This window comes from Xanthomonas massiliensis (assembly GCF_900018785.1).
Taxonomy (GTDB): Bacteria; Pseudomonadota; Gammaproteobacteria; order Xanthomonadales; family Xanthomonadaceae; genus Xanthomonas_B; species Xanthomonas_B massiliensis.
On the sequence record NZ_FCOY01000007.1, the window covers coordinates 1,189,942 to 1,247,612 of the forward strand.

General features: G+C 66.6%; 37 protein-coding genes and 2 pseudogenes (1 of these 39 running past the window's edge). 22 read left to right on the forward strand and 17 right to left on the reverse strand.

Annotation, left to right across the window (positions count from 1 at the left end; genetic code table 11):
* Positions 1-228: 228 nt before the first annotated feature.
* The 11 genes from BN3794_RS15360 to dnaA form a co-directional block, all read right to left on the reverse strand.
* A complete protein-coding gene (locus BN3794_RS15360) occupies positions 229-639 on the reverse strand; it encodes an ExbD/TolR family protein (protein WP_066098702.1) in 411 nt (136 codons plus the stop codon).
* Between the two features lie 3 nt (positions 640-642).
* Positions 643-1,071, reverse strand: coding sequence for an ExbD/TolR family protein (locus BN3794_RS15365; RefSeq protein ID WP_066098704.1), 429 nt, complete (start codon positions 1,069-1,071; stop codon positions 643-645).
* A 48-nt stretch (positions 1,072-1,119) separates the two neighbouring features.
* Entirely contained in the window at positions 1,120-1,869 is a 750-nt protein-coding gene (gene exbB, locus BN3794_RS15370) for a TonB-system energizer ExbB (RefSeq protein WP_066098705.1), read from the reverse strand.
* Positions 1,870-1,953: 84 nt separating this feature from the next.
* Positions 1,954-2,586, reverse strand: coding sequence for an energy transducer TonB (locus tag BN3794_RS15375; RefSeq protein ID WP_066098707.1), 633 nt, complete (start codon positions 2,584-2,586; stop codon positions 1,954-1,956).
* Positions 2,587-2,738: 152 nt separating this feature from the next.
* Complete coding sequence (locus BN3794_RS15380; protein ID WP_066098709.1) at positions 2,739-3,926, reverse strand: tetratricopeptide repeat protein; 1,188 nt, start codon at positions 3,924-3,926, stop codon at positions 2,739-2,741.
* A 104-nt stretch (positions 3,927-4,030) separates the two neighbouring features.
* Positions 4,031-4,867: a M48 family metallopeptidase gene (locus tag BN3794_RS15385; protein WP_066098710.1), complete on the reverse strand. Its 837-nt coding sequence runs from the start codon at positions 4,865-4,867 to the stop codon at positions 4,031-4,033.
* Positions 4,868-4,903: 36 nt separating this feature from the next.
* Positions 4,904-5,677: a CPBP family intramembrane glutamic endopeptidase gene (locus tag BN3794_RS15390; protein ID WP_078059808.1), complete on the reverse strand. Its 774-nt coding sequence runs from the start codon at positions 5,675-5,677 to the stop codon at positions 4,904-4,906.
* A gap of 100 nt (positions 5,678-5,777) precedes the next feature.
* Positions 5,778-8,231: a DNA topoisomerase (ATP-hydrolyzing) subunit B gene (gene gyrB / locus BN3794_RS15395; protein ID WP_066098712.1), complete on the reverse strand. Its 2,454-nt coding sequence runs from the start codon at positions 8,229-8,231 to the stop codon at positions 5,778-5,780.
* Positions 8,232-8,342: 111 nt separating this feature from the next.
* Positions 8,343-9,437 (reverse strand): DNA replication/repair protein RecF, encoded by a 1,095-nt coding sequence (gene recF / locus BN3794_RS15400; RefSeq protein ID WP_066098714.1) that lies wholly within the window; start codon positions 9,435-9,437, stop codon positions 8,343-8,345.
* Between the two features lie 1,290 nt (positions 9,438-10,727).
* Positions 10,728-11,828, reverse strand: a complete 1,101-nt coding sequence (dnaN, locus tag BN3794_RS15405) for a DNA polymerase III subunit beta (protein ID WP_066098716.1) — start codon at positions 11,826-11,828, stop codon at positions 10,728-10,730.
* Between the two features lie 276 nt (positions 11,829-12,104).
* Positions 12,105-13,433 (reverse strand): chromosomal replication initiator protein DnaA, encoded by a 1,329-nt coding sequence (gene dnaA / locus BN3794_RS15410; RefSeq protein WP_066098718.1) that lies wholly within the window; start codon positions 13,431-13,433, stop codon positions 12,105-12,107.
* A gap of 241 nt (positions 13,434-13,674) precedes the next feature.
* Here dnaA and rpmH point away from each other — a divergent pair, with 241 nt between their 5' ends.
* From rpmH to BN3794_RS15470, 12 genes are all read left to right on the forward strand, one after another.
* A complete protein-coding gene (gene rpmH, locus BN3794_RS15415) occupies positions 13,675-13,815 on the forward strand; it encodes a 50S ribosomal protein L34 (protein WP_019397383.1) in 141 nt (46 codons plus the stop codon).
* A 41-nt stretch (positions 13,816-13,856) separates the two neighbouring features.
* The gene (gene rnpA, locus BN3794_RS15420) at positions 13,857-14,297 is read left to right on the forward strand and encodes a ribonuclease P protein component (protein WP_147675830.1); all 441 of its coding nucleotides are present in this window, start codon (positions 13,857-13,859) and stop codon (positions 14,295-14,297) included.
* 18 nt (positions 14,298-14,315) lie between these two features.
* The gene (gene yidC, locus BN3794_RS15425) at positions 14,316-16,028 is read left to right on the forward strand and encodes a membrane protein insertase YidC (RefSeq protein WP_066098721.1); all 1,713 of its coding nucleotides are present in this window, start codon (positions 14,316-14,318) and stop codon (positions 16,026-16,028) included.
* A gap of 271 nt (positions 16,029-16,299) precedes the next feature.
* On the forward strand, positions 16,300-17,643 hold the full coding sequence (mnmE, locus tag BN3794_RS15430; protein WP_066098722.1) for a tRNA uridine-5-carboxymethylaminomethyl(34) synthesis GTPase MnmE: 1,344 nt from the start codon (positions 16,300-16,302) through the stop codon (positions 17,641-17,643).
* A 184-nt stretch (positions 17,644-17,827) separates the two neighbouring features.
* The gene (locus BN3794_RS15435; protein WP_066098724.1) at positions 17,828-19,033 is read left to right on the forward strand and encodes a tyrosine-type recombinase/integrase; all 1,206 of its coding nucleotides are present in this window, start codon (positions 17,828-17,830) and stop codon (positions 19,031-19,033) included.
* Between the two features lie 446 nt (positions 19,034-19,479).
* Positions 19,480-22,398, forward strand: coding sequence for a DEAD/DEAH box helicase (locus tag BN3794_RS15440; protein WP_066098726.1), 2,919 nt, complete (start codon positions 19,480-19,482; stop codon positions 22,396-22,398).
* Positions 22,395-27,356: an Eco57I restriction-modification methylase domain-containing protein gene (locus BN3794_RS15445; RefSeq protein WP_066098728.1), complete on the forward strand. Its 4,962-nt coding sequence runs from the start codon at positions 22,395-22,397 to the stop codon at positions 27,354-27,356. The genes BN3794_RS15440 and BN3794_RS15445 overlap by 4 nt, the downstream gene beginning before the upstream one ends.
* A gap of 8 nt (positions 27,357-27,364) precedes the next feature.
* Positions 27,365-28,669, forward strand: a complete 1,305-nt coding sequence (locus BN3794_RS15450; protein ID WP_160330945.1) for an AAA family ATPase — start codon at positions 27,365-27,367, stop codon at positions 28,667-28,669.
* On the forward strand, positions 28,666-29,313 hold the full coding sequence (locus tag BN3794_RS15455; protein WP_066098730.1) for a retron system putative HNH endonuclease: 648 nt from the start codon (positions 28,666-28,668) through the stop codon (positions 29,311-29,313). The genes BN3794_RS15450 and BN3794_RS15455 overlap by 4 nt, the downstream gene beginning before the upstream one ends.
* Positions 29,306-31,204: an ATP-binding protein gene (locus tag BN3794_RS15460; RefSeq protein WP_066098731.1), complete on the forward strand. Its 1,899-nt coding sequence runs from the start codon at positions 29,306-29,308 to the stop codon at positions 31,202-31,204. Before BN3794_RS15455 ends, BN3794_RS15460 begins: the two co-directional genes overlap by 8 nt.
* Positions 31,205-31,231: 27 nt before the next feature.
* Positions 31,232-37,594 carry a DEAD/DEAH box helicase gene (locus BN3794_RS15465; protein WP_066098734.1) on the forward strand — a complete coding sequence of 2,121 codons (6,363 nt, stop codon included), beginning with the start codon at positions 31,232-31,234 and terminating at the stop codon, positions 37,592-37,594.
* A 1-nt stretch (position 37,595) separates the two neighbouring features.
* Entirely contained in the window at positions 37,596-39,704 is a 2,109-nt protein-coding gene (locus BN3794_RS15470; protein ID WP_066098736.1) for a UvrD-helicase domain-containing protein, read from the forward strand.
* Between the two features lie 54 nt (positions 39,705-39,758).
* On the opposite strand, the gene BN3794_RS16110 is transcribed toward BN3794_RS15470, so the two are convergent.
* Entirely contained in the window at positions 39,759-40,199 is a 441-nt protein-coding gene (locus BN3794_RS16110; RefSeq protein ID WP_328585361.1) for an integrase domain-containing protein, read from the reverse strand.
* Between the two features lie 25 nt (positions 40,200-40,224).
* Between BN3794_RS16110 and BN3794_RS15475 the strand changes: the two genes are divergently transcribed.
* Entirely contained in the window at positions 40,225-40,539 is a 315-nt protein-coding gene (locus BN3794_RS15475) for a DUF1153 domain-containing protein (protein ID WP_066097095.1), read from the forward strand.
* Complete coding sequence (locus BN3794_RS15480) at positions 40,539-41,423, forward strand: IS3 family transposase (protein WP_236493278.1); 885 nt, start codon at positions 40,539-40,541, stop codon at positions 41,421-41,423. The genes BN3794_RS15475 and BN3794_RS15480 overlap by 1 nt, the downstream gene beginning before the upstream one ends.
* Here the strand turns inward: BN3794_RS15480 and BN3794_RS15485 are convergent.
* Positions 41,353-42,318: an IS1595 family transposase gene (locus tag BN3794_RS15485; protein ID WP_147675608.1), complete on the reverse strand. Its 966-nt coding sequence runs from the start codon at positions 42,316-42,318 to the stop codon at positions 41,353-41,355. The genes BN3794_RS15480 and BN3794_RS15485 overlap by 71 nt on opposite strands.
* 94 nt (positions 42,319-42,412) lie before the next feature.
* On the opposite strand from BN3794_RS15485, the pseudogene BN3794_RS16115 reads away from it, so the two are divergent.
* The 3 genes and pseudogenes from BN3794_RS16115 to BN3794_RS15495 form a co-directional block, all read left to right on the forward strand.
* A pseudogene (locus BN3794_RS16115) lies at positions 42,413-42,526 on the forward strand (IS30 family transposase); the annotation flags it as partial.
* 469 nt (positions 42,527-42,995) lie between these two features.
* Entirely contained in the window at positions 42,996-43,850 is an 855-nt protein-coding gene (gene sseA / locus BN3794_RS15490) for a 3-mercaptopyruvate sulfurtransferase (protein WP_066098738.1), read from the forward strand.
* A 282-nt stretch (positions 43,851-44,132) separates the two neighbouring features.
* On the forward strand, positions 44,133-45,167 hold the full coding sequence (locus BN3794_RS15495) for a cysteine synthase A (protein WP_066098740.1): 1,035 nt from the start codon (positions 44,133-44,135) through the stop codon (positions 45,165-45,167).
* Between the two features lie 629 nt (positions 45,168-45,796).
* Here BN3794_RS15495 and BN3794_RS15500 read toward each other — a convergent pair.
* Both BN3794_RS15500 and BN3794_RS17100 read right to left on the reverse strand, forming a co-directional pair.
* Entirely contained in the window at positions 45,797-48,175 is a 2,379-nt protein-coding gene (locus BN3794_RS15500) for a copper-transporting P-type ATPase (protein ID WP_425476733.1), read from the reverse strand.
* Positions 48,176-48,235: 60 nt separating this feature from the next.
* Positions 48,236-48,565 (reverse strand): annotated as a pseudogene (locus BN3794_RS17100) (YHS domain-containing protein); the annotation flags it as partial.
* A gap of 193 nt (positions 48,566-48,758) precedes the next feature.
* On the opposite strand from BN3794_RS17100, the gene BN3794_RS15505 reads away from it, so the two are divergent.
* Both BN3794_RS15505 and BN3794_RS15510 read left to right on the forward strand, forming a co-directional pair.
* Positions 48,759-51,020 carry a TonB-dependent receptor gene (locus BN3794_RS15505; protein ID WP_066098742.1) on the forward strand — a complete coding sequence of 754 codons (2,262 nt, stop codon included), beginning with the start codon at positions 48,759-48,761 and terminating at the stop codon, positions 51,018-51,020.
* An 82-nt stretch (positions 51,021-51,102) separates the two neighbouring features.
* On the forward strand, positions 51,103-52,125 hold the full coding sequence (locus BN3794_RS15510; RefSeq protein WP_425476734.1) for a glycerophosphodiester phosphodiesterase: 1,023 nt from the start codon (positions 51,103-51,105) through the stop codon (positions 52,123-52,125).
* A gap of 329 nt (positions 52,126-52,454) precedes the next feature.
* On the opposite strand, the gene BN3794_RS15515 is transcribed toward BN3794_RS15510, so the two are convergent.
* On the reverse strand, positions 52,455-53,252 hold the full coding sequence (locus BN3794_RS15515; RefSeq protein ID WP_066098746.1) for a rhomboid family intramembrane serine protease: 798 nt from the start codon (positions 53,250-53,252) through the stop codon (positions 52,455-52,457).
* Between the two features lie 491 nt (positions 53,253-53,743).
* On the reverse strand, positions 53,744-54,703 hold the full coding sequence (locus BN3794_RS15520; protein WP_066098748.1) for a TerC family protein: 960 nt from the start codon (positions 54,701-54,703) through the stop codon (positions 53,744-53,746).
* A gap of 259 nt (positions 54,704-54,962) precedes the next feature.
* On the opposite strand from BN3794_RS15520, the gene BN3794_RS15525 reads away from it, so the two are divergent.
* The 3 genes in view from BN3794_RS15525 to BN3794_RS15535 are tightly spaced (at most 60 nt apart) and all read left to right on the forward strand, a layout consistent with a single transcriptional unit that may run on beyond the window.
* On the forward strand, positions 54,963-56,135 hold the full coding sequence (locus tag BN3794_RS15525; RefSeq protein WP_066098750.1) for a class I SAM-dependent rRNA methyltransferase: 1,173 nt from the start codon (positions 54,963-54,965) through the stop codon (positions 56,133-56,135).
* A 49-nt stretch (positions 56,136-56,184) separates the two neighbouring features.
* Positions 56,185-56,757 carry a TonB-dependent receptor domain-containing protein gene (locus BN3794_RS15530; protein ID WP_066098752.1) on the forward strand — a complete coding sequence of 191 codons (573 nt, stop codon included), beginning with the start codon at positions 56,185-56,187 and terminating at the stop codon, positions 56,755-56,757.
* A gap of 60 nt (positions 56,758-56,817) precedes the next feature.
* Positions 56,818-57,671, forward strand: partial view of a dipeptidase gene (locus BN3794_RS15535; RefSeq protein ID WP_187128081.1) — the 5' portion only. The gene runs 394 nt beyond the window's last position; only the first 854 of its 1,248 coding nucleotides appear in the window; its start codon is at positions 56,818-56,820; its stop codon lies beyond the right edge, outside the window.

The following is a 57,671-nucleotide window of genomic DNA, read 5'->3' on the forward strand; positions in this document are numbered from 1 at the left end:
CATGCTTCCGTCCGCCCTGTCGCAATCCCCGACAACGCCAAGCCTCGGCGGCCGCGCCATGACGCGTCGCCTAGGCCGGATTCCCATCCGTTGGCGAACGGGCCTCGCTAACGGCGAAAAAAAAGGCGCCACCGTCGCCGGTGGCACCTTGCAGTCGCGTCATGACTGGTTTTACGCGGCGGGCATCGCGCCGGGTGCTTGACGCCCCCGCGGTTGTCGCGGTTACGGCTACTGCTGGACGAAGCCGATCTTCTTCATGTCCGCGTTCTTGGCGGCAGCCAGAACCCTGGCCATCACCTCGTACTCGGAATCGGGGTTGGCATCGATCCGCAGCTCGGGCTGGTTGGTCGGATCCTTCTGCACTTCCTCCTCCATGCGCTGCTGCAGCTCGCCCACGGCGACCGGATTGTTGTTCCAGTACACCTGGTTGCTGGCGTCGATGCGCAGCTCGATCGGCGGCGGCGGCTCCGTGGTCTGCGGCGGCGGGTTGAGCACCCGCTGCGGCAGATCGACGGCGATCGGGTAGGTCATGATCGGGGCGGTGACGATGAAGATGATCAGCAGCACCAGCATCACGTCGATCAGCGGCGTGACGTTGATTTCGGCCATCGGCCCCTTGTTGCCACTACTGAAGGCCATGGTTTATTGCCCCTTCTTCTCTTTGGTCGCAACGAACCCGATGTCCAGCATGCCCTGGCCTTGCGCGATCTTGGTGATGTCGTTGATCGTGCTCATCTTGGTGGTCCTGTCGCCACGCAGGTTGAGCGGGGGCTGGGGCGTCTGCTGGGCGGCGGTCGACAGGCGCGATTCCAGGGTTTCCTTGGTGATCGGCTCGTCGTTCCAGTAGAGCGAACCGTCTTCCTTGACCGCGAGCGTGATCGGATTGGAACGCTTCTGTTCGTCTTCCGGTTTCTGCTTGAGGTTGGCCTCGGGCAGCTCGACCTTCACCTTGTGCGACATCAGGGGCGCCGTGATGATGAAGATGATCAGCAGCACCAGCATCACGTCCACGAGGGGGGTGACGTTGATGTCGGCCATCGGGCCGGCGCTGTTACCACTACTGAAAGCCATAACGGGCTCCGTCTAGGTCGTTGCGATGACTGCTTGTACCGGTCCGGCTCAGTGGATGCGCGAGCCGGTGGCGAAGAAGTCGTGCAGGTCGTGCGCGAAGGTGTCGAACTTGGCGATCGTCGCGTTGTTGATCTTGCTGAAGAAGTTGAACGCGAACACCGCCGGGATGGCCACGAACAGGCCGATGGCGGTCATGATCAGCGCCTCGCCCACCGGGCCGGCGACCGCGTCGATCGAGGCCGAGCCGGAAGCACCGATCTTGATCAGGGCGCCGTAGATGCCCCACACGGTACCGAGCAGACCGACGAACGGGGCGGTCGCGCCGACGGTGGCCAGCAGGATCATGCCCGACTGCAGGCGGCCGCTCTCGCGCACCACAGCCTGGCGCAGGGCACGATCGACGAACTCCGAGCGGCTCAGGTTCTCGCCCTTGCCTTCGATCTTCTGGTAGTAGGCCGCGGCCTGGGCGGCGTCCAGCGCGATCTTGGAGAAGGGCTCGGAAACGGGCTCCTCTTCCATCGCCTTGACGGCTTCCTGGGCGTTCGGGGCTTCCCAGAACTTGTTGACGACGCGCTCGGCGGCGCTCTTGAGGCGGGTGGCACGGAAGATGTTGATGATCGTCCAGTACCAGGACGAGGCCGACATGACGATCAGGGTGATCAGCACCACCCAGGACACGGCGAACTCGCCAGGATTGGAGGTCATTTCGCCCAGCAGATGCCCGAAGCCCATCTGCGAGAGGGCGGCCGATGCATTGCTACCCCCGGCAGCAGCGGCGATGAAGATTTCCTGCAGCATGACGCTTACCTTTGTTGTGTGTTGAAGAAGGGTGGTGCGGGAAAAACCTGGATCCGTGGGCCGGCCGCGGCCGGCCCCTGCGGATCAGTTCAGGGCGAAGTTGACCGGGACGCGGACGCGGCCGGCGCTCTTCTTGCCATCAACCATGGCGGCGTTGAACTTCCACCTGCGTGCCGCTTCCATTGCGGCGCGGTCGAGGTCGCGATTGCGGCTGGACTTTTCGACCGAGACATTGGTGACGTTGCCACTGGCATCCACGTCGATGATCAGGATGACCTCGCCCTGGATGCCGGCGCGGAACGCGGACGGCGGGTACTTCGGCGGGTTCATGTTCTTCGAGGAGATGTCCACGCTCGCGCTGACGTCGCTCGGCGGGGCCGGGGGCGAGGGCGGCGAGGGCGGGGTGACGATGTCGTTGGCGCGCGGCTCGGGCACGTCGACGATCGGCGCCTGCGGCGGCGGCGGCACCGGGCTCGGCTTCGGCGGCGCCAGGTTCTTCACCGGCGGCGGAGGGGGCGGCGGCGGCGCATCGACCAGGGTCACGGCGATATTGCGCTCCTTCTCGGCCACGGCCTTGGGCGCGACCGCCGGAATCAGCAGCAACATCAGCACCGTCAGATGCAGTGCGATTACGAAGGCATATCCGAAGATCCGGGCCCAGTTCAGGCCCTTCTTGTCCTCTTCGGGTCGCCGGTGGACAACCAGTTGTTCCGTCATGCGCCGTTGGCTCGTGATAGGGGAGTGGGATCCGACCCGGGGCAGAAATCCTGGTTCAGGCGGCGGATATGTTGCACCGCACTAAAACCAAGCTTATACCAATCCCGGCGGCCTGCACTACACGTAGGCAGGAAATTTTGCGTGAAATCCGGTTACTTCGCGTTGATGATCTTCTTCGCGTCGTCGGGATTCTTCACGCCCTTGGCCAGGGCCTGCTGCGCGGCCTGCTTGGCCTCCGGCTTGCGGCCCTCGTTGAACAGCACCTTGGCCAGGTTGAGGTAGGTCTCGCCGTCCTTGGACAGCGGCGCCGCCTTCTGCCAGTTCTCGATCGCCTGCGGGACCTGGTCGCTGTAGTAATAGGACTGCGCCAGCGCCAGGTAGACCTGGTAGTCCGGCTTGAGGATGCCCTTCTGCAGGCCCTCGTTGATGACCGCGATGACGTCCTTCTCGTGGTTGTCCATGTTGGCGTAGATCGAGTACAGCTGCCGGTACTCGCGCTCGTCGGTCAGCTGGCCGGACGCACGCAGCTTGTCCATGACCGCCGCGGCCTTGTCCATCTGGTCGGCCTGCATGTACATGCTGGCCAGGTTGATCTGGGCCTTCTTGTCGTCCGGGTTCTTGGCGGCGATCGCCTCGGCTTCCTTCACCGCCTCGCCGGTATCGCCGGCCTGCGCATAGCAGGCCATCAGCAGCTGGTTCCAGCTGTCCTTGGGCTCGGACGCATTGGCGATGGCCTGCTTGATGACCGGGATCGCCTCCTGGTAGCGCTCCAGCTGGTACAGGGTCTGGCCCTTGATGATCAGGTCCTCGGGCCGGGTCGACTTGGACTCGGCGAAGAACTTGTCGAGCGTGGCCAGCCCCTCGGCGTTCTGGTCGTCCTGCAGCTGCAGCTGGGCCAGCATCAGCAGCGCCTGGAAGTAGCCGTTGTTGTCCAGGCCGTTGAGCTGGATGGCCTGCTGGAGGTACTGCTTGGCCGCGGCGTTGTCGTCCAGGTTGTAGGCGGCCTGCGCGGCCAGCTGCGCGGCCAGCGACTTGTCGTAGCCGTTGGCGCCGGCGGCGGCCAGGATCTCGTCGGCCTGGCTGCGCACGGCGGCGTAGTCCTCGCCCTTGTTGTAGGTGTCGATCAGCTTCTGCAGCTTGCTCGACATCTTCGAGGACGCCTTCTCCTTGGGCTCCTGGCGCGTGGCGTTGGGGAACAGCACCTCCACCTTCTCCGCCTTGCGGCCACCGCGACGGTCGGAACCATCGGACTGCGCCATCGCATCGGCCACGACCACGCCGCCCAGCAGGGACGCCACGACCAGGGACAGGAGGGCACGCTTGCGATCAGGGAGTTTCATCTTTCACCTCGGAGTGGGCCGCCGCGACTGCGGAAGAACGGCATGTGCCGAATGTAACGGGGGTCAGCAAAACTAGCAGAAATTCTCGTTTGCGGAAAAGCTTTTCAATGTTGTGGCGCAACAGGTCCGCAACGCGGCCGGTGTCCCGCCGCACGGGCCGCGGCGTAGACCGGCTCCAGCGCCGGGGCATCGCGGTCCAGTTCGCGGATGCGGGCCTGGGGATCGGGATGGGTGGACAGCCACTGCGGCGGGCGGGCACCGCCGGCGGCGACCATGTTCCGCCACAGGGCCGTGGCCTGGGCCGGGTCGAAGCCGGCCTGCGCCATCAGGCGCTGGCCGACCACGTCGGCCTCGGCTTCCTGGGTGCGCGAGTTGGGCAGCATCAGCACGCCGGCGGCGCTGCCGCCGAGCTGCCCGGCGACGTCGGCCGCGCCGCTGCCATAGGCCGCGCCGGCGAGGACGGAAAGCAGGCCCACTCCGGCCTGGGCGCCCCGCTGGCGAGTGATGCGCTCGTCGTGGTGGTGCGAGATCACGTGGCCGATCTCGTGGCCGAGCACGGCCGCGAGCTGGTCCTGGTTGCGGGCGACCTTGAAGATGCCGCTGTTGACGCCGACCTTGCCGCCCGGCAGGGCGAAGGCGTTGGGCTCGTCGTCGGCGAACAGCGCCACGTCCCAGGGGGCGGTGCGCCATTGCGGCGGCAGCTGCGCCACCAGGGCATCGACCACGCAGCGCACGTAGGCGTTCTGGCGACCGTCGGTATCCAGCTTCTGCCGGGCCTTGGCCTCGGCGAAGGCCTGGGCGCCGAGCTGGTCCAGCTGCTGCTGCGACACGCCGCCCACGTACTGGCGGCGGCCAGTGGGCGAGGCGATGGTCGTGCAGCCGGCCAGCAACACGACGCCGACCAGGCCGCAGGCGAGTTGGACGAGGATTCCCCAGTGCATGGGCCGAGTCTGGCAAAGACCAGGCTAAAAATTCGTTCAGGACGCGGTGCCGGCGAACTTCAATGCCAGCAGCGCCACCGCGTTGTTGAGGGCGTGGGCGGCGATGCAGGCCCACAGCGTGCCCGTGCGCCAGTACAGCCAGGCGAAGGCCGCGCCCATGCCGCCGTAGATCAGCCACAGCTGGGCGATCGCGGCCGGGCCGTTGCCGCTCAGGCCCGGCACCTCGTGCATCAGGGCGAAGGCCAGCCCGCTGAGCACCATGCCCAGCCACGGCCGGCCGGCATCGAGGAAGCGCCCGAACAGCACGCGCCGGAACATCAGTTCCTCGTAGCACGGTGCCAGTACCACCGCGAACAGGACCAGGAACCACGGCCAGCGGCCGATCGCCTGCTCGACCATGGCCTCGTTGCTCGGCACCGGATGGATGCCCAGGGCCTGGCAGATCCACGCCACGCCGTTGCTGAGCAGCACCACGGCGGCGGCCACGGCCACGACGTAGCCCCAGGTGGCCGGCCGGCGGATCGCCTGCCAGGAAGCGCGGCGCGCGTCGGCATCGGCGGGGCGCCGCGCCAGGTAGAGCACCAGCGCGCTGCTGGCGGTGGCCACCAGCGCCATCAGGATCTGCATCAGCACGCCCGGGGTGCCGATGCGGGCCATCAGCGTCCGGGGGTCGGGCTGCAGTCCGGCCGCACGGGCCTGGTGCGCCAGTTCGAAGCCGCGCCACACCGACCAGCCGAGCTGCATGGCCACGCTGACCAGCACCAGCACGAACACGCCGATCGCCAGGTCCAGGGCGAAACCGGACAGCATCCGGGGCAGGGAAACCGGGCGCGGGACGAAGGACGTGGCGATGACGGCGGACCGGCAGGACGTGGGAAGGCGGCCGGCTGGGCGCCGGCCGTCGCGTGGCTCAGATGTCGAGGTTGGCGACCTTGAGCGCGTTGTCCTCGATGAACTCGCGGCGCGGCTCGACCACATCGCCCATCAGCGTGCTGAACACCTGGTCGGCGGTCATCGCGTCCTCGATGCGCACCTGCAGCAGGCGGCGCGTATCCGGATTGACCGTGGTCTCCCACAGCTGCTCCGGGTTCATCTCGCCCAGGCCCTTGAAGCGCTGGATCTGGCGGCCCTTCTTGGCCTCGTCCATCAGCCAGGCCTGCGCCTGGGCGAAGTCCGACACCGGCTGCGAACGCCCGCCGCGCACGATCTGCGCGCCTTCGCGGATGAGGCCGTGCAGCAGCGTGGCGGTCTCGCGCAGCGGCCGCAGCTCGCCGCTCTCGAACGCCGACAGCGGCACCACCTGCTTGAGCTCCTCGCCCATGTGGCGGCGGGTGGCCACCAGCGCGGCGAGCCGGTGCTCGCTGCCGGGCTGGATCTCCAGCGCGTAGCGCGGGCTGCCGATGCTGCCGGCATTGAGCTTGGCCTCCAGCGCATTGAGCTCCTCGCGCTGGTGGGTGTCGCGGGCCAGGTGTTCCGGGTCGAGCGGGGCGAAATCGATCAGCGCCGACAGCAGCCGCGGATCGTAGCGGTGCGCGTTGCGGGCGATGGCATCGTTGGCCGCGGCCCAGGCGATCAGCAGCTTCTCCAGCGCCAGGCCCTCGATCGGCGGCTCGCCGGCGGCCGGGATCAGCGCCGCGCCCTCGACCGCGCTGTTGGCCAGGTAGGCGTTGAGCGCCGCGTCGTCCTTCAGGTACAGCTCCTGCTTGCCCTGCTTGAGCTTGTACAGCGGCGGCAGGCCGATGTAGACGTAGCCGCGCTCGATCAGCTCCGGCATCTGCCGGTAGAAGAAGGTCAGCAGCAGGGTGCGGATGTGCGAGCCGTCCACGTCCGCGTCGGTCATGATGATGATGCGGTGGTAGCGCAGCTTGTCCGGGTTGTACTCGTCCTTGCCGATGCCGGTGCCCAGCGCGGTGATCAGGGTGCCGACCTCGGCGCTGGCGAGCATGCGGTCGAAACGCGCGCGCTCGACGTTGAGGATCTTGCCGCGCAGCGGCAGCACCGCCTGGTTCTTGCGGTTGCGGCCTTGCTTGGCCGAGCCGCCGGCCGAGTCGCCCTCGACGATGAACAGCTCGGACAGCGCCGGATCCTTCTCCTGGCAGTCGGCGAGCTTGCCGGGCAGGCCGGCGATGTCCAGTGCGCCCTTGCGGCGGGTCAGGTCGCGGGCCTTGCGCGCGGCCTCGCGGGCGCGGGCGGCATCGACGATCTTGCCGGCGATGGCGCGGGCGTCGTTCGGGTTCTCCTGCAGGAACTCCTCCAGCTTGGCGCCGAAGGTGGCCTCCACCGCCGGCTTGACCTCGGAGCTGACCAGCTTTTCCTTGGTCTGGCTGGAGAAGCTCGGATCGGGCACCTTCACCGACAGCACCGCGATCAGGCCCTCGCGCATGTCGTCGCCGGTCAGGCTGATCTTGGCCTGCTTGGCGATGCCGTTCTGCTCGATGTAGTTGGTCAGCACGCGCGTCAACGCGGTACGGAAGCCGGCCAGGTGGGTGCCGCCGTCCTTCTGCGGGATGTTGTTGGTGAAGCAGTACATCGTTTCCTGGTAGGCGTCGGTCCACTGCAGGGCCACGTCCACCACGATGCCGTTCTGCTCGCCGGTCACCGAGATGACGTTGGGATGCAGCGGGTTCTTCGACTGGGCCAGGTGCTCGACGAAGCTGCGGATGCCGCCGACGTAGTGATAGTCGTCGTGGCGGCCCTCGCCGCGCTCGTCGACCAGCGCGATCTTCACCCCGGAATTGAGGAAGGACAGCTCGCGCAGGCGCCGCGCCAGGATCTCGTAGTGGAACTCGACGTCGCTGAAGATCTCCACCGCCGGCTTGAAGCGCAGGGTGGTGCCGCGCTTGTCCGAGGGCTCGAGCTTCTTGATCGGGTACAGCGGCTCGCCCAGCGAATATTCCTGCTGCCAGTGGAAGCCGTCGCGCCAGATATCCAGCCACAGGTGCTCGGACAGCGCGTTGACCACCGACACGCCCACGCCGTGCAGGCCACCGGAGACCTTGTAGCTGTTGTCGTCGAACTTGCCGCCGGCGTGCAGCACGGTGAGGATCACCTGCGCCGCCGAGACGTGCTCTTCCTTGTGGATGTCCACTGGGATGCCACGGCCGTTGTCGGATACCGACACCGAGCCGTCGGCGAGGATCTTCACCGTGATCTCGTCGGCATAGCCGGCCAGGGCCTCGTCGACCGAGTTGTCCACCACCTCGAACACCATGTGGTGCAGGCCCGTGCCGTCGTGCACATCGCCGATGTACATGCCGGGGCGCTTGCGCACGGCCTCCAGGCCCCGCAGCACGGTGATCTTGCTGGAGTCGTAGCCGCCGTTGGAAGCGGAGGAGGAAGAAACGGGATTGGTTTCGTCGGTCATTGCTGCCGCTGTCTCCGTTGCAGGCGCTGCCACCCGGGCCGGCCCGCAGGATGAAGTCACATGGATGGCGATTATAGCAGCCGGGGCGGGGCGTCCGTTCCGGTGGCAGGATCAATCTTCACGATGCAGCCGGCCATGTTCCACGTGGAACATGGTGCGGGGCAGGCCTTCCAGTGTCGGCGGAGGCTCGGTCGCGGTCAGGAACACCTGGGCCGGCGTGCCGGCCAGCCAGTCCAGTACCTGGCGCTGGTGATCGCGATCCAGCTCCGAGGTCATGTCGTCCAACGCGATCACCGGCCAATCACCGCGTTCGGCCGCGTGCTCCTTCGCCTGGGCCAGCAGGGCAGCCAGGGCGGTCAGCTTTGCCTGGCCGCGCGAAAGCGCTTCCCGGCCGAGGCCCGAGGCGTAGACCACCGACCAATCGGCGCGATGCGGCCCGACACTGGTATGCCCCTGCGCCAGGTCCCGCTCGCGGGCCAACAGCAGGGCATCCGCCAGCGGCATCTCGTGGCGGCGCCATCCCGGAGCGAACTCGAGCGTCTGCATGTCCAGCGACGGCGCCAGCTCCCGCGCCAACGGCACCATGCGCTGCTGCAGCCGCTCCAGGTAGGCCGCCCGCTGCGAGGTCAGCGGCTCGCCGGCCTCGGCCAGTTCGCGGTCCCAGGGTTCCAACGCCGCCGCCGCGGCTCGTCCGGACTTGAGCAGGGCGTTGCGCTGCTTCAGGGCCCGCGCATAGCGACGTGACAACGCCAGGAAGGCAGGTTCCACGTGGAACAAGCCCCAGTCGACGAACTTGCGCCGCCATTCGGCGCTGCCGCTGACCAAGGCATGGCTGCCGGGCTCGAACGTGACCACGGCCAGTGCCGCGCACAATGTGCCGAGCTGGTCCACGTCCTCCCCATCCAGCCGACCGGTCCAGGCCTGGCCGCTGTGCTGCAGGCCCGCACGCCGCGTCCGCAGGCTGCCGTCCAGGCCGGCCTGCTCCCATTCCACGAACACGTCCAAGGCCATCGCCCCTTGCCGCAGCAGGCCATCGCGTACCCGGCCACGGAAGCTACGGCCGTAGGCCATCAGGTGCAGGGCTTCCAGGACCGTGGTCTTGCCGGCGCCATTCCCGCCGACCAGGAGGTTGATGCCGGGTTCCGGCGCCAGGGAGGCTTCCTGGAAACGGCGCAGCTGATGGAAAAGAAGGCGTTGGACCCGCATGGGCAAGACATCCGACCCGGCCCGATGCGGACGGGAATGAACAGGGCTGGCGGTCAGGATACGGCAAGTCGGGATGCGCAGTGGCGGCCATGCACACCTGGACCACGAAGGCGGGACGCATCTCGGCACCCGCCAAGGACAAGAACGGGGGCATCCCGTGGACCAAGGGAGGACAAGCTGTGGACAACCACAGCGTGGCCAGGAACCCGATTTTGTCCCACAAGTTATCCACCGACCATACGGACTTCGTCCAGTGCCTTTGGAGGTGAGATAAATCAATGGTAATCAGCAAGTTGAACCACTTCTCAACCGAAAACGATGCCCTCCATCATCACCATGCTTTTGATTTATCCCCATAGAAAAGCATAAGGCGGTAGTCCGCGAGGCCGGCAAGAAGCCCTCCGGAATTGAGTCCCTGACATACGAATCGGAGCATTCGCGTGCTCAGCGCCATGGCCTCGGCGAGCAACTGGAGCTGCACTGCCGGGAAAAGGGAGGCGGACCCTGATGGCGCTGCACGTAAGACGTAGTGGGGATCCCTGGTTCCGCGCGGCACGACTTTCGCCGTCCGGCTGGAGAAGACGATGGCCGGTTTCCGCCAGACGGGCGTCAACATGGCCTGCCGCGGATTTCCCTGCAGAACGACCCCGACTGCGCAAATCCGTTGGTCGGATAAGGGCGGGGACTTCCTCGATCTCCACGACACCGCCTGCCGGCGATCCATCACCAGGCGTGCCGCGCTCGGGAAGCGACGCTGCTGTCGAAACGCAGGTGCGATGGGGGGCCTGGCTGGGCAGCGGGCCGATGCACCCAGGTCTTTCTCCAGGAGCAGAGATTGATCCCAGGTATGTGTGCCGGCCGCAGCCGTGCCTGAGGCGATAAGTCAGGTCGTTGGAGGCGCCGTCGCAGCTCTGGTAGTCGAATCGCGGCAGTCTGCCGCCGCATCCATCGCGTACCCACCAAGCGGGCCGTTGGCAAGGAAGGGCACCACGACGAAGGCCTTGTGCTGCGTCATCCGTCGGTCCCCGTATTCCGTCCAGCCAAGGCTTGCGGCCGGCTCCGGGTCCGGATGCGCGATGTGGCATGGGGCGCCGCGGCCAGCCGGTCGATTGCTCGGCAACGGTCAGGAGCGCCGTGCCGGCGCCCCTATGACGCGAGCTTGAGGCTGGGCCCGCGATGCCCGGATTCGCGCCGCGCCTGCGACTTCCCGCTGCGAACAAGGCCAAAAGAAGAAAAGCCCGGATCGATCGATCCGGGCTTTTCAGGTTCCACGTGGAACATCGCACCGCGTCAGAGGCGCAGCGGCATCACCACATGACGCGAGCGCTCGCTGCTTGCTTCGCGCACCAGTGCCGAGGAATTGGCATCGCGCAGCAGGATCACCACGAACTCGTCGCGCAATGCCGACAGCGCATCGAGCAGGTAGTTCACGTTGAAGCCGATGGCCAAGTCGGAAACCTTGGTCTCCGCCTCGACTTCTTCCTGCGCTTCTTCCTGCTCGGGATTGTGGGCGCTGATCTTCAGCTGTCCCGGCGAGACTTCCACGCGCACGCCGCGGTACTTCTCGTTGGACAGGATCGCCGCACGCTGCAGGGCGGCGCGCAGCACCTCGCGATCGATCTTGACCTCGCGATCGGCGCCGATCGGGATCACCGCCTCGTAGTCCGGGAAGCGACCATCGATGAGCTTGGAAGTGAAGGTCACATCGTCGCGCTTGACGCGCACGTGGCTGCGGCCGATCTCCAGCTCGAGCTCGCGGTCGCCGCCCTCCAGCAGGCGCTGCAGTTCGGTGACGCCCTTGCGCGGCACGATGATCTGGCGCTTGGCATTGGCGTCGCCTTCCAGCGGTGTCTCGCACAGCGCCAGGCGGTGGCCGTCGGTGGCCACGCAGCGCAGGGTGGTGCCACGCAGGTCGAACAGCAAGCCGTTGAGGTAGTAGCGCACGTCCTGCTGGGCCATGGCGAAGGCGGTGCGCTCGATCAGCTCCTTCAGCGCGGCCTCGGGCACCGTCACGCGTTCGGTGGCTTCGACCTCGTCCACCGACGGGAAGTCGTTGGCCGGCAGCGTGGCCAGGGTGAAGCGGCTGCGTCCGGCCTGCAGCGTCACCTTGTCGCCGGTCTGGCTGACGGTCACCTTGCTGCCGTCGGGCAGGGCACGCACGATCTCGAACAGCTTGCGCGCCGGGATCGTGGTCTCGCCGTCCTCGGCATCCTCGACCGTACTGCGCGCCACCATTTCCACTTCCAGGTCGGTGCCGGTCAGGGACAGCTGGCCGTCCTGCACCTGCACCAGGAAGTTGGCGAGCACCGGCAGGGTCTGGCGGCGTTCGACCACGTTGACGACCTGCGCCAGGGGTTTGAGTAAGGCTTCGCGCTGCAGTGAGAATCGCATGTGATCCGTGCCCCTATGCTTTGAAGATGTGGAATAAATCAAAAGCTTGGTGGTGCTGGTGTCCGGCCAGTTCGGTTGAAAACCGCATCAACATCCTGATTTACAAGAAGTTTTGTGGTCTAGCAAACCTGCGCATGACCGCCAGGACAGCTGCGGGAGAAGTTGTGGACAATTTCCGCCGATGCCGCCGTCGCCGATTTGTCCACAGATTCTCCCCGATTTTTCCGCGAGTGATCCAACGTTTTTTCCCGAGCCGGACCGGCGCCGGGCGGTGCGTCACTCGCTGAGCTTGCGGATCAGCTTGTCCCAGTCCTCGCGCAGCTTGCCGTCGGTCTCCATCAGGTTCTTGATCTGGCGGCAGGCGTGCAGCACGGTGGTGTGGTCGCGGCCGGCGAAGGCGTCGCCGATCTCCGGCAGGCTGTGCTCGGTCAATTCCTTGGTCAGGGCCATGGCGACCTGGCGCGGGCGCGCCAGCGAGCGGGTGCGGCGCTTGGACAGCAGGTCCTTGACCTGCAGGCCGTAGTAGTCGGCCACGGTCTTCTGGATGTTGGTGATGCTGATCGCCTGCTGCTGGGCACGCAGCAGGTCGCGCAGGGTTTCCTGGGCGAACTCCACGGTGATCGCCCGGCCGGTGAAGTTGGCGCGCGCCACCAGGGTGTTGAGCGCGCCTTCCAGGTCGCGCACGTTGGAGCGCATCTTCTTGGCGATCAGGAACGCCACGTCGTCCGGGATCTCGGCGCCGCGCTCGCGCGCCTTGGCCAGCACGATCGCCGCGCGCGTCTCGAAATCGGGCGGATCGATCGCCACCGACAGGCCCCAGGCCAGGCGCGACTTCAGCCGCGGCTCCAGGCCCTCGACCTCGCGCGGGTAGCGGTCGCAGGTGAGGATGATCTGCTGCTTGCCGTCGAACAGCGCGTTGAAGGTGTGGAAGAACTCCTCCTGGGTGCGGTCCTTGCCGGCGAAGAACTGGATGTCGTCGATCAGCAGTGCGTCCACCTGCTGGAACTGGCGCTTGAACTGGTCCATCGCCTTGTCCTGCAGCGCCCGCATCATCGCGCTGAAGAACTGTTCCGAGCGCAGGTACATCACCCGCGCGGCCGGATTGGCCTGGCGCATGGCGTTGCCGGCGGCCAGCATCAGGTGGGTCTTGCCCAGGCCGGTGCTGCCGTACAGCAGCAGCGGGTTGTGGGCGCGGTCGCCCGGCTTCTGCGAGGCCTGGAAGGCGGCGGCGCGAGCCAGCTGGTTGCTGCGGCCTTCCACGAAGTTGTCGAAGGTGTAGTGGGTATCGAGGTGGCCGACGAACGGCGAAGCCGGCGGCGGCGGCGCGACCGGGCCGGGCGCGGCCACCGGTGCCAGCGCCTCGACCGCGCGCGGGCGCGAGCCGATCTCCAGGGCGACCTCGGCGCTGCCGGCGAAGTAGCCGAGCAGCTCGCGGATGCGCGGCAGGAAGCGCTCGCGCACCTGGTCGACGATGAACGCGTTCGGCGCGTACAGCACCGTGTCGCCGTCGCGCGTCTCCGCTTGCAGGGGTTTCAACCAGGTATGCACGTCCTCGGCCGGGAATTCGGCTTCGAGGCGCTCGAGGCAACGGTGCCAGGCGTCCATCAAGTTCGTTTCTTCAAGCAGGCTGCCACGCAGCGCCAGCCGGAGTCCGGGCCGGGCCACGCGGTCATCAAGGCGGTGGGCCAGACTATCATCCGGGGCGCGGCGACGGAACGTTTTCCCCAAGCTTGTTCACAGGTGATCCACAGGCCGCCCCGTGCCGCGGCGAAGCGCCGGCTTGACCACCGGCCGATCCGTACCCTAGAATTTCCGATTCTTTCCGTCTCCATTCCCAGAGGCCCCCATGGCCACCAAGCGCACCTTCCAGCCCAGCAACCTCAAGCGCAAGCGCGACCACGGCTTCCGTGCCCGCATGAAGACCGCCGACGGCCGCAAGGTCCTCGCTCGCCGTCGTGCCAAGGGCCGCAAGCGCCTGAGCGCTTGATTGCCGCGCCGCTGGTTCCGGCGGCCGAGACAATCGCGATCGTGACGACCCTCGACCCGCGCAAGCGATTCCCTCGCTCTGCGCGGGTTCGCACGCGTGCGCAATACGGCGCCGTCTTCGACGCCGCCCGCCGCTGTTCGGACCCGCTGTTCACCCTGCACTGGCGCCGGGGCCAGGCGCCGGCGCGCGTCGGCATGGCCGTCTCGCGCAAGGTCGATACCCGCGCGGTGGTGCGCAATCGCATCAAGCGCGTGATCCGCGAGACCTTCCGCCCGCTGCTGCCGGCCTTGCCCGGCGGCGACTACGTGCTGGTGGCCCGCTCGGCCGCCGCCGCCGCCTCGAACGAACGCCTGCGCCAGGCCCTGCTGGGCCTGCTGCGCCGTGCCGGCGCGTTGCCGCCCCTCGATGGCGGCGTCACAATGCCCGCGCCCGCTCGCGGCGATTCCCCCTCCCTGTCCATGCCGGATCCTCCCGCCGGCTGAGCCGAGTTACTACGCCTGATGAACCAGACCCGTGTATTCCTGATCTTCGCCTGGCTGATGGTGGCCGTACTGCTGTGGATGGAGTGGGGCCGCGAGCACGAGGCGCCGAAGACGCCGACGCCCGCCACCCAGCCCGCGGCCGCGGTGCCGCCGGCGAGCGATGGCGACGGGCCGGCCGCGCCGGGCGCGGTGCCGGCGGCGGGTGCCGCGGGAACGCCGGCCGCCACCGCCCAGGCACAGCCCGCGGCGGCGCCGGCTCCGCGCATCACCGTCACCACCGATGTCCTCAAGCTGGTGACCGACGGGCGCAGCGTGCTCGATGCACAGCTGCTGCAGTATCCGCAGACCCAGGCCCCGGGCAGCGCGCCGGTGAGCCTGCTGACCGAGGATCCGGCCCATCCCTACAGCGCGGTGGCCGGCTGGGCCAGCAGCCAGGGCGCGTCGGTCCCCGGGCCGGGCGGCTTCCAGCCCGAGCAGCCGGGCCGCACCGACTACGCGCTGGCGCCGGGCCAGGACAGCCTGCAGGTGCCGTTCGTGTGGCACGGGCCGGACGGCGTGACCATCCGCCGCACCTATACCCTGCAGCGCGGCCGCTACGCCATCGACGTCAAGGACGCGGTGACTAACGCCGGCACCGCGCCGTGGCAGGCCTACGTGTTCCGCAAGCTGGACCGGGTGCCGGCGATCGTCGATCGCAGCATGACCAACCCGGATTCCTACAGTTTCAACGGCGCGACCTGGTTCAGCCCGCAGGGTGGCTACGAGCGCCGCGCGTTCAAGGACTACATGGACGACGGCGGCCTCAACCGGCAGATCACCGGTGGCTGGATCGCGCTGCTGCAGCACCACTTCTTCACCGCGTGGATCCCGCAGAAGGACCAGGCCTCGCTGTACGTGCTGGCGCAGGACGGCCCGCGCGACGTGGCCGAGCTGCGTGGCCCGGGCTTCACCGTGGCGCCGGGGCAGAGCGCCAGCACCGAGGCGCGGCTGTGGGTCGGCCCGAAGCTGGTCGCCGCGATCAAGGCCGAGGACGTCAAGGGCCTGGACCGCGTGGTGGACTACAGCCGCTTCTCGCTGATGGCGATCATCGGCCAGGGCCTGTTCTGGGTGCTGGCGCACCTGCATGCGCTGATCGGCAACTGGGGCTGGTCGATCATCGGCCTGGTGGTCCTGCTGCGCGCGGCGATGTACCCGCTGTCGGCCGCGCAGTACGCCTCCGGCGCCAAGATGCGCAAGCTGCAGCCGCGCCTGGCCCAGCTCAAGGAGCGCTACGGCGACGACCGGCAGAAGTACCAGCAGGCGATGATGGAGCTGTTCAAGAAGGAGAAGATCAACCCGATGGGCGGCTGCCTGCCGATCCTCATCCAGATGCCGATCTTCTTCGCCCTGTACTGGGTGCTGGTGGAATCGGTGGAGCTGCGCCAGGCGCCATGGGCATTCTGGATTCACGACCTGACCGCGCGCGACCCGTACTTCATCCTGCCGGTGCTGAACGTGGCGATCATGTGGTTCACCCAGAAGCTGACCCCGACCACGGGCATGGACCCGACCCAGGCCAAGATGATGCAGTTCATGCCGCTGGTGTTCGGCGTGATGATGGCCTTCATGCCGGCCGGCCTGGTGCTGTACTGGGTGGTCAGCGGCGGCCTGAGCCTGCTGATCCAGTGGATGATGATCAGGAAGCACGGCGAGAAGCCGGCCAAGATCATCCACGACAACATCGCCAAGTAAGACGCCGCAAGGCCCGCCGCGAGGCGGGCCTTGCGCTTTGTGGGTAGGCCGCCACGGGCGCGGCGACGATCGGGAGCGGCGATTGCGGGTTGGCGGCGCCTCAGGCCGGGAATCCGGACTGGTGGAATTGCCGAAGCCCTCCCGCTCGCCTCCACGTGCGGGCCGCGACGCGCCTCGCGCGCCCGGCAGCGGCGATGCAACGATGCCTGACGTGCGGTGCCGCGCCCTGCATGCGGTTTCCGCCACCGCGCCGACGTGCTGCAATCTGCGGATGACCGAATTCTCCACCGACACCATCGTCGCCATCACCACCGCCGCGGGTGCCGGCGGCGTGGGCATCGTGCGCCTGTCCGGGCCGCGCGCGCATGCCATCGCCACCACCATCGGCGGGCGCACGTTGCGCCCGCGCCATGCCCACTACCTGCGCTTCGCCGACGCGCGCGGGCAGGCGATCGACGACGGCATCGCGCTGTGGTTTGCCGCGCCGCACAGCTTCACCGGCGAGGACGTGGTGGAACTGCAGGCGCACGGCAGCCCGGTGGCGCTGCAACTGCTGGTGGCGCGCTGCCGCGAGCTGGGCGCGCGGCAGGCGCGGCCCGGTGAGTTCAGCGAGCGCGCCTTCCTCAACGGCAAGCTCGACCTGGCCCAGGCCGAAGCGATCGCCGACCTGATCGCCGCCGGCGACATCCGCGCCGCGCGCGCCGCCCGGCGCTCGCTCGACGGCGTGTTCTCGCAGCGCGTGGAAGAGGTCGGCGAACGCATCACCGTGCTGCGCATCCACGTCGAGGCGGCGATCGACTTCGCCGACGAATCGCTGGACACGCTCGGCGGCGAGCAGGTGCGCGCCGGCCTGGCGCAGGTGCGCGAAGCGCTGGCGCAGCTGCTGCGCGAGGCCGAGCGCGGCCGGCGCCTGCGCGACGGCGTGCGCGCGGTGCTGGTGGGTCCGCCCAACGCCGGCAAGAGCTCGCTGCTCAACGCGCTGGCCGGCAGCGAGCGCGCCATCGTCACCGATGTCGCCGGCACCACCCGCGACACCCTGCGCGAGACCGTGCGCAGCGACGGCGTGGAACTGGAACTGGTCGACACCGCCGGCCTGCGCGAAGGCGGCGACGCCATCGAGCGCGAGGGCATGCGTCGCGCCCGCGCCGAGCTGCAGCGCGCCGACCTGGCGCTGGTGGTGCTGGACGCGCGCGATCCGGCTGCCGGCCTGGCCGTCCTCGACGACGCGCTGGCGCAGGTACCGCGCTGGCTGCTGATCCACAACAAGAGCGACCTGCTGCCGCAGTGGCCGGCAGCGGACGACGAAGCGATCCATGTCTCGGCGGTGACCGGGCAGGGACTGGAGCAGCTGCACCGGCGGCTTCGCGCGGTGGTCGAAGGCGATGCGGGCGAGGGCAGCGAAGGCGAGTTCACCGCGCGCGCGCGTCACGTCGAGGCCTTGCTGCAGGCGGGCGCACACCTTGAAGCCGCCGCTGCCGAACTGGACCACGAACGCCTGGAACTGGCGGCCGAGGAACTGCGCCTGGCGCACGAGGCGCTGGGCGGGATCACCGGGCGCATCAGTGCCGATGAGTTGCTGGGGAAGATCTTTTCGAGCTTCTGCATCGGGAAGTGAGGTTGGGTTCATGGACGTCCACTGAAGTCTGCTGATGCGGCTGTAGGCCGCATAAATAAAGGGATTTTTGTCTTATGAGTGATTCGGTGATACAGTCGAAGCCAATCGCTTTTATGTCCAAGTTTGGTTCCAAGTAGCTGGGTTTTTGTCTCTCATCCCCCTGCTTGGACATACGGAGGATGAGATGGCACTGACCGACACCGCGCTCAAGGCACTCAAGCCCAGGGACAAAACCTATACGGTCACCGACGACCGCGGGCTGTATGTGGAAGTCTTCCCAACCGGGGGCGTCGTCTGGCGTTACCGCTACCGGCTGAACGGCAAGTACGAGAAGCTGACGCTGGGCAAGTACCCTGCGCTAACGCTGAAGAACGCTCGCCTGAAACGGGATGAGGCGGCCCAGCAAGTAGCGATGGGCGAATCGCCTGCAAAGAAGAAGCAGCAGGCCAAGATGGCCGGCGCAGAAGACGCCACGGTGGCCGACTTCGCCGAACGCTTCTTCAAGGACATCCAGTCACGCGACCGCAAGAACGTGACCATGCCTCGCCGTTACCTGGAGAAGGACATCCTGCCGCACATCGGCAGTAAGCCGGTCAGGGATATCACCGCAGAGGACGTGCGCGGTGTCATCTGGCGCAAGAAGGAACAAGGCTTCGACGCCGCCGCCGGCCAGGTACGCGGCCTGCTCAAGCGCATGTTCGACTACGCGCTGACCTGCGGCCTGATCCAGGCCAACCCGGTCATGGCCTTGCCGATGCGCCACGTCTACCGCGCTGCCGTCCGCGATCGGGCGCTGACGCCGGACGAAATCCGGCAGTTCCTGCGCGCCATGCAGACCTCCAACATCCGCCGCCAGTTCAAGATCGCCTTCCAGTTGATCCTGATGACGCTGGTGCGCAAGTCCGAGCTGATGTTGGCGCAGTGGAAAGACGTACATCTGGACGAAGGCGAATGGCACATCCCGGTCGAGAACTCCAAGACCGGCAAGCCGCACATCGTCTACCTGTCCACCCAGGCGCAAACCCTGTTCAAGGAACTCAAGCCGCTGGCCAGCAGCAGCGACTGGGTGTTGCCGGGGCGTGGCACTCTGGCCAAGCCCTTCGCCAACAATGCGCTGAACCAGGCGCTGAAGGTGTCCTTGCAGGGGCAGGAGATTCCCGCCTTCACCATCCACGACCTGCGGCGCACCGCATCGACTCTGCTGCACGAACAGGGCTGGCCTTCGGATGTGATGGAAAAAGCGCTGAACCACACCATCGGCGGCGTACGCGGCGTCTACAACCGGGCCGAGTACGCCGAACAGCGGCGGGAGATGTTACAGGCGTGGTCGAACTACATCGATGGGCTGGCGCCGTCGGCCAATTTGGTGATCGGCGCCGCTTCGGCTTGAGGGTGGCCTTTTCCTTTTCCGGGTAGGGCCGTTGACCCTTGGTGCCATTCCCCTTCGGCTTATTGCCCTTGCCTTTTCTTAACAGAAGTTGCCAAACCGTCGATCCACATGCGTTTAACACATGTGCTTTTCGTGCCGTGCAAAGCGCAGTACATTTGCGAGTAAATATGACTTGTCCAAAGGCCTTGCAATGACGCGCTTGAAGGTTGAAACGCTCTCCATTCGGACGTCGCCAAACGTCAAGCAACTGTTACGGGCCGCAGCGGAACGTGAACACCGCTCCGTGGCTTCGATGGTCGAGGTGTTGGTGCTCGAATACGCACGCAAGCATGGATTGCAGGAACCTGCGCAGGCTGGACGGCCCTCGGAGTCGTCAGCGTGATGGGGTGTTCGTTGACTTGTTCCCTGTGTCCCGTCCATTCACCCGAGCGTAGCGTAGAAACTTCATGTCCCTGTCCCAGCCTCCCGCCCCTGGTTCCCGCGCTCTGATTCGCGACGAAGAATGGCTCGTCCAGCATGCCGATCAATGTGCCCAGGGCGGCTGGCAACTGTCCTGCATCGGTGTGTCGGAAACCGTGCGCAATCGCCACGCCCTGTTCCTGACGGCGCTCGATGAGGTCACCTTGATCGACCCGGCACAGACCGAACTGGTGTTTGACGACTCTCCCGGATTCATGGCCGCACGGCTGGCGATCGAAGCCCGCCTGCGCCAGTCCGCCGTGCAGGGCGATGCGCTGGTGCTGGGGCAGCAGGCCGTGATGGACGCCTTGCCCTTCCAGCTCGACCCCGCCCACCGGGTTTTGCAGCAGCTTCGCCCGCGCCTGCTCATCGCCGATACCGTCGGCCTGGGCAAGACGCTGGAAGCTGGCATCCTCACTGCCGAGCTGATCCGCCGCGGCCGTGCCCGGCGCATCCTTGTGGTCACCACCAAAAGCATGATGCGCCAGTTCCAGCAGGAGTTCTGGAACCGCTTCACCATCGCCCTGACGCGCCTGGATTCGGCGGGCATCCAGCGCATCCGCCGGCAGATACCGGCCAACCACAACCCTTTCAGCTACTACGACCGCACCATCATCTCGGTCGATACGCTCAAGCGCGACAGCGAATACCGCCACTACTTGGAAAGCGCGTGGTGGGATCTCATCATCATCGACGAGGCTCACAACGTCTCCTACAAGGGCAATCGCACCCAGAGCAACCGTCTGGCCGACTTGCTGGCCCAACGCTCCGACGCGCTCATCCTGCTTACCGCCACGCCGCACAACGGCAAGAAGGAAAGCTTTGCCAGCCTGGTGCGCATGCTCGACCCCACCGTGCTGCCGCCCAGGGCCGACTACACCCGCAGCGACGTGGAACACCTGTTCATCCGCCGCTTCAAGAGCGACGTGCGCGAACAGATGAAGCAGGACTTCCCCGAGCGCCAGGTCTTCAAGCTGGCCGCCCAGGCCAGCGCTGCCGAGAACCTCGCCTTCGATACCCTGGCCGAACTCAGGCTCGCCAGCGATGGCAGCGGCGCGCGCGATGGTGCCATGCTGTTCCGCACCGTGCTGGAAAAGGCACTGTTCTCCTCGCCCGCCGCCTGCCTGCAAACGCTCAAGGAGCGTATCCGCCGCCTGGAAGCCCGTGATGCAACGCATCCTGACCTGGCTTCGCTGCGCGACCTGCAAGCTCTTGTGCAGCAGATCGAACCCGCACAGTTCAGCAAGCTGCAACATCTCCTCGCCCAACTTAAGGACGATCCACGTTGGCGCTGGGACGGCCGTGCCGCCGATGACCGCCTGGTGCTCTTCACCGAGCGCATCGAAACCCTGAAATTCCTGCAACAACATCTGCCTGCCGCGCTGGACCTGAAGGCAGACGCCGTCGCCATCCTGCACGGCCAGTTGCCCGACCAGGACATCCAGCAGACGGTCGAGGACTTTGGCCGCAGCCATTCGCCGCTGCGCCTGCTCATCGCCTCCGATGTGGCCTCCGAAGGTCTGAACCTGCACTACCAGTCGCACCGGCTGATCCACTTCGACATCCCCTGGTCGCTGATGGTGTTCCAGCAGCGCAACGGCCGTGTGGACCGCTATGGCCAGACGCAAGCGCCCAAGATCGGCTACCTCTACACCCAGCCCCATAACGAGCGCGTCCGTGGCGATCTGCGCTACCTGGAAATCCTTATCGAAAAGGACGAACAGGCCGCGAAGAACATTGGCGACCCCTCTGCCTTCATGGGCCTGTACGACGAAGACGCCGAAACTTTGGAAGTGGCCAAGGCCATCGAAGGCAACACCACCGCCGAAGCTTTCGCCCAGCAACTGGCAGGCGGCGACGTCGATCCCTTCGAACTGCTCTGGGGCGACGCCGCCAACAGCGTGACGCCACCTGTGGGCAAACCTGTACCTTCCACCACGCCACCTCGCACCGCTACGTTGCCCAGCCTGTTCGCCGGCCACTATCACTACGCCCGCGACGGCCTGCGCTGGCTGCGCCAGCACCAGCCCGAGCAGCAACCCGCCGTACAGGCCGATGACGCCACCCGTACCCTCAGCTTCCAGCCGGGGCGTGACCTGACGCAGATTCTGGAGCGCGACCTCGCTCCGGAAATGTGGCCAACCGACAATACGTTTGCCCTCTGCGCCGACAAGCGCATGGTCGAGGCCGCCATCGCCCAATCCCGCGACGGCAGCGACTGGCCGCAACTGCACTATCTTTGGCCGCTGCATCCCATCGCCCAATGGCTGGACTACAAGCTGATGGCTGCCTTCGGCCGCCAGCGCGCCCCGCTGCTGCGCGTACCGCAAGGTCTGCAAGCGGGTGAAGCCATTATCCTCGTGCTGTCCCAGGTGCCCAACCGGCGTGGCCAGGCCATGCTGGCCGAATGGCTGGGCGTGCAGCTCGATGCGCGGGGCCAGGTGCAGGCCGTGCTGAGCCTGCCCGATACCCTGCACCGCACCGGGTTGGACGGGGGCCAGAACCCGGCCCCGGCCAACGATGGCCACGCCCCCGACAGCCTCCTCTGGCAGCAAGCCCTGCCTGCCGTCATCCACGCCGCCGAAATGCATCTGCGCCCCATCAAGCAGGCATTCGATGCCGACTGCCGCCAGCGCCTGGACCAAGAACTAACCAAGCTGGCCACCCTGCGCGACAAGCACCTCGCGCAGATGGAACTGGAACTGGCCCAGGGCGGCATCGAACAAGTCCGCGCCGCCCAGCGCCAGCAACGTGAAAGCGCCACCGCCGACTTGTTCGGCCAGTACCAGCAATGGGTGCGCGACACGCTGCAACTGGACGACCGCGCCCAGTTCACCGTTGTTGCCGCCCTAGTTTCCCAACAGGACGCAGCACGACAGGACGTGGCGCAAGGAGCGGCCCAATGAGCTTCACCATCAATGGCCTGAGCAACGCCAACGAGTTCTACAGCCAGCACTACCTGGACGACATCCTGGTCAAGGATCTCAAACCGCTGTTCGATCAGTGGAAGGAACAGGGCAGCAACAGCCCCGTCGCCCGCCTCAGAAGCGCCAGCGGTGCCAACGGCTATTTCCGTGACCGCGAGCGCTTCCTGGGTGAAAAACGCCCCGAAGCACGCGCACGCCTGCTGCACGAACTGGCCCAGCCGCTGCTGGCCGCGCTCGGCTACGAATTGCAGCCGCATACCCTAGCCCTCGCCGACGCCGGCCGCGAAGGCGAATTGCCCTTGCTGGCGCTATACCGCGACAGCAAGGGCCACCCGTTGTTGGCCATCGCCACAGCGCTGGCCCTGCCAGGCGACGAAGACACCGCGCCGCTGCAACTGCTCCCGCGTGACGGCAAAGGCGCCAAGACCGGCCGTCACCATGCAGACTGGGAGGAAACCCTTTCTCGCCGCCTGTTCGCCGACGACACCCCGCCCCGTTGGGTGCTGCTGGTTCACCACGAACAATGGCTGTTGATCGAACGCAGCAAATGGGGCCGCAAGGCCCTGTTGCGCTTCGATCTGCCGGAGCTGTTCGGCCCCCGTGACGAACACAGCCTGCGCGCCTTCTGCGCCCTGCTGGGCAAACTGTCCGTCCTGCCAGCGGAAGGCGGCGCAGCCCTGCTCGACAGCCTGGACGACAGCTCCCACAAGCACGCCTTCGAGGTCTCCACCGACCTCAAGTACGCCCTGCGCGAGTGCATCGAACTGATCGCCAACGAGGCCATCCGCTACAAGCGCGAAGTCAGCAAGGAAAAGCTCTACGAGCGCACCGACACGGACCTAGCCGACCAGCTCAGCCGCGAAAGCCTGCGCTACATGTACCGGCTGCTGTTCCTGTTCTACATCGAGGCCCGCCCCGAACTTGGCTACGCCCCGATCCAGGCCGAAGCCTATCTGAAAGGCTACAGCGTCGAGCACCTGCGTGAGCTGGAACAGACCCCGCTCACCACCGACCAAGCCCGCAACGGCTTCTACTTCCACGACAGCCTGCAGCAACTATTCGGCCTGATCTGGCAGGGCTTCCCGCGCCGCGATGCCGACAGTGGGCAGCAAGAACTGGGCACCGGCCTTGAGCCGGCACCGGGCGACATCGTGCAAGGCATTGGCTTCACCATCGCCCCGCTGCAAGGCCATCTGTTCGACCCGGCCCGCACCAAACTGCTTAACAGTGTCAAGCTGCGCAACCATGTCTTGCAACGCGTCATCGAGTTGATGTCGCTCTCGCGTGGCAGCAGCGGCAAGAACGGTCGCCGTGGCCGCATCAGCTACGCCACCCTGGGCATCAACCAGCTTGGTGCCGTGTACGAGGCGCTGCTTTCCTTCCGTGGCTTCTTCGCCGAAGAAGACCTGTATGAAGTGCGCCGCGACCCCAAGGCCCAAAAGGCTAGCCGCACCGAAGATGACGAAGGCGGGCTCCCCGATGACAGCGACGCCACGGAGGACGACGACACCCCGCCCGCCAGCGCCCGCGAAAAGCGCAAGGACGCCGAACTCGACCCGCTGGAAGCGGCCTATTTCGTGCCGGCCAGCGCCATCGGCCAGTACAGCGACGCTGAACGCCTGTTCGGCGGCGAGCCGCGCCTGTATCCCAAGGGCAGCTTCATCTACCGGCTGGCTGGGCGCGAGCGCGAAAAGTCCGCCAGCTACTACACCCCGGAAATCCTCACCCGCTGCCTGGTGGAGCACGCCCTGCGCGAAATCCTGCCCGGTAAATCCGCCGACGACATCCTGCGCCTGACCATCTGCGAGCCCGCCATGGGCAGCGCGGCCTTCCTGAACGAAGCCGTCAGCCAGTTGGCCGAAGCCTACTTGCAGGCCAAGCAGAAGGAACTGGGCCGGAGCATCCCGCATGACGACTACGCGGCGGAAAAACAGCGGGTCAAGATGTACATCGCCGACACCAACGTGTTCGGCGTCGATCTCAACCCCGTGGCGGTGGAACTGGCCGAAGTCTCGCTGTGGCTCAATGCCATCTTCAAGGGCGGCCATGTGCCCTGGTTCGGCCTGCAACTGGTGGCCGGCAATTCCCTGGTCGGCGCGCGGCGCGATGTCTTCAGCACCGCGCAACTGTCGCCCGGCCGGGGCGAGAAGGACATGCCCGAGCGCGACTGGCGCTGCGCCGTGCCGCGTGCCCTCGCGCTTTCGGAAACACCTGCCGCCACCGATATCTTCCACTTCCTGCTGCCCGCCGAGGGCATGGGCGCCGTCACCGACAAGGTGGTCAAGGCACTGGAACCCGCCGCCTTCGAACGCTTCAGGCAATGGCGCAAGACCTTCACCGCCCCGCTGGAACGCAGCGAAATCACCCGCGTGCAGGCCATCGCCCAGGCCGCCGAGGCCCTCTGGCAGCAGCATGCCCAGGAACTGGCCCGCGTGCGCCGCGCCACCAGCGACGAGCTGCACGTCTGGCCCAGCACCGACGCCAACCGTGCGCCCACCACCACCGCGCAGAAGGACGCCACCTTCCAGCGCGAAATGCTCAGCGAGGCGCAAAAAAACGCCAGCCCCTACCGCCGCCTGAAACTGGTCATGGATTTCTGGTGCGCCCTCTGGTTCTGGCCGCTGGACAAGGCGGACGACCTGCCCAGCCGCGAGGAATGGTGGTTCGTGCTGGAAACCGTGCTGCTGGGCAACGCCAGCCTGGCTGCCAACACCGGCGACCGCGACCTGTTCCCGGAAACCATGCCGCAGACCGCGCTGGACTTCACCCCCGAGCGCGACCGCTACGGCCATGTGGACATCGAAGCGCTGGTCGACACCCTGCCGCAATTGCAAGTGGCCCGGCAGGTGGCCGCACGGCAGCGCTTCCTGCACTGGGAATTGGAGTTCGCCGACATCTTCCGGCAGCGTGGCGGCTTCGACGTCGTGCTGGGCAACCCGCCGTGGATCAAGGTGGAATGGAACGAGCAAAGCCTGCTGTCGGACTTCGACCCGCGCTTTGCCATCCGAAAGCTCCGTGCCAAGCAGACCGCCGACCAGCGCGAGGCTGTGTTCGCCGCCGTGCCCCAGGCCCGTGACGACTACCTGAGTGAGTGCGTGGCCACCGAAGGCATGGGCGAATTTCTCAACGCGGTGCAGAACTATCCGTTGCTCAAGGGGCAGCAGAGCAACCTGTACAAAGGCTTCCTGCCGCTGGTGTGGCGCGTGGGCAGTGGCGTGCAGGCGCTGCTGCACCCGGAAGGGCCGTATGACGATCCGAAGGGCGGGGAGTTACGCGCGGCGATGTATGCGCGGTTGCGCAGCCACTTCCAGTTCCAGAACCAGTTGATGCTGTTCGAGATTGGCCATCGTGTGAAATACAGCATCAATATCTACGGGCCGAAGCAGGCAACGCCACGGTTCCGGACGATGGCGAATCTGTTTCACCCGTCGACCATCAAGGCCAGCCTGGAGCATAGCGGCGCCGGGCCGACACCCGGCATCAAACACGATGGAGGGGGATGGGACTTCAGCGGACACCGCAATCGCGCGGTGGAAGTGAATGAAGGCGTACTCGCCACCTTTGCCAAACTCTACGACGCCCCCGGCACGCCGCCCTTGCAGGCGCGCCTGCCCGCCGTGCACAGTCGAGAGCTGGTTTCGGTGCTGGAAAAATTCGCCCGCGTCCCGCGCCGTCTGGGCGATCTGAAGGACGATTACTTCACGCTGGAAATGTGGCACGAAACCGGCGCGCAGAAGGACGGCACCATCCGCCGCGAAACCGGCTTCGTGAGCCGCCCCGAAGACTTCGTGCTCTCCGGCCCGCACTTCTACGTCGGCAACCCGCTCAGCAAAACTCCACGAGCCATCTGCACCGAGAAGGGCCACTACGACACCCTCGACCTCGAAACCCTGCCCGACCACTACCTGCCACGCAGCAACTACCGCCCCGCGTGCAGCCCCGCCGAATACGCCCGCCGCGTGCCGCGTGTCAGTTGGGTGGAGGAAGGGGAAAGCGAGGCGAAGCCGGTGACAGCGTATTACCGTACTGTTACTCGCAGGATGTTGAGCCAGTCAGGTGAAAGAACCCTTATTCCATGCCTGATTCCAAAGGGTACGGCACATATCAATCTTGCGTTTTCTCTTGTATCCCGTGATCAAGGTGGCAATGCGGCGTTGTCAGCAGCACTTGCCTCCATTCCGTATGATTTCTTTATAAAAACGACGGGGAAAGGTGATTTCCGCTGGGATCTCGCGCAGCAATTGCCAATGTTGACAGCAAACAGCACGCAAATGGTAATAAGGTCCCTTGCCCTCAACTGCCTCACCACCCACTACGCCGACCTCTGGCAAACCTGCTGGCAGCCCGAATTCCGGCACGATCGTTGGGCCAGCGCCGATCCACGCCTGCCGCAGGACTTCTTCGCCAATCTCACCCCCGACTGGCAACGCCACAACGCCCTGCGCAGCGACTACGCCCGCCGCCAGGCCTTGGTGGAAATCGATGTCCTCGCCGCCCAGGCCCTGGGCCTGACGCTGGACGAACTGCTGACCATCTACCGCGTGCAGTTCCCCGTCATGCGCCAGTACGAGCGCGACACCTGGTTTGATGCCAACGGCCGTATCGTCTTCACCGCCAGCAAGGGCCTGGTCGGCGTCGGCCTGCCGCGCAAGGCCAACCGCAAGGACTCCGAATGCACCGTCGTTACCCCCGACGGCATCCGCCAGCCGCGCCGCCTCGGCTGGGAAGACCTTCAGCCCAAGCCCATGCCCGACGGCAGCCTGCACCCCCAGGTCCCCGACGGCACGGTGATCGAACGCCCCATCACCGACGCCACCCAACCCGGCGGCCCCATCGACCGCACGATCCGCTACACCGCGCCCTTCACCCTGGCGGATCGAGAAGCGGATTACCGGCTAGCATGGGAGCATTTCGTATCTTTACCGTTTTCTGAATGAGGTACACCATGAAACTGACCTCGATCCATTTGCAGAACTACCGTGCCCACAGGGATTTGCGTGTGGAATTCAGTACCAATTTCAATGTGGTGGCCGGTATCAATGGTAGTGGAAAAACGTCGCTCTTGAAGGGGATTTCTGAGGGGTTAGCAGGTTTGTTAATGGGCGTTCCGAACCTTATTCCTCATGTCTTCAAGGAAGTGGATTATGCGTATGTCAGTGCCGTGCATACAGAGGGACGTTATCGCTTCGAGCCACTGTTTCCCGTAACGGTAAAAGCTGAAGGGCGCGTCGTAGAAAACGACTTCACCATCATAGTAAAAAAAGCGAGCGATGTTGCACAACTTGCTTTTGAAGGAAGGTCTCCACTGCGTGATCTCATTCAAGGCAGAGGGAATAGCCAGCCGACGCAGGGACATATAGTCCTACCGGTGGTTGCCTTCTACCGCGCCAACCGCCGATGGCTCGCTGAGCGCAGTCAGGTGATGCAGGCAGCCATGGAAAAACCCTCCCGCCACGATGGCTACCAACAATGGTGGGATGCGGCTATTAATGTCTCTGCTTTGCAGCATTGGGTAATCGGCAAGTGCCTGGAGCGTTATCAACGCTCGTCCGAGACAGGCAAGCGCTTCCATGAGATCGACGATGACGAACTGGCACTGGTCAATACCGCATTGACCGCTGCCATCGAAGGCATTGGCGATCTGCGCTACGACATGCAGCAGAAAAGTTTGCTGGTGAGTTGGCAACAGGCAGAAGGTGACGAGCAGAAAACCATTTCCTTCGATCACCTCAGCGACGGCCAGCGCGCGGTGATCTGCCTGGTGGCGGATATTGCCCGACGCATCTGCCTGCTCAACCCGCAACTGGGTAAAGATGTAATCCGCAAAACGCCAGGTGTAGTGCTGATCGATGAACTGGACGTGCATCTACATCCCCGCTGGCAGCGCGGTATCGTCAATGGCCTGAAGGCCGCATTTCCATCCGTGCAATTCATTGCCACCAGCCATTCGCCCCAGGTACTGGGCGAACTGCAACCGGAAGAAATCATCCTGCTGCGCGAGGGTGGGACTTCCCAGCCGCAGGTCAGCTATGGGCTGGACTCCAGCCAGGTGCTGGAAGAAATCATGGGGGCATCCTCCCGTAACCTGAAAGTGGACGAAAAGCTGAAGCAACTGTTTGAGAAGATCGAAAACGGTCCACTGAACGAAGCCAAGCGACTGCTGACGGAGTTGAAGAAGTCCGCGCCTCAGATTCCCGAACTTGGCCGTGCCGACGCCCTGATCCGCCGCAAGGAGGTGATCGGGCGATGAAGCATGTGCAAAAGCAGGAAGCGCCGGTGAGCTTCGAACGATGGAAAGCGCAGGCCAATGACGATTGGCAGCCGACCTATGCCGATTTGCAGAACCCGGAGAAGGCGCAACTGCAAGAAGCCTTGCTGAGCGAGCAGGGCTGGGTGTGCTGCTATTGCGGTCGCAGCATCGAGCAGGCGCATAGCCATATCGAACATTTTCGCCCCCAGGAGCACTATCCAGACAGGGTATTGAGCTACGACAACCTGCATGCCTCCTGCATTCGTGAAACCAGTCCGGGAACGCCCTTGCATTGCGGCCATGCCAAGGGCAATGCCTTTGATGAGGCGCTTGCAATAAGTCCGACGACCCCTGGCTGTGAACAGCAATTCCGCTACACGTTGGACGGACAAATCATCCCGAAAAATGACAACGCCGCCTATATGTGCAACTTGCTGAAACTGGATATCGAGTTCCTGAACGACCGCCGGGCAGCAGTTCTGCAAGGTGTGTTCGACAACGATTTTCTGGAGAACGCCAGCACGGACGAACTGAATCGTCTGCGAGAAGGTTACAAGCGGCCCGATGCCGATGGCCATCTCCCGGATTTCGGCCATATCGTGGCGCGTTATGCCGAACAATTGATGGGGGAGGCTGATGCGTAGCGCCACCGACCTCTTCGAAGAACTCAACTCGGTCGATGAGTCCACCCGCATCGAGGCCAAGCGCGCCAGTGAGCTGGGCAAATCCGTGATGCAGACGGTCATCGCCTTCGCCAATGAGCCTGGGCTGGAGGGCGGCTATCTGCTGCTGGGTGCGGACTGGTTCGTCAACGACAAGGGCGATACGGTGTACCGTGCCGCCGGCCTGCCCGATCCCGACAAGGTGCAGCGCGACCTGGCCAGCCAGTGCGCGTCCATGCTCAATGTCGCCTTGCGGCCGGAGATGCAGACCGAGACCGTGGACGGCAAGACGGTGCTGGTGGTGTACGTGTCCGAGGCCGATGTCACCCAGAAGCCGGTCTATCTCAAGGCTACCGGTTTGCCGCGTGGCGCCTACCGCCGCATCGGCTCCAGCGACCAGCATTGCGTGGATGAAGACCTGTGGGTGCTGCGCGGCGAAAGCCAGCCGCTGCATGGGCCGGATTCCAGCATCCTGCCCAATGCCCGGCTGGACGACTTCGACCCGGCCGCCGTAGCCTCCTATCGGCGCGAACGTGCCCGCATCAACCCCCAGGCTGAGGAACTGGATTACGGCGACGAGGACCTGCTCGAAGCCCTGGGCGCGTTGCGCCGCGTGGACGGTCAATTGCAACCAACGCTTGCCGGTATCGTGCTGTTCGGCAAGCCATTGGCCTTGCGCCGGTTGTTGCCCATGGTGCGCATCGACTACATCCGCGTACCAGGCAACGAATGGGTGGAAGACCCTGAAAACCGCTTCCAGTCCATCGACATCCGCAAGCCGCTGCTGCTGGCGCTGCCACAGGCCGAGGCCAGCATCATCGACGAGCTGCCCAAGGGTTTTCGTCTGCCCGAAGGGCAATTGCACAGCGTGCAGGAGCCGATCCTGCCGCGCAAGGTGATCCGCGAGGCGCTGGCCAATGCCGCCATGCACCGCAGCTACACCGTGCACAGCCCGACCCAGATCATCCGCTACAGCAACCGCATCGAAATCCGCAACGTCGGCTATTCGCTCAAGGAGCCTGCGCAGTTGGGTACACCGGGGTCGCGCCTGCGCAACCCGGCCATTTCCGCCGTGCTGCACGACCTGCACCTGGCCGAGGCCAAGGGCACCGGCATCCGCGCCATGCGCCGCCTGGCCGCCGAGGCAGGCTTGCCCTTGCCGGAATTCCACTCCGACCGGCAGGCCAACGAGTTCCGGCTCACCCTGTTCCTGCACAACCTGCTGACCGAGGACGACCACGCCTGGCTGCGGGAGTTCGCCGGCCCGGCGGTCAGTGCCGATGAGGCCAAGGTGCTGATCTACACCCGCGCCACGGGGGCCGTAGACAACACGGCCTGCCGGGATTTCTGTGGGCTGGATACATTGGCGGCCAGCCTGGTCCTGCGCCGGCTGCGCGACCGGGGCCTGTTGGAAAAGCAAGGTGCCGGCAGCCGCACTTATTACGTATTGGCCGATGCCGAGCGGCAGACGGTTGGGGATGCTAGCCAGGCAGAGCTGCCACTGGGAATCCCCGTGGGATCGACGGACGGAGGAGGGGGGGATTCACCACCAAGCATGGGGGGATTTCCGGAATCCCCCCATGTTCTCGCCGATGTCCCCCCCGAGCTACAAGCAAGGATCACGGCGGCCGGCCCGAAACCTCGCCAGGCTGAGGTTCGTGAGCTGATCCTGACGCTGTGCGCTCTGCGCCCCTACACCGTGGCCGAGTTGTGCCAAGTGCTTGGACGCCGCGACACCAAGGAATTGCGCCGCACCTACCTGCGTCCCTTGCGAGATGAAGGGCGGCTTGCCCTGAAGTACCCCGAAACCGAGAAGCACCCGCATCAGGCCTATGCCACGGTTGAGCGGGTGGTGGAGTCGGGTGATGAATGAAACCGGCCTGAGAAAAGCGGACGCCGTATGCAACCCCTGATCGTCTCCCAGCAGATCACCCAGGGCGTCGCCGACTTCCTGCGTGCGGCCTTCCCGGCCACCACGCCGGGCTTCGATGGCCTGATCCAGCGTTTCCTGGCCGACCGCGACCGGGTGTTCAAGGGGCCGTACCTGACCTTGCCGCTGCCGTTCCGCAAGCAGCCCGATAGAGGCCAACCCGCGTTCGCCTGGCTGCCGCCGGGCTTCGTCCCCCATGCTCACCAGGGCCGGGCGTTCGACCGCCTGGCCGGCGAGCAGGCCCGATCGACCCTGGTGGCCACCGGCACCGGCTCGGGCAAGACCGAGTGCTTCCTCTATCCCATCCTGGAGCATTGCCGCGAACAACGGGAACTGGGCCGGCCGGGCATCAAGGCCATCATCCTGTACCCGATGAACGCGCTGGCTTCGGATCAGGCCAGCCGCCTGGCCAAGGAGATCCTGCGCACACCCGCCTTGGCCGGTATTCGCGCAGGCCTGTACGTGGGCGAGGCCCCGGCCGAGGTATCCTCCCGCGTGCAGCAACTGGCCGATGGCGGCTTCTCGATCATCACCGACCGCAACGCCCTGCGCGAAAACCCGCCGGACATCCTGCTGACCAACTACAAGATGCTGGATTTCCTGCTGATCCGGGCCGCCGATGTGCCACTGTGGGCGCGGCAGCAGCCGGATACGCTGCGCTATCTGGTGGTCGATGAGCTGCATACCTTCGACGGTGCCCAGGGCACGGATCTGGCCTGCCTGATCCGCCGCCTCAAGGGGCGGCTGGGGACGCCGCCGGGGCAACTGGTGTGCGTGGGCACCTCGGCCACGCTGGGCAGCGATGGCGAACAGGATTTGCTGGCGTTTGCCGGGCAGATCTTCGGCGAGACGCTGGATGACCAGGCCGTGATCGCCGAGGACCGCGAGCCGGTGGCGGACTATCTGGCGGATGCCGTGGTGGAGTTCACCCAGTCTCCGCCGCCGGACGCCGCGTCGGTGCTGGATCCGGCAGGCCATGACGGCTTGCCGTCCTGGCTGGCGGTCCAGGTGCCACTGTGGTTCGGCACCTCATGCAGCGCCGAGCAAGTGAACGATGCGGGCTGGCGCTGTCGCTTGGGCGGGATGCTGAAAAGCCATTTCGCCTTCCAGAACCTGTTGCGCGACATGGAGCGCCTGGGGCCACGCGCCGTGGCGCTGGACGATCTGCTGGCGGTACTGGCGCGCCGCCTGCCACCTCATGCCGACGCGCGCTATCCACTGCTGTGGCTGGGCAGCCTGCTGGCGCTGGTGGCGCATGCGCGCCAGCCTCGCGGTGTGTCGCTCGACGCGGTGCGCGGCGAACAGGACACGGCCTTCTTCCTGCAAGTCAAGGTGGAGCTCTGGCTACGCGAACTGCGGCGCATGGTGGCTTCGCTGGACAACCCGCCTCGACTGACCCATCACGACGATCTGGGCAAGGCCGAGCAGACACAGGTCTGGTTGCCGGTGATCCACTGCCGGGACTGCCACGCCACCGGCTGGGGCGCGACCTTGCCCAGGACCAGCCCGAACCAGTTCAATCAGGATATCCAGCAGTTCTACAGCGCCTTCTTCGCCGAGGATGTCAGCACCCGCTTTCTGTTTCCCCATGGCGAAAGCGCGGACCCGAAGGTGTTCGAGCACAGGAAGGTCTGCCCGCGCTGCGGTACCCTGCATGCGCTGGGGCAGACGCACTGCGACTGCGCCGAGGACCCGGTCGCGTTGGTGGACGTCGATGTGACCGCCAACCTGCGCGAAGGCACGCGCAACGGTGCCCGCTATACCCGTTCCCATCACGACTGCCCGTACTGCGGCGGGCACAAGACGCTGTCGATCGTCGGTTCACAAGCGGCCAGCCTGGCGGCGGTGATGCTGGCGCAACTGTTCGGTTCACGTTTCAACCCGGACAAGAAGCTGATCGCGTTTTCCGATTCGGTGCAGGACGCGGCGCACCGTGCGGGGTTCCTGGCGGCCCGGACCTGGCGCTTGAACTTGCGCCCAGCGGTGGCCCAGGTCATCGCCGCGGCGCAGCAGACCGGGGAACCGCTGACGCTGGCGCAGTTACCTCAGGCCTTCGAAGACCATTGGCTGCCTGCAATGGGACAGGGCCATTACCTGGCCAATTTCCTGCCGCCGCAACTGCATTGGCTGCGGGATTTTGAAACGCTGATGAGCGAAGGGTCGCTGCCAACCAATAGCGAGTTGCCGCAGGATTTGCGTCGCATCCTGCCGTGGGTGCTGAATGCCGAGTTCGGCCAGGACGCCCATATCGGCCGCAGCCTGACCGTGACCGGGACCGCCAGCGTGGAACCGCCACCACAGGCACTGACATCGGCCGTGCAGTGGATGCTGCCACGCCTGCAGGCCACGCTGGAGCCGCTGGCTGGTGTGCCGGCGGAGGCCCTGGCGGTATTCCTGCAGGGCATCGTGCAATCCCTGCAGCGGCTGGGGGCCTGGCGCGACGCTGGACTGCATTTCTATGCACAGGTCGGCAATCGGCCGTGGGTCTACAAGCGCAATCCGGTGCAGTTCCAAATGCTGTCCGGCCCGCGTCCGCCACGCTTCGTAAGCCTTGTCGATTACCAGCGCTGCGTCGGTGTGTTGGGTAGCCACGCGAAGTGGTATCGCGCCTGGGCCTTCAAGACACTGAAACCGCTGCATGCGTTGGCTCTGGGCGCTGACAGTTTGCTGCCGGCGCTGTATCAGCTGGCATTCGAGGCGCTGGCCGAGGTGGGTTTGCTTGGCGCCGAACAGGCAGACGGCAAGCCGGAGATTCGCGTGTGGGGGCTGGAGCCTGGCGCTTTTCTGGTGTCCCTGGGCAGCCGCGCCTGGCGCTGCGACACCTGCCGCAGCGAGTGGCGCACCGGGGCTGAAGTGTCGCTCGCCGGGCAGCCTTGCCGGCACCCTGGCTGCCGAGGGCATCTGGAAGCGCTGGCGGAAGGGGATGCCGACTATTACCGCAGCCTGTATCTGCGTGCGGACATCCAGCGCGTGGTCGCCCACGAACACACCGGCCTGCTGCCACGCGGTACGCGTGAGCGGGTGGAGCACAGTTTCAAGTCCGATAGCCAGGCGCCTGGCAGCATCAATGTCCTCTCGGCCACGCCGACGCTGGAGATGGGGATCGACATCGGCGATCTGTCGGCGGTGCTGCAGTGTTCCGTGCCGCCACAGCAGGCCAACTACATCCAGCGTTCGGGACGCGCGGGACGCAGCACCGGCAATGCCTTGTTGCTGACCATGGCGGCCAGCAAACCGCACGACCTGTATTTCTGGGCCGACCCCAGGGAAATGATCGCCGGCAGCGTGCCGGCACCAGGTGTGTTCCTCAACGCCTCGGCGGTGCTGGAGCGCCAGTTGACGGCGTTCACGCTGGATTGCTGGGTGCGCGAGCGGGGTCGCAGCGCGTCGATTCCGCAGGAGATCCGCATGGTGCTCAGCGCGGTGGACAACGGTGCGACGACGCGCTTTCCCTTCCCCTGGCTGGAGTATGTGGAGGCAAACCGGGCTAGCTTGCTGGATCGCTTCCTGGCGCTGTTCCAGCAAGGCGGCGGGCAGATACTGACCGAAGCCACCCGACAGTGGCTGGCGCGTTTCGTCAATGGTCGGCAGGACGAGGAAAGCTCCCTGACCTTCAAGATCATCAGCAAGCTGCAGGGCATCGCCCGTGACGTGGCGCAGATCAAGCGTCTGCGCGAGAAGACCGCCAAGGAAGCGGAGAAGCTGGAACAGCTTCCGGTGCGCGGCGAGGAACAGGAGGAAGAGCTGAAAACCCTGCGCCAGGAACGTGCGGCGTTGGCGCGCCTGATCGGTGGGATCGAGGGCAAGGCCACCCTGAACGTCTTCACCGACGAAGGCCTGCTGCCCAACTATGCCTTCCCCGAACAAGGCGTGCTGCTGCGCTCGATCATCGTGCGCGACACCCGCCGGGAAGGACCGCCTGCCGAGCCATTGACCTTCGAATACGAGCGCCCCGGCGCAACCGCCATCACCGAGCTGGCGCCCAACAACACCTTCTATGCCGAAGGCCGCCGGGTGGTCATCAACCAGGTGGATGTTTCACGCGTCAAACCGGAAGCCTGGCGCCTGTGCCGCCAGTGCTCCTACGCCGAGCCCTTGTCGGCGGGCGACCGGCACCACCAATGCCCGCGCTGCGGCGACGGCCAGTGGCGCGATACCGGGCGGGTCCATGAAATGCTGCGCCTGACCACGGTGTTCGCACGCACGTTGGACCGCGAAAGCCGGATCGCCGACGATTCCGACGAGCGCACACGTGGTTTCTACGTGCGCCAGGCGCTGGTGGACAGCCCTCCGGAAGCGGTGCGCCAGGCATTCGCCATCGACAACCCAAGTTTCCCGTTCGGATTCGAATTCCTCGACCGGGTGACATTCCGCGAGGTGAACTTCGGCGAGCAGACGGTGGATGCCACGCCGATGACCATCGCGGGCGAAGAACTCAACCGGCCAGGTTTCGCCATTTGCCCTGAGTGCGGCACGCTACAGCGTCGGCGCAAAGCAGAAGAGCTTTATCGCAACCATGCCCCCTGGTGCTCACGCCGCAAAACACCCGAGGCCAGCACCCAGCAATGCATCTTCCTGTACCGGGAGTTCGCCAGCGAAGGTATCCGGCTGTTCCTGCCCGAGGTCGGATTTGCCGAATCCAAGGAAGCCTTGCTGAGCTTCATCTCCGCGCTGGAACTGGGGCTGAGTAAACGCTTCAAGGGTGCGGTGGCGCACCTGCGCATCGCTACCGACGTACGGATGGCGGCAGACTCGGAGTCGGCGCGGACCTATCTGGTGATCTACGACAGCGTGCCCGGCGGTACCGGATATTTGAAGGAACTGATGCGCGACCCAGCCCCGCTGTTCGAAGTATTCAGTCAGGCGGCAACCGCATTGAACACCTGCAGCTGCAACCAGGACGACACCGCCGATGGCTGCTATCGGTGCATGTACCGCTATCGCAACAGCCATGAGCGCCAAGCCATCTCGCGCACGGTGGCACAGAAGCTGTTGGCACAGATCCTGGAGCATCGTGCAGCGCTGAAGCGTGTCAGCAACCTTTCACAGCAACCGGACAATAGCCTGCTGGAAAGTACGCTGGAAAAACGATTTCTCGAAGCACTGCGGCGTGAGCATGCTGGCGTCGCGTTCACGCTCAAGGACAAGCTCGTCGGCGGTAAGCATGGGTACCTGATCCAGGCAGGCAGTCGCCGCTGGCGTCTGGAATTGCAGGTGGCACTCGGTGAGCGCGAAGGTGTCGTCGTGCCATGCAAACCAGATTTCGTTTTCTGGCCCGACGACGGCGTGGACGATGTGCCGGTCGCGGTATTCACGGATGGCTGGCAGTACCACAAGCACATCGTGGCCGAAGACTTGGCCAAGCGCATGGCGGTAGCCAAGAGTGGGCGGTTCGCTGCGTGGACGCTGACCTGGGACGACGTTGACGCGGCCTTGCGTGCCGAAGCGGCCCCGGATTCCACGGCCTGGGACGAGTTGCTGCTCGGGCCTGCCGATCAGGTGGTCACACGTCTATGCGAAGCCCAGGGGATCGCCTCGTTGGCCGCCTTCCACCGTTTGTCACCTTTCCTCCAACTGCATCGGCGGCTGGCGGAGGGGCGGCACGATGCCTTGCGCCGCCTCGCCGGCGTACTGGGTGCGGCCATGTCAGTGCCACCTGGCGATGACGCCGCCTTGCAAGGCTTCAAGCAAGGTACCTTCCTCTGTCGGCTCGACGACTATGGCTTATTGCCCGACACCCACCTACACCGCTGGGGTCATCGCTCCTTGAGTGCTGTCGCGCAATGGCTGGCAGGCCTGTCGCCGGAACAGTTGCAACAGTGGATGACCGGCCAGGCTGCTGTATCCGCAGAGCCTGTCGTGCTGGTGCAGTGGCAACCGGGCGATGTACCGGAGGCCGATCTGCAACGGCGCTGGCGCCATCTCTGGCAATGCCTGAACCTGCTGTTACCCTTGCGTCATCTTTGGGCAGGCCATGACGAGATGACTGGCCTGCCTGGTTTCCAAGCCAGTCCTGCACTGCGCCAAGCAGAACAGACGTTCGACAGTCATTGGCAAACGGCACTGGAGCTGGCCAGCCCGGATGTGCAGGCATGGTTGCTTGCATTGGCGCATGCAGGAGCACCGCTGCCGGAAATCGGCTTCGAATTGACGGACGAACGCGGCCGGGTACTGGCAGAGGCAGAGCTGGCCTGGGTCAGCCTGAAGATCGCCGTACTGCTGGCCGATTACCAGACCGATGCGTCCCGCTTCGAGGCAGAAGGCTGGACGATCCATATCGCAACCGACGACGCGCCCGCCCAGGCGCTTCTGGATAGCTTGAAGGAACATTGAAATGGCACTTTCGCCCAAGATCGCCATGTCGGACGACTTTCTGAAATCGTTCGCCAGGATTCCGCGCCAGAACCAACAGGCGGTGCTGACCTTCGTCGCCAAGTTCCGCCAGAACCCGCTGGCCAGCGGTATCAACTACGAGCGCATCAATGATGCCGCCGATGCCAACATGCGCTCGGTGCGCATCAACGACAACCTGCGCGGCATCATCCTCAAGCCGGAAACAGGCGATGTGTATTGCCTGTTATGGGTGGATCGTCACGACGATGCCTATCAGTGGGCCAAGCGCCACCGCGTCGCGATTCACCCGGACGTGGGCAGCCTGCAAGTCTATGCGGTACAGGAAACGCAATCTCTGACCAATAATGAGGTAGCCCAAACCGAAGCCTCCCCGAGCGCGGGCTTGTTTGCGGATTTGCGTGACCGGGAGATCCGTAAGCTGGGTGTGCCGGAGGAACGGCTGGCAGCCGTGCGAGCGGCTGTATCGGAAGCCGACCTGGAGGCCCTCGAAGCGCAGTTGCCGGATGAAGCCTTCGAGGCCCTGTATCTGTTTGCCGCCGGCGAGCCGCTGGACAAGATCCTGGCCGAGCGGGCACCCGCCGAAACGGTTGACCTCCAAGATTTTGGCGCGGCGTTGACGCGCGACAGCACACGTCGTCACTTTGTTGTGCTCACTGATGACAGTGATCTGGACGCTCTGCTGGCCGCTCCTCTGGAGCGCTGGCGTGTGTTCCTGCACCCGAGCCAACGCAAACTGGTGGAAGGCAACAAGAGTGGCCCCGTCAAGGTCACCGGCGGCGCTGGCACCGGCAAGACGGTGGTGGCCATGCATAGGGCAAGGTGGTTGGCCAGGCAATACGCAGACCTTCCGGGGCGCCCAATCATCTTCACCACGTTTACTCGCACGCTAGCCGAAGACATCCGTCACAACCTGTCTCTGCTGTGCTCACCGCAAGAATTGGCCAAGATTCAGGTGGTCAACCTGGATCAATGGGCGTCAGGCCTGCTGCGCCGCTTCGGCTATCCCTACGCGCTGCTCTATGACGAGAAACAGCGGCGTGGCTTCTGGCAAGCCGCCTTGTCCGCGCTGCCCACAGGCGCTGCCTACAGCGCCGCTTTCCTGAGGGCGGAGTACGAGCGCGTGATCCTGCCCCAAGGTTGCGAAACTGCGGAGGATTACATGCGCGCCCGTCGCATCGGACGTGGCGGGCAATTGGGCCGTTTGCAGCGCAAGGCGTTGTGGCCGGTGTTTGCCGAATATCGGGCGCAATTGCACGCGGCCAACCTTCGCGAGCCGGAAGAAGCCTTCAGGGAAGCCTGCCAACTGATACTGCAGGAAAAGCCGCAACTGAGCATTCGCGCCATGGTGGTGGATGAGGCGCAGGACATCAGCGCCGCTGCCTACACCCTGATTCGCGCGGCCGTGCCCAAGGCCGAGAATGATTTGTTCATCGTCGGCGATGCCCATCAGCGCATCTATCGCCACAAGGTGACGCTTGGACAGGTGGGGATCGAGGTAAGAGGTCGCAGCCGTACCCTCAAGGTCAATTACCGAACGACCGATGAGATTCGACGTTGGGCCTGCGCGCAGTTGGAAGGTATCGAGATCGACGACCTGGATGGAAGCATCGACAGCTTGCGCGGCTATCGCTCATTGACCCACGGCGACTTGCCGGAAGTCTTTCCATCCGCCTCCTTGCAACAGGACGTGGAGCACATCCTGTCCGTCGTTGAACATGGTAAAGCCGATGATATCGAGGCTAGGCGCATCTGCGTCACGGCCCGTACCAATGAAGATCTGGATGCATTGGCACTGGCCTTGCGGCAACGCGGTATAGCTTGTCTCAGGCTGGACCACGGCACGACGGATGATCCTGCGGAACCGGGTATTCGACTGGCCACCATGCATCGCGTCAAGGGACTGGAATTTGACATCGTCATCCTGGCTGGCTATCGCGGCGCCAGGCAGTATGCCGAGCAGTTCAGCCATGACGAAGATGTCGGTGTCACAGACGACACGGAGGTTTCCGAACGTTGTCTGCTACACGTTGCGGCAACACGCGCCAAACGGCATCTGTTTGTGCTCGCCAGGGGTGACTCACAAGATTGATCCGTCAAATTGCTGGGAACAGCTGGTGTTGCAATAGGTGGCCTGATTGGAATCTCACGTTCCCAGGTAGATCGCTGTTACTGCCGCACGTTCATGTCCCAGCTCTCGGCTGATCTGTTGTCGGGTTTGCTGATCCAGCAGACGTTGGAACGAATCCAATTGCACCGTACTAAGGCCAACCGCCGCCGGCGCCTCCCATCCCGTCAAAACCTCATACCGCACCTGCGCATACCGATGCCGCAGCCCGTGCATATTGCTCAGCCCTGCCGCCTTGCACTGCCCGTCGTAGACATGCCGCTGCTGGATGTAAGTCTTGTGCGTCGGAATCAGCGAGCCAGACCCGGCCAGCCGGTGGGCCTCATCCAGTACCGCACGCTGTTCCGGCGTCGAGATTGGCACCGTCCGATCACGCCCGCCCTTGGCCCATGATCCCTTGATGACGATATGGTCGCCATGGTCCGCATAGCTGTAATGACCCAGTGATTTCCTGCTCAGGTGCTACCTTTTGAGGGAGAGCACGATGAGCCAAGTGATGGACGAAGAGATCAAGCGTTGGACGGCCCGACGGAAGTCGGCGCTGGTGCTGGAAATCATCCAGGGCAAGACGACGGTGGCTGCGGCGAGCCGGCAGTTCGACCTGACGCCGTCGGAGATCGAGAGCTGGGTCGACGAGGGCAAGCGCGGCATGGAGAACGCCCTTCGGGCCAAGCCCGAAGATGTCCGGGAGCAGTACGAGCGGCAGCTCAAGGACCTGCAGGAAGCCTACGGCGAGGCCATGCTGGAGCTTCGCGCACGAAAAAAATTGCAGTCCCTGTTGGGCAAGGACGAGACCTGATGGTCACGATCCAGCAGGGACTGCGGGAAGACGGCTTCGAGGTCTCGATGGTGAAGCTGTGCAGATGGTTCGGCGTGGCGCGGCGAACGCTCTATTACAAGCCGACCAAGGCAGCGCCGCAGGTCCGTCCGGAGCTCGCCGAGCCGATCAAGGCCTTGATCGAGGCCGAGCCGTCGTTCGGCTACCGGACGGTGGCGGGCCTCCTGGATATGAACAAGAACACGGTGCAGCGGATCTTCCAGCTGATGGGCTGGCAGGTTCGTAAGCGGGCGGTGGGCGCCCGCCCGCGGATCCAGGCGTTGCCATCGGTCGCGCAGGCCCCGGACGAGCGCTGGGCGACCGACCTGTGTCGGATCTGGGGTGGCCGTGATGGCTGGCTGACCCTGGCCCTGGTGATCGACTGCTACACCCGGCAGCTACTCGGCTGGCAGCTCTCGCGCAGCGGCAAGGCCAGCACCGCCGCCGCGGCGCTGGAGCAGGCGCTGATCGCCCGGTTCGGAACGTTGGGACGGGTGCAGAGCCCCTTCCTGCTGCGCTCGGACAATGGCCTGGTGTTCACCAGCCGCAACTACACCCGGCTGGTGCGCAGCTACGGGCTGCTGCAGGAATTCATCACCCCGCACTGCCCACAGCAGAACGGGATGGTGGAGCGGGTGATCCGTACGTTGAAGGAGCAGTGCGCGCACCGGCACCGCTTCGAAAGCCAGCAACACGCCAGCCGCGTGATCGGCGACTGGATCCAGTTCTACAACCACCGGCGCCCGCACCAGGCGCTGGGCATGAAGACACCCGCCGAGGCTTATGCTTTCCTGATTAGCACGCACTTTCAGTCGAGAACAGCGGCACATCGCGCAACGTTCTCTCCGGCCAAGGCTTTGCAGTAGCCGCCGTGGCCAAAAGACTCGGCACCAGCCGAGTCAGGTCGAAGCGACGGTTGAACCGCCACATCGTCTCGGCCAGGTAGCGCTGGGCGTACTTGGCGAACTTGAAGGCGTGATACGCCCCGTCCAGCGAGCGCTTGAGGTTGGACAGCACGACATTGACCCAACGGGCGTTCTCTTCCTTACAGCGGCCGCGGCCATGGCCTTCGATGACGGTGTGCGCATGCTCGGCTTCCAGCGCCCGAAACGCGCCCAGTCCGTCGCTGTAGACATCCGATCCCGGATGCAAGCGCTGCCCGATCCAGTCCGACAGGGCCGCCTTGGTGAAACCCGGCACCAGGTCGATCGCTGCGTGCCGTGGGCGACCGTCGTCAGTGGTCTCCACGGCGATCACGAAAGGGCGCTTGTTCTCCGAGCCACGGCCGGCCTTGCCGCCGTTGCGTTCCCCACCCAGGTAGGCATCGTCCAGTTGCACGATCCCGCCCAGCTTGCGGCCCGCCTCGCGCTCGGCCATCGCCTGCATCAGCTTGTGCTTCATCCGCCACGCCGCCGGGTAGCTCACGCCCAGGTGCCGCATCAGCTCCAGCGCCGACAGGTTGGTCTTGCTCTGGCCCAGCAGGTACATGCCCAGCAGCCAGGTCCGCAGCGGCAGCTTGCTGTTGTCCATCACCGTACCCGAGCGCAGGCTGGTCTGGCGGTGGCAGGCCGTGCACTGCCAGTACGTGGCACCGTGACGCTGGAACCGGCTGTGCGCCGTACCGGCGCAACGAGGACAGACGAAGCCATGCGGCCAGCGCGAGGCCTCCAGCGCCTGCTCGCACTGGCGCTCGCTGCCATAGCGCTTGAGGAACGCCGGCAACGACAGGCCCGGCTGGAACTGCACACGGTTCATGGCCATCTTCTGATCTCCCGAGAGCGATGACCCCAACATGCTGCGTAACGCTCTCACCACTTGCGACTGCGCTGAAAGATCGTGCTAATCAGGTGAACAATTGCGCTGGGTCGAGCAACGGCTCAACACGCGACCACGCAAGACAATAGGATTCAAGACGCCCCTCGACGTCTTCGTCAAGGAATTCAGCAATTGTGTTGCGAATCAAAGTTGAATTCGCCAGCGAATTCGAGAGGTATCGAATCGTGCAGGACCGCTTGTTTGAAAGCGATTTCGACAAGGTGGTAAGAACACTGGCAGCCGATGACCCGGACGCCGGAAAGGACGAATGAAGCCTCGAGGTGTTGGATGGAGCACCGTGACTTCATGCACCCGTGTTCGCGATTGGTCTGCTGCGGACTTGTAGATCGACTCGGCGTTGAGACGAAGTTGCTGGGCCGCACTGCGATTGCTTGCTACCGGGGCCTTCCATGCTAGTAATTGCCATCTTTACGACGGCTATTCGTTTGCTGGCTGTCGAAGGTCATCCGCCTGCGGATCTGGGGTGTGTGCCTGCATGATCTGGCATGTGCGTATGCCAGCCGGTTATCAGCGTTTCCTTGCTGCCTGGTTCGGCGTGCTTTTCTTGTCGCGGCGGAAGTGCCACGCTGATCCGTCATCTTCATCGCACCCCGTAGGACCCCATGAGCGATTTCGGACCTCTCGTCGACACGGCCTGGCTGGCCGCCCATTTGCACGATCCGGACCTGATCGTGCTCGATGCCAGCGACTACCTGCCGGCCGAGGGCAAGGACGGGGCGGCGCTGTACCGGCAGGCGCACGTGCCGGGCGCGCGCTTCTTCGATATCGAGCGGTTCTCCGATCCGGACACCACGCTGCCGCACATGGCGCCGACGCAGGGCCGCTTCGCGCGGCTGGCCGCGGAGCTGGGCCTGCGCAACGATGCGCGCATCGTGGTCTACGACCAGAAGGGGTTGTTCTCGGCGGCGCGGGCGTGGTGGCTGCTGCGCCTATTCGGCCACGACGCGGTGGCGGTGCTCGATGGCGGGCTGCCGGCCTGGATCGATGCCGGTCAGGTGGTGGAGGCGGGCGAGCAGGCCTATGAACCGGTCGCGACGTTCGAGGTGGATTTCCATGCGCTGCTGCTGCGCGGGCTGGGCGATGTGCGGGCGAATCTCGCCAGCGGCGCCGAGCTCGTGCTCGATGCGCGCGCGGCCGGCCGCTTCAGCGGCCAGGCGCCGGAACCGCGGCCGGGCCTGGCTTCGGGTCATATCCCCGGCAGCGCCAACCTGCCGTTCGGCGAGCTGCTGCAGGCCGACGGGCGCTTCCTGCCGGTGGAGGCGGTACGCGCGCGCTTCGCCGCCGCCGGCGTGGACGGCCGCCGGCCGGTGGTGGCCAGCTGCGGCAGCGGCCTGACCGCGGCGATCCTGCTGCTGGGCCTGGCCGTGGCCGGCCTGCCCGAGGGCGCGCTGTACGACGGTTCGTGGACCGAGTGGGGCGCGCGTGCCGATACGCCCAAGGCCGTCGGCAGCGATTGAGGTGCGCTGCCCATTGCCGAAGCCGAGGGCGGAAGTGCGATGCGGGACGGGCCCATCGACCGCGGCGTTCGTCGCGACCGGCTTCGGTCCGCTGCAGGAATGCCGTGGGTGCCGGGACGCATGCGGCCGGCATCGACCAGGCGGGACAGCTACGTCATGCCCGTGACCGGCCAGCGCAGTGCACCGCGACATCGTTTTTCGCAATACCTGCCGGTGCCGTCCTTCCCCCGCGAACACGTTCGTTTCTTTCCCCACCGAGCCACGGCCTGACCGCACGATCCGATGAATGCTTCCCCCGATGTCTCCGGCCTGATCGGCCGCACCCCGCTGGTCCGCCTGCGCCGCGCCTCCGTGCGCACCGGCTGCGAGATCCTGGGCAAGGCCGAGTTCCTCAACCCCGGCGGCTCGATCAAGGACCGCACTGCGCTGGGCCTGATCCTGGACGCCGAGGCGCGCGGCCTGCTGCGCCCGGGCGCGACGATCGTGGAGGGCACCGCCGGCAACACCGGCATCGGCCTGGCGCTGGTCGGCGCCAGCCGCGGCTACCGCGCCATCATCGCCATGCCCGAAACGCAGAGCCGGGAGAAGATCGACGCCGTGCGCGCGACCGGGGCGCAGCTGCGGCTGGTGCCTGCGGTGCCCTATGCCGATTCGGGCCACTACGCGCACGTCGCCCGGCGCCTGGCCGAGGCGATGAACGCGCAGGCACCGGGCAGCGCCTGGTTCGCCGACCAGTTCGACAACACCGCCAACGGCGACTGGCACGAGCGCACTACCGGGGTGGAGATCTGGGAGCAGAGCGGCGGCGCGGTGGACGGCTTCGTCTGCGCCACCGGCACCGGCGGCACCCTGGGCGGGGTCGGGCGGGCGCTCAAGGCGCGCAGGCCGGGCGCTGTGATCGCGCTGTCCGACCCGGCCGGCTCGGCACTGGCCAGCTACGTCAACACCGGGGTGCTGAAGGCCGAGGGCGGCTCGATCAGCGAAGGCATCGGTTCGAGCCGGGTGACGGCCAACTTCGCCGGCGCGCCGATCGACCGCGCCTGGTCGATCGGCGACGAGGAGTCGGTGCCGCTGATCCACGAGCTGGTCGAGCACGAGGGCCTGAGCGTGGGCGGTTCGAGCGGGGTGAACCTGGCCGGGGCGATCCGGCTGGCGCGCGAACTGGGTCCGGGCCACACCATCGTGACGGTGCTGGCCGATGCCGGCACGCGTTACCGCGCCAAGCTGTTCGATGCCGGTTTCCTGGCGGCGCGCGGCCTGCCGGTGCCGGCGTGGCTGCAGGCCGGCGAAGAAGGCGAGGCCGGTCGCATCCTCTAGCGCACCGGCGCGAGCGGAAACGCTGCCCCGAACCTGGTCTCCGGCAGTGGCCTCCGATCAGAACGCGAACGATTCGCCCACAGCGAATCGGCCTACCGGCATGGCGGGTGGGCGCTGCACCGAGTGCCAGCCCATGGCTCGCAAGCGCTCGTAGGCGCTCCAGCCTCGCAAGCGAAGGGCGCTTCGTTTCGCTGTGTCGTTGCGCCAACTGCCCGTGACGAGCACCTGTCCAGACGCCGAGGTTGCCATCCGTGGGCGGGCCAGCCGGCTAGGATCGGGCTGTTCTGGCCCGGGTTGGCGCCAGCAAGTAGGCCGGGAGGGTCGCCGCGCAGGTGGGCGGCAATGCACGCGTCGGCGTCGGCCTCGCCCGGGCTCCGAGGGGTAGCTCGGAAATCCCGACTTCGCTTCCGGCGAAGCGCCCTCGATCATCGCAGGGAAAAGCGCCTTTCCTCGGTGCGCTTCCGCTGGCGCGCGCTAAGGGCGAAGCCGAGCGCGCAGCGGACGGAAGCCCGGCTTTCCGGGGAGAAGGGTTCCCCGGCCTCCTGATCCCGGAACCCTGAAGGAACTGGAAGCGCCGGACACGTCTCCCGTAATCCATGCCGTACCTGTGGACGCTGCGCTCCCGCCCGCTAGACTAGCCGCGTGCGCCGCAGCCGCAGTGCGTTGCCGACCACCGACACCGAACTCAGGCTCATCGCCAGCGCGGCGAACATCGGCGAGAGGAAGTGGCCGGTGAGCGGGTACAGCAGGCCGGCCGCCAGCGGGATGCCCAGGCTGTTGTAGACCAGGGCGAAACCGAGGTTCTGCTTCATGTTGCGCACGGTGGCGCGCGACAGCGCGCGGGCCGTGGCGATGCCGCGCAGGTCGCCTTTCACCAGCGTGACCTGGGCGCTGCCCATGGCCACGTCGGTGCCGGTGCCCATGGCGATGCCGACGTCGGCGCGGGCCAGGGCCGGGGCGTCGTTGATGCCGTCGCCGGCCATCGCCACGGTGCGGCCCTCGCCCTGCAGCTTCTCCACCAGGGCGAGCTTGTCGGCCGGCTTGACCTCGCCATGGACCTCGTCGATGCCGAGCGTGGCGGCGACCGCCCGCGCCGTGGCCAGGCCGTCGCCGGTGGCCATGACGATGCGCACGCCGTCGTCGTGCAGCGCAGCGATGGCCTGCGGGGTGCTGGCCTTGACCGGGTCGGCCACCGCCAGCAGCCCGGCCAGGCGTCCGTCCACCGCCAGCCACATCACGCTGGCTCCGCCCTCGCGCAGCGCATCGGCGCGGGCCTGCAGCGGCGCCACGTCCACGCCGGCCTGCTGCATCGATACGGTGTTGCCCAGGGCCAGGGCGTGGCCCTCGACCGTGCCGGTCACGCCGATGCCCGAATCCGAGCGGAAATCGCCGGCCGCCGCCAGCGCCAGGCCGCGGCGGCGGGCCTCGTCGACCAGCGCGCGGGCCAGCGGGTGTTCGCTGGCCTGGTCCAGGCCGGCGGCCAGGCGCAGCACGGTGTCCTCGTCGAAATCGGGGGCGGCCAGGGCCTGGCGGAACGCCGGCCGGCCCTCGGTCAGGGTGCCGGTCTTGTCCACCACCAGCGTGTCCACGCGGCGCAGGTTCTCGATCGCCGAGGCATCGCGGAACAGCACGCCGGCGGTGGCGCCGCGCCCGGTGGCGACCATCACCGACATCGGCGTGGCCAGGCCGAGCGCGCAGGGGCAGGCGATGATCAGCACCGAGACGGCATTGACCAGGCCGTAGGTCCAGCGCGGCTGCGGGCCGAACAGGCCCCAGCCCAGCAGGGTCAGCACTGCCACCGCAACCACCGCCAGCACGAACCAGTACGCCACGCCGTCGGCCAGGCGTTGCATCGGCGCGCGCGAACGCTGCGCCTGCGCCACCAGCTGCACGATCTGCGCCAGCACCGTGTCCGCGCCGACCTTCCCGGCGCGCATCACCAGCGCGCCCGAAGTGTTGAGCGTGGCGCCGATCAGCGCATCGCCGGCACGCTTGTGCACCGGCAGCGGCTCGCCGGTGAGCATGGATTCGTCCACCGCGCTGTCGCCTTCCAGCACGGTGCCGTCCACCGGCACCTTCTCGCCGGGACGCACGCGCAGGCGGTCGCCGACGGCCACCTGTTCCAGCGGTACGTCCGCCTCGCTGCCGTCGGCGGCGATCCGTCGCGCGGTGCGCGGGGCCAGCCCGAGCAGGGCGCGGATCGCGGCCGACGTCTGCGCGCGCGCCTTCAGCTCCAGCACCTGGCCGAGCAGGGTCAGGCTGATGATGGTGGTGGCGGCTTCGAAATAGACATTGACCCGGCCCATCGAGTGGAACGAGGCCGGGAACACGCCGGGCGCCAGGGTCGCGACCACGCTGTAGACGAACGCCGCGCCGGTGCCCAGCGCGATCAGCGTCCACATGTTCGGGCTGCGGTGGGCCAGGGACTGCACGCCGCGCACGAAGAACGGCCCGCCGCCCCAGGCCACCACCGGCAACGCCAGCACCAGCTCGATCCAGCTCTCGGTGCCCATGCCGACCAGGTGCAGGCGGTGCCCGGCCATGGCCAGCACCATCACCGCCAGCGACAGCGGCAGGGTCCACCAGAAGCGCCGGACGGTATCGCGCAGCTCCGGGTTCTCCGCATCGGCGCTGGGCAGCTCCGGCTCCAGCGCCATGCCGCAGATCGGGCAGAAGCCCGGATGGTCCTGGCGGATCTGCGGATGCATGGGACAGGTGTAGATGACCTTGCCGTGCCCGGCCGTGTGCGGCGCAGCAGCAGATGACGTGTGCGGGTGGGGCATCGCCATGGCGGGCATGGCGGCAGGGTGTTCGTGGGTGTGCTGTCCGTCGGCCGGTGCCGGGTCCGCCGGGACCAGGGTCATGCCGCAGATCGGGCAGGTGCCCGGGTGGTCCTGGCGGACCTGGGGGTGCATCGGGCAGGTGTAGACGACCTTGCCGTGCCCGGTCGTGCGCGGCGCGGCAGCGGCAGATGATGTGTGCGGATGGGGCATCGCCATGGCGGGCATGGCGGCAGGGTGTTCGTGGGCGTGCTGTCCGTCGGCGGGTGCCGGGTCCGCCGGGACCAGGGTCATGCCGCAGATCGGGCAGGTGCCCGGGTGGTCCTGGCGGACCTGGGGGTGCATCGGGCAGGTGTAGACGACCTTGCCGTGCCCGGCGGTGCCCGGTGCGGCGGGACGCGCGTCCGGAGGGGGCATCGCCATGGCAGGCATGGCGGCCGATGCAGCCTGGTCACCGGTGGCGGCGTAGCGGGCGGGGTCGGCGTCGAAGCGGGCCAGGCAGTGATCGGAACAGAACCGGTAGTCGCGGCCCGCGTAGTGGCGGTGGCGCGGCGAATCGGCGGCCACGGCCATGCCGCAGACCGGATCGCGCGGGGAGGGAGGCGTGGACGAGGACATGGCGGCGCGGCAGTGAAGGTTGTGGCAAGGGTACCCGCCGGCAGGCGCATGGGCGGGTGACGGCGCCGTCGCGGCCTCCGTCGGTGCACGCCGCCGGCCGCCAGTGTCTTCCCGCTGTCACGGACCTGTCCCCGTGCTGCAAGCTGGCTGACGCAGGCTCCGGGTTCGTTTCGCAACGAAGACACCCGACGACATGCAACGCCACAGACTGCTCGCCTGCGCGATCCTCGCCGCCCTCGCCCCGCCTTCGCTCGTCCATGCCGCGGACGCGCCGGCGGACCCGGTACAGCTCGATGCCGTCTCGGTGATCGGCCAGGGCCAGACCCGCCAGGTGCAGCGCATCGGCGTGCAGGACCAGGCGGTGCTGCCGCCGGGCACCAGCCCGCAGAAGCTGCTCGGCCGCATTCCCGGCGTCAACGTGCAATCCAACGACGCCTTCGGCGCCAACGAGGAATCGCAGTCGATCCAGTTGCGCGGCTACGGCACCACCCAGCTCGGCTACACCCTGGACGGCCTGCCGCTGGGCAACAATGCCTACGGCGCCTTCAACGGCCTGAACATCTCGCGCGCGCTGATCGCCGAGAACTTCGGCGGCGCCGAGCTGGCGGTGGGCATCGGCAACGTCGGCACCGCCTCCACCAGCAACCTGGGCGGCACGGTGCAGTACTACTCGGACGATCCGGCGCCCGGGTTCGGCGGCCGCTTCGGCCAGACCTTCGGCAGCGACAGCAACCGCCGCACCTACCTGCGCGTGGACACCGGCGAGCACAACGGCTTCTCCGCCTACCTGTCGGGCATCGATGCCCGCGCCGACATGTGGGCGCGCCCGCACTCGCCGACCTGGACGCGCCAGTTCAACGGCAAGGCGGTATGGCAGAACGATGCGGTCAAGCTGACCGCCTTCGTGGACACCTCGCGCACCTCGCAGGCCGACTACGCCTACCTGTCCAAGAGCGGCCTGGCGCGTGGCCTGGGCTGGGACTGGAACCTGTACGCCCCGGACTGGGAGCGCGCGCTGGCCGCGGCCTACTGCGCCAGCGCCACCTACGATGCCGCCAAGTGCGGCTACAGCGGCGGCGTGGACAACATCGACGACGCCTATTACCAGAGCCGCGCGCTGCGCAAGGACGACCTGTACTACCTGGCCGGCGACTTCGCCTTCAGCGACACGGTCAGCGCCCGCGCGCAGGTCTACCACCACAAGAACGAGGGCCAGGGCCACTGGTGGGCGCCGGGGCAGAAGTCCAACCCGGGCACGCCGCAGGAACTGCCGATCTCGATCCGCTCGACCAACTACTACATCGACCGCAGCGGCGCGCTGGCTTCGCTGGCGTGGCAGCTGGGTGCGCACCGGCTGGAAGCCGGCGCCTGGTACGAGCACAACGACCACGACATCGAGCGCAACTTCTACTGGATCGACGGCCCGGTCAGCGACGACAAGTACCTGCGCGATCCGGACCGGCGCCTGTTCCGCCAGGACTACACCATCGTCACCAGGCAGCTGTACCTGCAGGACAGCTTCAGGCTGTTGGACGACCGCCTGGCGGTGGACCTGGGGGTCAAGAGCCCGCACAACTCGGTCAAGGCGGTCGCCGCGCAGGACGTGGAGAGCCCCTACGCCAGCGGCCGCATCAAGGCCGGCAAGGCGCTGCTGCCGCAGGCCGGCGTGGGCTGGCAGCTGGGCGGCGGCCACGAGCTGTTCGCGTCCTATGCGCAGAACCTGTCCGCATTCACCACCGGTCCGCTGTCGGTGAGCCAGGCCTCGTTCGACGACAGCCGCGGCAACCTCCGGCCGGAGGAATCGACCACCTTCGAGGGTGGCTGGCGCTACGCCGGAGGCCCGCTGCAGGCCTCGGTGGCGCTCTACCACACCACCTTCGACAATCGCCTGCTCTCGCTCAATCCCTGCGCCAGCATCCTGGTCGGCACGCCCGGTTGCATCACCCGCTACTACAACGTCGGCTCGGTGAAGAGCCGCGGCGCCGAGGCGACCGTGGTGTGGAAGCCGGCGCGCACGCTGGAGTGGTACAACTCCGCGTCCTGGAACAAGAGCACCTACGAGGACGACTACCAGCAGGGCGGCGCGGTCGTGCCGATCGCCGGCAAGCGCGTGGTCGGCATCCCGGAGACCATGTTCGCCAGCGAACTGAGCTGGCGCTGGAACGGCTGGAACGCCAGCCTGCGCGGCAAGTACGTCGGCAAGCGCTACTACACCTACACCAACGACCAGGGCTTCGGCGGCGTGACCAGCTTCGATGCCGGTGCCGGCTACGACTTCGGCCAGGTGGGCTTCCTGCACGGCCTGCGCGTGGCCTTGAACGTGACCAACCTCACCGACAAGCGCTATGCCGCCGACCTGAGCGCCTACACCAACACCGATCCGGCCGGCCGCGCGCTGGCCTTCCACGCCAGCGCCCCGCGCCAGGCGTTCCTGACCGTGGACGCGAAATTCTGATGCCGGCCCGACGTAGGATGGCGCCATGCTGACGATACGGGCACTGGGACTGGCGATGGCAATGCTGGCGGCGGGGACGGCGATGGCCGAGGCGCCGATCGCCGCGCAGGTGAAGGTCTATGCGCACCGCGGCGCCAGCGCGCTGCGGCCCGAGCACACCCTGGCCGCCTACGCCAAGGCGATCGCGGACGGGGCCGACTACGTCGAGCCGGACCTGGTATCCAGCAAGGACGGCGCGCTCGTGGCCCGCCACGAGAACGAGATCGGCGGTACCACCGACGTGGCCGCGCATCCGGAGTTCGCCGCGCGCCGGACCACCAAGGTGATCGACGGCCGCCCGGTCGAGGGCTGGTTCACCGAGGACTTCACCCTGGCCGAGCTGAAGACGCTGCGCGCGCGCGAGCGCCTGCCGCAGCTGCGCGGCACGCGCTGGGACGGGCAGTTCCAGCTGGTCACCCTGGACGAGATCGTCGACTTCGTCGCCGCCGAGTCCGCCGCGCGCGGGCGCACCATCGGCATCGTCCCGGAGATCAAGCACCCCAGCTACTTCCAGTCGATCGGCCTGCCGATGGAGGACGCGGTGCTGGCGGTGCTGCAGGCCCATGCCTACACCCGCAGCGCGCCGGTGGAGATCCAGTCCTTCGAGGCCGAGAACCTGCGCTACCTGCGCGGCCGCATCGGCGCGCGTGGCGGCCAGGTGCGCCTGCTGCAGCTGCTGTCGGCGGCCGAAGAGGCCGTGCCCGGCGATCCGCGCGGGCGCCGCTACCGCGACCTGATGAGCGCGGCCGGGCTGCGGGAGGTGGCCACCTACGCCGACGCCATCGGCCCGGATTTCCATGCGGTGATCCCGTGGGATGCGGACAAGCGCCTGCAGGCCCCGAGCGCGCTGGTGCACGACGCGCACGCGGCCGGGCTGGAAGTGCATCCGTATACGTTCCGGCCGGAGAACTACTTCCTGCCCGAGGGCTACCGCGACGGTGCGGACCCGGCCACGCGCAGCGCCGCGGGCATGGTCGCGCTGGTGCGCCGCTACCTGGAGGCCGGCATCGATGCGTTCTTCACCGACGACCCGGCGCTGGGCCGGCAGGCGCTGGACGGACGCTAGCCGGGCCGTATCGTGCTGGGGTGCGGCCGCGATTCGGCTTGCACCCGCGACTACCACGCGATGACCGACGGCCCAGGATGGCGTGCCCGGGGCAACGCGTATCGGCGATGGGGCCGCCGGGAACGAAGCGCGGGCCGGGGCATGCCGGCACGCCGGCTGCCGCCGGCCTTGCGGTGGCGCGATCGCTCTGGATCCGGGGCCATGCCGCTTGGCCGCACGATGGGCTGGCGGGAGACGCCGCCATGCCGCTTGGGTCCGACCACGCAGGGCCGAGGCATCCGCCGCCTGCGTGCTTCAAGGGAAGGTCCGGGGATCCCGGCTGGGTCGCGCTACGGCGCCTCGTCCTGCCCGCGCGGACGGAACTTCAGCACCACGCCGGGCGTGGCGCCCGGTTCGCGGCGCCACAGCACCGGTACCTCGGACGGCGCAGGCGGCTCCAGCCCGTCGCGCGCGTCGCCGGTCGCGGCTTCGTCGCCATCCTCCTCCCGGTCTTCGTCCTCCCAGCTGTAGCGCTTGCGCGGCAACGGCGGGTCCAGGCGATGGAAGAGCAGGGCGGAACTCACCCCGGCCACGGCGCCGCCCAGGTGCGACTGCCAGGAAATGCCGGCCTCGTGCGGCAGCACCGACATCAGCATGCCGCCATAGAACAGGAAGGCGATCATGCCGGCGGCGATCGCGGCGCGGTCGCGGCGGACCAGGCCCAGCACGAACACCAGGAACATCAGCCCGTGGGTCACGCCGCTGGCCCCCAGGTGATGGCTGCCGGGATCGCCCAGCGCCCACGCACCCAGGCCCGATCCGAGCCACAGCAGCGGCAGCGAGGCCGCGGTGGCGCGCGGATACACGCTCCCGGCCAGCGTGCCCAGGATCAGCAATGCGGTGGCGTTGGCCGCCAGGTGCGCGGGCGAGGCGTGCAGCAGCGGCGCGCCGATCAGGCCGAGCAGGCCGGAGGCCTGCAGCGGTGCCACCGCCCAGCGCTGCCAGTCGAAGTGGCCCTGCGCGGCGAACACCGCCACCAGTACCAGCACGAAGGCCAGGCTGAAGTTGAAGGCGCGCAGCACCCGGGCGCGGTCGCGGCGGCGCTCGCTCTGCGGATCGGCGGGGAGGGGCGTGTCGGGCATGTCCATGGCCAGGGAATGGCGGCCATCGCCAGGTTTGCAAGGCGAGATGGCGGGATATTCGCAATCGCCGGCGGGACAATCGTGTGTACGAGGCGGCCTGCGCATTCCTGTCTCGGGCGAGTGCGCGATGCCATCGTCCCGTGCAGGTGTATGGCTGCCCGGGAAAGTCCCCATCCCCGTGTTGGCGAGACATGCGGCTGCGGGGTTGCGGGAGCGCCTGGCGATCACGGGACTTGGACCGTAGCGCCGGAAACGCTGTATTCGTCGTTGCCGCGAAAGCGCATTGGGGTGACGCAGCTCACGCCCGGGAGAATCGAGCCCGTCGACCCCGCGCAGGCGGGGACCCAGCGACTTGCACGGTGGACAGCCCGCTGCGCAATCTCCCGGTAGCTGCACCTTTCAAGGCACGGGCACTGGACCTCCGCCTGCGCGGGGGAGACGGGCACTATCCCGGGCATCTGCCTCCTCGCCCCGGCTGCGAACCGATCAGCCGGGCGCTACTTGCCGTGGCCGCCCTCGGCCGGGCGCAGCACGCTCAGGACCATGGTCGCCGCCAGGATCGCCACCACCGCGCCCAGCGACACCGGCACCGGGATCTTGACCCACTCCGCCACCAGCATCTTGGTGCCGATGAACCCGAGGATCACCGCCAGCCCGTACGGCAGCAGGTGGAAGCGGTCGGCCACCCCGGCCAGCAGGAAGAACATCGCGCGCAGGCCCAGCACCGCGAACACATTGGAGGTGAGCACGATGAACGGGTCCGTGGTGATGGCGAAGATCGCCGGGATCGAATCCACCGCGAAGATCACGTCGGTCACCGCGATCAGCACCAGCACCGCGAACATCGGCGTGAACCAGCGCCGACCATCGCGTTCCACCCGCAGCGCGTTGCCGTGGTAGGCCGGGGTCAGGCGCAGGTGGCGGCGCATCCAGCGCAGCATCGGGTTGGCCTCCAGGTCCGGCTCCTCGCCGGCCGAGCGCCACATCTTGATCCCGGTGAACACCAGGAACGCGCCGAACACGTACAGCAGCCAGTGGAACTGGTTCAGCAGCGCCGCGCCGGCGAAGATCATCACCGCGCGCAGCGCGATCGCGCCGAGCACGCCGATCACCAGCACGCGCTGGCGCAGCGTCTCGGGCACGGCGAAGTAGCCCATGATCAGCAGGAACACGAAGATGTTGTCCACCGCCAGCGACTTCTCCACCAGATAGCCGGTGAGGAACTCCAGGCCGACGCGGTTGGCCACCGCGTCGCCGGCGCTGTGCCGCAGGTAGGTCCACAGGCCGGCGTTGAAGGCCAGCGCCAGCGCCACCCAGCCGATGGACCACCACGCCGCTTCCTTGAAGCCGACCTTGTGCGGCCCGCCGTGGCGCATCAGCACCAGGTCGGCCAGCAGCGCGGCGATGACCACGCCGGCGAAACCGCCCCACAACCACGCATTGCCTATCGATTCCATGTCCGCTCCGTCGCAGTGAAAAATGAAAAACCCCGGCCGCAGGGCCGGGGCGCGTGACACCGAATGCAGGAATCCGGGGACAGGGCCTTCGCCATTGCGGCGAAGGTCTCGCTCACAACCGCCTGGGCGGTTGCCGTTGCACCGGAGCGCGGCTAGCGCTCGAATTGACGGCGACAACGTCTGGGAGCTACTCCCCTTCAGGACCGATTGTGCGGGGCGGGCAGCGGCGGCGTCAACGCGGGCGATACAATGCGTTCATATGACCATCTCCGATTACCCCGTCGTCCACCTCAAGAACGCCTGGCGTTCCAGCCATCCCTGGATCTTCCAGAAACTGGTCGAGAAACCGGCCGCCAAGCCCAAGCCCGGCAGCATCGTCGACGTCGTCGGCGTGGACGGGGAATGGATCGGCCGCGGTTTCTACAACGGCCATTCGCGCATCGCCGTGCGGATCCTGGAAACCCGCCAGGACGTGGCGGTGGACGCGGCCTGGTTCGCGCGCCGCATCGCCGACGCGGTGGCCTTGCGCCGCCAGGTGCTGAAGCTCGATGCCGTCTCCGATGCCTGGCGCGTGGTCCACAGCGAGGGTGACGGTCTGTCCGGCCTGGTGGTGGACCGCTACGGCGACCTGCTGGTGGTGGAGTTCTTCGCCGCCGGCATGTTCCGCCACCGCGAGTGGATCTACGAGGCGCTGCGCGCGCAGTTCCCGGGCTGCCGCTTCCACGCCTTCGCCGAGGAGCACGTGCAGAAGCAGGAGAGCTTCGACTTCCGCGGCGATACCGCCACCGAGCCGGCGATCATCAGCGAATACGGGGTGAAGTTCCGCGCCGACCCGGCCGGCGCGCACAAGACCGGCTTCTTCGCCGACCAGCGCGAGAACCGGCAGTGGCTGAGCCAGCACGTGGAGAACAAGCGCGTGCTCGACCTGTGCTGCAACACCGGCGGCTTCGCCGTGTATGCGGCGGTGCGCGGTGCCGCCGAAGTGCTGGGCGTGGACATCGATGCCGACGTGATCGACATCGCCAAGGGCAACGCCAAGCTCAACGGCGTGCGCCCGAAGTTCGTGCAGGCCGACATCTTCCCGTGGCTGCGCGAGGCCGCCGTGCGCGGCGACCAGTACGACGTGGTCATCCTCGACCCGGCCAAGATGACCCGCGACCGCGACCAGGTCATCACCGCGCTGAAGAAGTACCTGGACATGAACAAGCTGGCGCTGGGCGTGGTCAAGCCGGGCGGCCTGTTCGCCACGTTCTCGTGTACCGGCCTGGTCGCCGAGGACCAGTTCCTGGACATGCTGCGCCGGGCCTCGTTCTATTCCGGCCGCACCCTCCAGATCCTCAAGGTCGGCGGCGCCGGCCCGGACCATCCGTTCCTGGCCAACGTGCCCGAGTCGCGCTACCTCAAGGCGGTGTTCTGCCGCGTGCTGGACTGATCGTCCGGCACGACATCCGGGACCTGGCGCAGCAGCGACCAGCCGGGTCGTGGCGCGACTCCCTCGGGCGCCTTGCAACGGCGCTTCGTACTCGGCCGAGGTACCCGGCACCACCACCGAGACCTACTACCAGAACGTGGGCTCGGTGGATGCCTACGGTTCCGAGCCGAGCCTGCAACTGAAGCCGGCGGTGCTGGGCGGGAAGATCTACTTCAACGGCAACCTGTCCTGCAACGTCTCCAAGTTCAAGGACGACTTCGCCAGCTACGAGATCAAGGGCAACACGGTCCCGGATTTCCCACGCTGGGTGCTGCAGGGGGGCGCCACCTGGGAGGCGGCGCCGTGGGCCCTGTTCCACCTGCAGGGCCGTGCCATCTCATCGCGCTATACCAACTTCACCAATACCGAGCAGGTGGGTGGCTACGCCGTGTGGAGCGCCTATGCCGACTTCGGCGACAACTGGAACTGGGGCGTGTTCAAGGACATCAAGTTGCGCGCGAACGTGGACAACCTGTTCGATCGCGACTACCTGGGCACGATCTCGACCCAGGTCAGTGGCCCGGCCCCTTTCCGGCCCGGCCCGGCGCGCACGGTGCAACTGACCCTGTCCACCCGGTTCTGAGCCGTGGGTATGATCGACAACTCCGTTCCCGACCGCAGCGAGCGCCGCCTGTCCATGAAGATCGCCTTCAGATCCCTCGCCCTGTGCCTGGCCCTCGGCCTGGCCGGAACGGCGCAAGCCATCGAGTTCACCCAAGCCGAGCTGGCCCGCGCCACCGCGTTGCAGCAGCGCCTGCTGACCCTGGACAGCCACCTGGACACGCCGGCCAACCTGGCGCGCCCGGACTTCGACATCCTGGCCGATCATGGCGGCAATCCGCTCTCGCAAGTGGACTACCCGCGGATGGTCAAGGGTGCCTTCGACGGCGGCTTCTGGGCGATCTACACCGGCCAGGGCGAGCGTACCGAACAGGCATGGGTGGCCGACCAGACCGCCGGCCTGGCGCGGCTGGTGGAGATCCGCGAGATGCTCGCCGCCCATCCGGACCGGTTCGGCCTGGCCCTGACCCCGGCAGATGCGCGCCGGGTCAAGGCCGCCGGCAAGCGCGTGGTGTTCATCAGCATGGAGAACGCCAGCCCGCTGGTGAAGGACCCCAGCCTGCTGGATTTCTACGACCGCGAAGGCCTGCGCCTGATGAGCCTGGTGCACTTCACCAACAACGAGCTGGCCGACTCGGCCACCGACCCGAAGGGCCCGGAATGGCACGGCATCAGCCCGGCCGGCAAGGCGTTGCTGGAACAGGCGGTCGCGCGCGGCATCCTGATCGACCAGTCGCACGCCTCCGACGCGGTCTTCGACCAGCTCGTCGCGCTGTTGCCGGTGCCGTTCATCGCCTCCCACAGCGGCGCGCGCGCGGTCCACGACCACCCGCGCAACCTCGACGACGCGCGCCTGCGCGCGCTGGCCGCCAAGGGCGGCGTGGTGCAGGTGAACTCCTATCCGGGCTACGTCACCGACGAAGGCGCATCGCCGGA

Bases quoted from the DNA above. Each gene is read 5' to 3' on its own strand.
- BN3794_RS15360 (WP_066098702.1), bottom strand. From the start codon at position 639: ATGGCCTTCAGTAGTGGCAACAAGGGGCCGATGGCCGAAATCAACGTC.
- BN3794_RS15365 (WP_066098704.1), bottom strand. From the start codon at position 1,071: ATGGCTTTCAGTAGTGGTAACAGCGCCGGCCCGATGGCCGACATCAAC.
- exbB (WP_066098705.1), bottom strand. From the start codon at position 1,869: ATGCTGCAGGAAATCTTCATCGCCGCTGCTGCCGGGGGTAGCAATGCA.
- BN3794_RS15375 (WP_066098707.1), bottom strand. From the start codon at position 2,586: ATGACGGAACAACTGGTTGTCCACCGGCGACCCGAAGAGGACAAGAAG.
- BN3794_RS15380 (WP_066098709.1), bottom strand. From the start codon at position 3,926: ATGAAACTCCCTGATCGCAAGCGTGCCCTCCTGTCCCTGGTCGTGGCG.
- BN3794_RS15385 (WP_066098710.1), bottom strand. From the start codon at position 4,867: ATGCACTGGGGAATCCTCGTCCAACTCGCCTGCGGCCTGGTCGGCGTC.
- BN3794_RS15390 (WP_078059808.1), bottom strand. From the start codon at position 5,677: ATGCTGTCCGGTTTCGCCCTGGACCTGGCGATCGGCGTGTTCGTGCTG.
- gyrB (WP_066098712.1), bottom strand. From the start codon at position 8,231: ATGACCGACGAAACCAATCCCGTTTCTTCCTCCTCCGCTTCCAACGGC.
- recF (WP_066098714.1), bottom strand. From the start codon at position 9,437: ATGCGGGTCCAACGCCTTCTTTTCCATCAGCTGCGCCGTTTCCAGGAA.
- dnaN (WP_066098716.1), bottom strand. From the start codon at position 11,828: ATGCGATTCTCACTGCAGCGCGAAGCCTTACTCAAACCCCTGGCGCAG.
- dnaA (WP_066098718.1), bottom strand. From the start codon at position 13,433: ATGGACGCCTGGCACCGTTGCCTCGAGCGCCTCGAAGCCGAATTCCCG.
- rpmH (WP_019397383.1), top strand. From the start codon at position 13,675: ATGGCCACCAAGCGCACCTTCCAGCCCAGCAACCTCAAGCGCAAGCGC.
- yidC (WP_066098721.1), top strand. From the start codon at position 14,316: ATGAACCAGACCCGTGTATTCCTGATCTTCGCCTGGCTGATGGTGGCC.
- mnmE (WP_066098722.1), top strand. From the start codon at position 16,300: ATGACCGAATTCTCCACCGACACCATCGTCGCCATCACCACCGCCGCG.
- BN3794_RS15435 (WP_066098724.1), top strand. From the start codon at position 17,828: ATGGCACTGACCGACACCGCGCTCAAGGCACTCAAGCCCAGGGACAAA.
- BN3794_RS15440 (WP_066098726.1), top strand. From the start codon at position 19,480: ATGTCCCTGTCCCAGCCTCCCGCCCCTGGTTCCCGCGCTCTGATTCGC.
- BN3794_RS15445 (WP_066098728.1), top strand. From the start codon at position 22,395: ATGAGCTTCACCATCAATGGCCTGAGCAACGCCAACGAGTTCTACAGC.
- BN3794_RS15450 (WP_160330945.1), top strand. From the start codon at position 27,365: ATGAAACTGACCTCGATCCATTTGCAGAACTACCGTGCCCACAGGGAT.
- BN3794_RS15455 (WP_066098730.1), top strand. From the start codon at position 28,666: ATGAAGCATGTGCAAAAGCAGGAAGCGCCGGTGAGCTTCGAACGATGG.
- BN3794_RS15460 (WP_066098731.1), top strand. From the start codon at position 29,306: ATGCGTAGCGCCACCGACCTCTTCGAAGAACTCAACTCGGTCGATGAG.
- BN3794_RS15465 (WP_066098734.1), top strand. From the start codon at position 31,232: ATGCAACCCCTGATCGTCTCCCAGCAGATCACCCAGGGCGTCGCCGAC.
- BN3794_RS15470 (WP_066098736.1), top strand. From the start codon at position 37,596: ATGGCACTTTCGCCCAAGATCGCCATGTCGGACGACTTTCTGAAATCG.
- BN3794_RS15475 (WP_066097095.1), top strand. From the start codon at position 40,225: ATGAGCCAAGTGATGGACGAAGAGATCAAGCGTTGGACGGCCCGACGG.
- BN3794_RS15480 (WP_236493278.1), top strand. From the start codon at position 40,539: ATGGTCACGATCCAGCAGGGACTGCGGGAAGACGGCTTCGAGGTCTCG.
- BN3794_RS15485 (WP_147675608.1), bottom strand. From the start codon at position 42,318: ATGGCCATGAACCGTGTGCAGTTCCAGCCGGGCCTGTCGTTGCCGGCG.
- sseA (WP_066098738.1), top strand. From the start codon at position 42,996: ATGAGCGATTTCGGACCTCTCGTCGACACGGCCTGGCTGGCCGCCCAT.
- BN3794_RS15495 (WP_066098740.1), top strand. From the start codon at position 44,133: ATGAATGCTTCCCCCGATGTCTCCGGCCTGATCGGCCGCACCCCGCTG.
- BN3794_RS15500 (WP_425476733.1), bottom strand. From the start codon at position 48,175: ATGCCCGCCATGGCGATGCCCCATCCGCACACATCATCTGCCGCTGCC.
- BN3794_RS15505 (WP_066098742.1), top strand. From the start codon at position 48,759: ATGCAACGCCACAGACTGCTCGCCTGCGCGATCCTCGCCGCCCTCGCC.
- BN3794_RS15510 (WP_425476734.1), top strand. From the start codon at position 51,103: ATGGCCGAGGCGCCGATCGCCGCGCAGGTGAAGGTCTATGCGCACCGC.
- BN3794_RS15515 (WP_066098746.1), bottom strand. From the start codon at position 53,252: ATGGACATGCCCGACACGCCCCTCCCCGCCGATCCGCAGAGCGAGCGC.
- BN3794_RS15520 (WP_066098748.1), bottom strand. From the start codon at position 54,703: ATGGAATCGATAGGCAATGCGTGGTTGTGGGGCGGTTTCGCCGGCGTG.
- BN3794_RS15525 (WP_066098750.1), top strand. From the start codon at position 54,963: ATGACCATCTCCGATTACCCCGTCGTCCACCTCAAGAACGCCTGGCGT.